Origin of the sequence: Klebsiella sp. BIGb0149, assembly GCF_004362605.1 — a bacterium.
GTDB lineage: Bacteria > Pseudomonadota > Gammaproteobacteria > Enterobacterales > Enterobacteriaceae > Klebsiella > Klebsiella terrigena.
In genome coordinates this window covers 1,142,590-1,197,676 of the sequence record NZ_SNYG01000001.1, presented here as the reverse complement: position 1 = coordinate 1,197,676, position 55,087 = coordinate 1,142,590, and the positions used below count along the sequence as shown (strand labels likewise).

The following is a 55,087-nucleotide window of genomic DNA, read 5'->3' as shown; positions in this document are numbered from 1 at the left end:
GCCAACAACTTTTACGGCGCTAACGGCGGCGAGCGCACGGCATTTTTTGCCGTCAGCGGCTCCTACTGCTCGCTGACGGGCGACCGCCGCGAGTTTATTGGCCGAAACGGTTCATTGCAAAATCCGGACGCCATGAAGCTGCGCAGGCTCTCGGGTAAAACGGGGGCCGCGCTGGATCCCTGCGCAGCAGTACAATCCGCGGCCACGCTAATTGATGGCGACCAGAGAACGTTTATTTTTGTCCTTGGCGTGGATGAAAATCATAGCCGGGCTCAGGAGACCCTGGCCCGCTATCTGAATGAGGATACCGTCCGCCAGGAGCTGAACAACGTTCACCGCTATTGGCATCACGTACTCGATAAAATGGTGGTCAATACCCCGGATACCTCCGTGAACTTACTGGTCAACGGGTGGCTGCTGTATCAGACGATGGCCAGTCGCCTTATGGCGCGTAGCGGTTACTATCAGTCCGGCGGCGCATTTGGTTTTCGCGATCAGCTGCAGGATACGCTGGCGCTCAGTCACGCCGCCCCGGAAAGGATGCGCGAACAGATAGTGCTGTGCGCAACACGACAGTTTGTTGAGGGAGACGTGCAACACTGGTGGCACCCTCCTCACGGTAACGGCGTGCGTACACGCTGTTCGGATGACTATCTCTGGCTCCCGCTCGCAGTCTGTCACTATGTCGAAACGATCGGGGACACAGAAATACTGGAATTGAATATTCCTTATCTGCAAGGTCGCCCGCTCCATCCGGGTGAAGAGTCCGTCTACGACACGCCGGTCATCAGCAGCAGCGAAGAGACGCTATGGTTACACTGCGTCAAAGCTATTCAGCATGGATTACGCTTCGGGCAGCACGGTCTCCCGCTGATGGGGGCCGGCGACTGGAATGACGGGATGAACCAGGTTGGCATTGAGGGGAAAGGTGAAAGCGTCTGGCTGGGCTTCTTCCTGTACGATATTTTACAACGCTTCGCTTCGCTTGCCGATCGGCGACAGGATGCCAGCGTCGCTTCAATGTGTCGTTCAGAGGCGCTGCGCCTGCAAAAAAATCTCGAAACCTCGGCATGGGACGGTGAATGGTACCGGCGAGGATATTTTGACGATGGTACTCCCCTGGGCTCAAAAGCGTCCCAGGACTGTCGAATTGATGCGATTGCGCAAAGCTGGTCGGTACTGTCCGGGGTCGCCAGCCAGGCGCGTAGCGTCATGGCGATGCAGGCGCTGGATAAGCATCTGGTGGATAACGAGGCCGGGCTAATCAAACTGTTAACGCCACCTTTCGATGGGCACGGGCCGAATCCGGGATATATCCAGGGCTATCTGCCAGGAGTGCGGGAAAACGGGGGGCAGTATACTCATGGCGCCATCTGGGCGGTGATGGCGTTTGCCCGGATGGGGAATGCAGAACGCGCGTGGCAGCTGTGGTCAATGATCAACCCGATAAACCACACGCTGGATGCAGGTGAAGTGGAAAGATATAAAGCGGAGCCCTACGTCATGAGCGCTGATGTGTACAGCGTCGCGCCGCATACGGGTCGTGCCGGATGGAGCTGGTATACCGGTTCCGCAGGCTGGGCATACCGTTTGTTGACCGAGGAGCTGCTGGGGATAAAACGTTGCGGTGCTTCCCTTACCGTTCATTCTCTGTTGCCGGACAACTGGCCGTCGTTCTCCATGACATATCAGTACGGCGACAGTCAGTATCACATTAGCGTTTCACGTGGCGTCGGGAAATACCAGGCCACTCTGGACGGCATCATCCTCCCCGATGACAGCATTCCGCTGATGGATGACGGACAATTCCATACCATTGATATCATTCAGAACTGACGCTGGCTTAGCGTGCGCATTAACGTCTGCCGTTAGTGCGCTGATTGTCCCGGAGAACATCAATTGCGGTCTTCATCGCGGTTTTGTCATCCCTTCTTTTTTGTTTGTCCTGCATCACCTGCAGGTACTCAAGCAACGTCCGGGTGTTAATGGGGCGGCCCTGTTTGCCGACGGCCAGCACGGCTTCACCAAGGATAATTTTCACTGGCGGCAATTGCGCCGGGTACCAGTCGAGGATGTCTTCTGATTTCATTATAAATTTCTCACGGAAGGGTATTATATCACAAATCACCCTGGTGGTCTGCGGGTCTGACTTGCTGATTTAGTAATAAATCCACATAACATTATCTAAATAATCTTGTTTAAAGGCGTATAATGAATATTACATTCCATAGAGTATCAATTTATGTCTTATACAAATGGACTCAGGCATTTTAAAGAGAGACCCGTTCACGTGGCTTGCCCGGTATGTGCCCACCGGGCCGATCAGAAAGCAGGTAAATTACGGAAAAATGCGGTTCTGGAGTGCCCCGCCTGCGGGCTATTATTCAGACCGTCAGAATGCTGGTGTATTGGAGGCTGATCGGCAATTTCGCATTTGAAAGATACACAAACGGGAAAATGGCGACCTACCTGTTTTACTCCTGTAATGAAGGTTATGCTTATGAAAACCAGTAAAGTTGTTCTTATTGAAGGAGATATCATTGGCTGCCGTCTTTCCGGCGAAATAAATCAACCTTTCTGCATTCACAGAGTCAGATTTAGCAATGATAAATATGCGATTGTGCGGGTCGCATCAGGACAGTGCTTCACGCCAGGGGAGATCATTGAACGGCACGGGAACCAATGGTTTTACAACCATGAAAAAATTCGCCTGTTCGGGTTTGAATACCTTGACGAAAAGGAATCCGCCAGACAATTCCATGAACATTACTGGCATATATAGAATAGTCCTGAGGGATATTTTACTGATGCAAACCGAACGATTATAATTTCCGGCCACTGGCTAAATTCTGCACTTTAGCGATTTCATTTAAATAGATGAGTATCATCAACATTAACATACGCCGTTAAATATTAGCCCTACCGTTGTTTATCCTGTTCGCCATAACATGCAGGTACATTAAAGAAAAACGATGCCAGGTGTACTGCTACGATTGTGCTTTATCCCCAAACGGGTTTTTCTGGTTTTGATTGCGTCTGCGGTTCCCTTGAGGGGATATTAAGTTCAGCGCACATCACTGATAAGATGACTTCTACCCACAACAGCTATGCAAGAAATGCACAGATGCAATCAGAGAAATTCGCCGAGTTCCCTGGAGTCTTTGTCGATGTCGCCCGTGAGAGCAGTTTTTCGGGTGCTGGTCGCCGTCTCGGGCGCACTCCCTCCTCGATAGGACGGCAGATTGATGCGCTGGAAGCGTACCTGGATACCCCGCTTTTTTTGCGGTCTACGCGTCATTTAACCCTGACCGATGCAGGGGAAATGCTGCTGATTCGCGCCAGACAAATCCTCGATTCACGGGAGGACACGCAGCAGGAACTGGCGTCAATGAAGGGCGAAGTAACTGACGTGCTGAGAGTGGCGTGTTATCCCACATTTGGTAAACGCTATGTGCTGTCGGTTATGGCAAAACTCTCCCGCCAGTATCCGGCGAAGGCCCTGTCGTCACACGGAACTGAGCTGATATCGCCCTGCGGCCTGGCTATTTTAACCAACAACATAGCACTGCTGCAGGGCTTTCACTTTCGACACCTCCGTCGTTTAAGCGACCGGCGCGCGCAAATAGGTTTACTGTAAAGCTTGCAAAATGGTATATCCGGCGGTGATACGCGCCGGGTTCGGGTAGCTCTTATTCGCTAACATAACAATTCCCAGCTGCAGCTGAGGGATAAACGCCACATAGGCGCCGAATCCGCCGGTGGAGCCGGTTTTATGCACCCATGAGGCGGCGACCGCCGGGACCGGCGGTTCTATCGCCGCTGCCGGATGCGGGGCCAGCGCCACCGCGTTATCGCCGCCTTTTGCTATCGCCACGCCATTGACCGGCCAGTTGAGCATCTCCCAGCCCAGCCCCTGATACATATCGCCAATCCGCCAGTAGCGCGCCTGCGCCATCTCGAGGCCTTTTCTGAGCGTGGGGCTGCCGGCCTCCCGGGGCGCCATATTGGCCTGTAGCCAGGCGGCCATATCCGTAATCGTTGATTTCACCCCGTAGGATTCGGCATCCAGCATACCGGGTGAAACGTGCACCGGCTGGCCGCTGCGGTAGCCCCAGGCATAGTTTTTCTCTTCCGCGGGCGGAATGTTAATCCAGGTATGGTTGAGATTCAGCGGCCGCAGGACCCGCTGGCTCATGGCGTCTTCAAAACCGAGCCCCGAAGGCTTCACCGCCAGCATGCCGAACAGACCGATGCTGCTGTTGGCATAGACGCGCATGCTGCCCGGCGCCCACTGCGGCTGCCAGCGCCGATAGAAATCGAGCAGCGAGGCCCTGTCCGTAACGTTATCCGGTACCTGTAGCGGCAGACCGCCTGCGGTATAGGTTGCCAGATCCAGCAGCGTTATCCCCTGCCACCGCTTGCCGTTAAGCTCCGGCCAGTAGCGGCTGGCATTGTCGCTGAGCTTGATTTCGCCGCGGGCCACGGCGTCTGCACCCAGTACGCCGGTGAAAGTTTTGCTCACTGAGCCAAGTTCAAACAGCGTGTCCGTCGTGACCGGGCGGCCGCTGCCGACGTCCGCTTTACCCCAGGTGAAATAGTACCGCTGGCCCTGATAAATAACCGCCACCGCCATGCCAGGGATCGCCTGCTCTTTGAGCAGAGGCTCGATGGTTTGGCTGACCACCCGAGAAATCTGCTGCTCGGTGAGCGTCTTCGGTGCAGCGAGACTTGCCGCGGTGAGCGAAAGCGCGGCCAGTGCCAGAACGCCGTTCAACATTTTTTGCATGGGTAAAACCTTCCATAGAGTGAGAGAGATATCAGGGCCCTGAAAACGCGCTAAGTCTGTGGGCTTTGACTCGCTCTGACAAACGATTAAACTTAGCATCTGCCTGCAGTTTTTCTAACACATACGGCCATGACCAGAAGCTATCTCCCACTGAATGCCCTTCGCGCTTTCGAAGCCGCAGCCCGGCACCTAAGCTTTACTCGCGCAGCCGTTGAGCTCAACGTCACGCATTCTGCTATTAGTCAGCAGGTAAGATCGCTGGAGGAACACCTTAATTGTCAGCTATTTGTGCGGGTATCGCGCGGGCTGATGCTGACGACAGAAGGCGAAAACCTCCTGCCGGTGCTGAACGGTTCTTTCGACATCATCGCCGATACGCTCGATCGTTTTAGCGCCCGGCAACGGCGAGAAAAACTAAAAATAGGCGTCGTCGGGACGTTTGCGGTGGGGTTCCTGCTGCCCCGGCTGGAGGATTTTCGCCGCTGCTGCCCGCATATCGACCTGCATCTGTCGACGCATAACAACCGGGTCGATCCCGCCGCCGAAGGGCTGGACTATACCCTTCGTTTCGGCAACGGCGCCTGGCACGATACCGAGGCCATATTCCTTTGCGATGCGCCGCTCACCGCGCTCTGCACGCCGGCGATAGCCCAGACGCTCTACAAACCGGCGGATGTGCTTAAGTACACCTTGCTGCGCTCCTACCGCCGCGACGAATGGGCAACATGGATGACGAAGGCCGGTGAAGCCCCGCCGGCGCCGACGCATCCGGTGATGGTTTTTGACACCTCGCTGGCGATGCTGGAGGTGGCGCAGTGCGGGGCCGGAATTGCGATTGCGCCAGCCAGCATGTTTAGCCACTTGCTCAGCGCCGGGCGCATCGTGCAGCCGTTCCCAACGGAGATTCACTGCGGCGGATACTGGCTCACGCGGCTGCAGTCGCGCCCCGAAACTGTCGCCATGCGCGACTTTGCTGCCTGGATAGCGAAGCAGTGGTAAGCCATTGCCCTATTAATTGCGCAAAATATCCCCGGTTCGAGAGAGTGACGCCCATCAGGAAAGCGCCCGTTCGCCCTGCTCCGGCTCTCCGGGAACAATAAGCTGCAGCAGGGGATAACGCTCAACCCACCTTTTGGCGGCAACCCGATGTTTAAATACGGACAACCTTTGCAGCTCAAACTGCGGCGTCGGCCTTAGGCGGAGCTCGAATAAATCGGCCAGGCCGTAGGGGGCAATTATCTCAATCAGGCCCGTATCGCCTATTCTGACGGCGACAGCCGTGGCCGTTTCAGGCCAGTAGCGGATAGCATCCTCCGTCGAGCGGTACGGCGCATTGCCGCTATGGTGATGCATTCTGGCCTGGTTCTTCACCGACCAGTCGAACGCGGGGCTCACTTGATTAAGCGCGGCTTCCAGAAAGCGATCGCCATCGGCAGCGCAGCGCGCAGCGTCAAACCACACCACGTCAACGTCTCCGCCCACGGGCCGCTGGCCGTATCCATGCAGGCGATCCCAGACCGCATCCCGCACGAATCCGGCGCCGATCCAGCCGTCGTTGAGCCTTAAGCTTTGAACGGCATAAAGCGCCTTCATCCTCACGGCATCGTCTAACAACAATCTCTGCAGCGCCTGCTGATATGCCATCGTCTTCCTCATCTGTGCCCCTTCCGGCTATTGCCGCTTTAGCCCCGCAGCTCGCTCCGGGTCCCCTGATACTCTGCATTATTAACGATCGCGGCGGGCCTCAGCGAGGCTGACGCTGCGCATAATGGCGGTGATGCCATCGCCCTGCATCATATCTTCAGTGTATCAATGACGATTCTCAGGGCCGGCGACACGTTGCGATGGGGATAATAGAGGAATGAACCCTCCATGCGCAGGCTGTAGGGCTGTAACACTCGGATAAGCACGCCGCGCGCTAAATCATCGGCCACCAGCTCTTCGGGAACATAGGCCAGCCCCAGGCCTCGCCGGGCGGCCTCTGCCTCCATATAGCTGTCGGAGAAGACCCACTGCCCCTGCGGTCGGTGGGTGATCTTTTTATCGTCCAGATTGAGCTCCCACTGGTACAGGCTGCCGTCGCCAAACTGATAGGCAATACAGGGGTGCGCCGCCAGCTCGGCCGGAGTTTGCGGAAAGCCGTAGCGACGAAAATGCTCGGGAGTGGCGACAACGACCATCTCCATATCCGGCGTAATGCGTACCGCGATCATGCCGCTGCCCACCTCCGGACCCAAACGGACGCCCGCATCGAATCTCTCGGCGATAATATCGACGAACCGGCTTTCACTCATCAGCTCCAGCCGGATATCGGGATAGCGTTGCTTAAATACCGCGAGCTTTGGCAGGAGGCATTTATCAATGGCGTGCTGGCTGGCATTGATGCGCACCGTGCCGGACGGGGTCTGACGATAGTGCGCCAGCGTGGCAAGCCCCGAATCTAAGGCGTCAAATCCGGACTCGGCCGTCTGGTAGAGCTGCTCGCCCGCCTGCGTCAGGGATAGCCTGCGCGTGGTGCGCACCAGAAGCTGGACGCCCAGCCTTTCTTCGAGCTCGCGAACGGAACGGCTAATTCCCGACTGCGCCAGCCCAAGCCGCTGGGCCGCTGCGGTGAAGCTCCCCTCCCGCACCACCTGCATAAACAGGTAGAGCTCATTATAGTTTTCCCGTTTTGCCATCAGTGCCTCCTGCGGTGTCGGGCTACGTATCGCCCGCTTCGCCGCCCTTTCTATAACAATATGATATTAATCCTAGCATTTAACCCCCTCTAATCAGCACTATTTTTGCTAACTATAATGAGCCCCATGAAACAAAGCACCGCAGCGTTGTCCGGATGAAACCTGTACCTGTATCCTTTTTCCCAGGGGAATTTTTGATGAATGCTTTCACCAAAAAACTGACGTCCGCTATACCTGCGATGCTGCTATGTGCATCATTAAGTGGAGTCACGACAATGAGTTATGCTGATACTACCAATCCAAATGCGCCCGTTTCGATGGTCGAGAAATGGGATAAGACCTTCGCCGAAAGCAGTAAAGTGGATCACCGTAAGGTGTCATTCCAGAACCGGTATGGCATCACCCTGGTGGGCGATCTTTATATCCCCAAACGGCGGGGAGACCGCCGGCTGGCGGCAATCGCGGTCAGCGGGCCCTTTGGCGCGGTGAAGGAACAATCCAGCGGCCTGTATGCGCAGACGATGGCTGAGCAAGGCTTTGTGACGCTGGCGTTCGATCCCTCCTACACCGGCGAGAGCGGCGGTCACCCCCGCAACGTCGCCTCCCCGGATATCAACACCGAGGACTTTAGCGCGGCGGTTGATTTCCTCGGCTTACAAAAAGAGGTCGATCGCAACCGTATTGGCATCCTCGGCATCTGCGGCTGGGGCGGGATGGCGCTGAACGCGGCGGCAATGGATACCCGCGTTAAGGCGGTCGCCACCAGCGTGATGTACGACATGAGCCGGGCGATGGGCCACGGCGTTGGCGAAGGTAAAGATCGTTATTCCACGGCCGATCGCCGCGCCGTCCTGCAGTACCTGAACGAGCAGCGCTGGAAGGATGCGCAGAGCGGAACCTTCGCCCATTCCGGTCACGACATCTACGTCGACCAGAACGGCAAAGCCAGCGCTGCGGAGCGTATTCTGCCGGAGACCCTCCCCGCCGATCCTCACCCGGTGCTGAAAGAGTTCTTTGACTACTACCGGATGCCGCGCGGTTTCCACGAGCGTTCGGTTAATTCCACCGGCGCATGGACGGCGACAACGCCTTTATCGTTTATGAATATGCCGCTGCTGAGCTACGCCAGTGAAATTACCATCCCAACGCTTATCGTGACGGGGGAAAAGGCCCACTCGCGCTACTTTGCGGAAGATGCTTTTAAAGCCGTTGGCAGCAAGCAGAAGGAGCTGGTTATTGTGCCGGGCGCGAACCACGTGGACCTCTACGACAACGTCGCCGGTAAAATACCTTTTGCGCGCTTCGGGCAGTTCTTCAAAGACGGCTTAAAATAGAAACCTCGAAAGCTAACCTTTAACAAGCCGCCGGACGCTGGCCGGCGGCTTTTATTCCGACGCCTCCAGCCTGATGTTATCGAGCCCGCTGACAACATCGCACTTTATCCTTATCCATAATGTCGATCGCTATTGCATAAATAGCGTCCGTTCCGGCGCGAGCACCGCCAGCCCGGGGCGATATTCAGAGATGTAGCCCATGTCCACGCTGAACCCTGTAACACCCCGCGCTAAAGAGCACGCCCGCTGGGGCGGCATTTTTGCCATGACCCTGTGCGTTTTCGTGCTGATTGCCTCGGAATTTATGCCGGTCAGCCTGCTGACGCCGGTTGCCAAAGATTTGGCCGTGACCGAGGGGCTGGCAGGCCAGGGAATTGCCATCTCCGGGGCGCTGGCGGTCCTGACCAGCCTGACCCTTTCCACTATTGCCGGCAACGTGAATCGCAAATACCTCCTGCTGGGGATGACGGCTCTGATGGCGCTGTCGGGGATCGTTATCGCCCTCGCCTCCAGCTTTTCGATCTACATGGCGGGACGGGCCCTGATTGGTATTGCCATCGGCGGATTCTGGTCGATGTCCGCGGCCACGGCCATTCGCCTTGTGCCGCAGCATCAGGTCTCCCGCGCGCTGGCTATTTTTAACGGCGGTAACGCGCTGGCGACGGTGGTGGCCGCGCCGCTGGGTAGCTATCTCGGGACCACTATCGGATGGCGCGGAGCCTTCATGTGCCTGGTGCCCGTGGCGATAGTCGCCTTCATCTGGCAGTGCTTCAGCCTGCCCAATATGGCGGGCAGCACAAGCCGCACGCCGCGCGCAAACGTGTTTCGGCTGTTCAGCCGCCCGGTGGTCGCCATGGGCATGTCTGCCTGCGGCCTGTTCTTTATGGGGCAGTTTGCGTTATTTACCTACGTGCGCCCGTTTCTGGAGACGGTAACGCGGGTAAATAGCTCCGACCTGTCGCTTATCCTGCTCACGATCGGGGCGGCGGGTTTTGTTGGCACACTGTTCGTCTCCGCGTTCCTCAACGCGAGGTTTTATCTGACGCTGATGGCCCTTCCTCTGCTGATGGCCGCCATCGCCGGGACGCTAATAGTGGCCGGGCACAGCTTGTGGATTGTTGCCCTGCTGCTGGGCCTTTGGGGGATGTTTGCCACCGCTGCGCCCACCGGATGGTGGACATGGATAGCCCGCACCCTGCCCGAAGATGCCGAGGCCGGAGGCGGGCTGATGGTCGCGACGATCCAGCTCTCTATCGCCCTGGGTTCGACGGCAGGCGGCGTTGTGTTTGACCATTTCGGCTGGCAGTACGCTTTTGCGATGAGTCTCGCGCTGCTGCTCGGCGCCGTCGTGCTGACGTTTTTCACCGCCCGTCAACAAGCCGACGCGCGTTAATCACCGTCTGACGAATGCTGCGACGAGGATCCCACCGGCGATGGCAATGAGGGGCCTTTTAAGCACCAGCATCAGGATGGCGGTGGTCAGCAACGCCATCTGGGCGCCTCTGTCGCCGGTCGCTGCCGTGGGGGCGATAATGGCGACAAGCACGGAACCGGACATGGCCTGAATAAATCTTTTTATCTTGCCGTTGAGCGGCACAAAAGACATCACGTATACGCCACCCCAGCGGGTGGCGAGCGTCACCAGCGCCATCACGATGATGACCATTACCGCCCCGGCATCCGACATCTCAACGTTCATTTTTTTTGCCTCCCGGCACCATGCCCACGATCCCTCCGGCGATGGCGCCGGCAATCACGTGGCTGTTTTGCGGCAGCCATTTATAGGCCAGCAGCGAGGCGCCCGCCGCCACGCACCAGATAATGAACGTCCGCGGGCTCCTTTCCCCCTCAAACACCATGGAGAGAAGAAAGCACCCCATCACCATATCGAGGCCGTAGCGTTGGGGATCGTGGATTGCGCTGCCGAAGTAGAGCCCCACCACCGTACCGACAACCCAAAAAAGCCACAGCGCCAGACCGCCGCCAAAGAGCAGGCCCAGCCCCGGCCTGCCGCGGCTAAATGCCTGTATCGCCATCGCCCAGTTCGCATCGGATGCGACCGCCATGATCCCATAGCGCTTAGCCGGGGATAAATAGCGTAGCCACGGATACAGCGTGGCCCCCATTAGCAGATGCCTGGCATTGATCGCGAAAACGGTCGCCACAAGCGTGACTAGCGGCACCGGCTCTCCCCACAGGCCAAGCGCGGCGAACTGGGCGTAGCCGGCGAAAACCAGCAGGCTCATCATGGTCGCCGTAAGATGGCTTAGGCCCTCCTGCGAGGCCGCGAGGCCAAAGGCGGCGCCGAAAACGGCGACAAATAATGAAATCGGCATCAGCTCGCGAAAGCCGGAGCCAATAAGTGAGCCGTTCAGCAAAGCTAAATCGGCGCTGTTTTTCGTCATCGCGGGCATCGTCTTCTTCCAGTGGCGCAAACCTCAACTGAGAGCCACTATGCCCGCGTTGCGCGATCGATAAAAACGCATAATAATGGATGATACTATTTGCTTATCGAATACATGGAGCCAGCATGCATTTTCCGGATCTCCAGATGGACTGGCTCAAATGCTTTGTCGCCGTGGTCGATGCGGGGTCGCTTTCTGCGGCGGCGCCTGAGGTTCATCGCTCCCAGTCGGCGGTGAGCATGCAGCTTAAAAAGCTTGAATCGGCTCTCGGCTGCCAGCTTATCCTGCGCGGCCCCCGGCAAAACCAGCTCACGCCCGAAGGACAGAAGCTGCTGGGCTATGCCAGGCGGATGCTTGATTTGCACGCTGAGACCCAGGCCGCCTTTCACGGCGAGGAGCTCACGGGGCGCATTCGGCTGGGCGTGCCGGACGACTATGCGGCCAAATACCTGACGCCGGCCCTCAAGAGGTTTGCCCCTCACTTTGGCTCGATAGAGATCGAGCTCAGCTGCGAACAATCGACTTCGCTGATCCCGCGCGTTGAGAGCGGCGATTTAGACCTTGCGCTGGTCTCGCGGGAAAATGCCGGCCAGGGGACGCTGCTATTCTATGAACCGATGGTATGGGTCGGTTCTCCACAGTTTGAGGTTTGGCGGCGCGACCCGCTGCCCGTAGCGGTATACGAAAGTACGAGCATGGCAAAACGCAGCGCTATCAACGCACTAGCCCTACAGGGACGCCGGTATAAGGTGGTTTATAACAGCTCCAGCCTCTCAGGCCAGATTGCGGCAGTGGAGAGCGGGCTGGCGGTCGCGGTGCTGACCCAGTGCAGCGCCCCGCCGCACCTGCAAATTTTGGGCAGGGAGCAGCAGCTCGGGCCGCTGGAGCCGATGGCGGTGGCCTTATACCGGAGCCGCGCGTCAAAAGACTCTCTGGCGGTCGGGAGCCTGTATGAGTCGCTGCTGAGGACGCTGAGAACGTCGGCTGCGGACCCTTTCGCTTATAGAGACCCCGAGCAGCGCTGACGGCCCGTTTTATGCCCCGGACGATCGCCGCTAACGGCGCCGGCCCGGGATTGATCGTCAGGATGGCGCGAGGTCGGTTCGATCTCCGCGCGTCGTCGGATGGGAGATAACGATAAACTCCACCGCAGAATCACTATCATTTCTGGCCTGATGCTCTGAGCCAGGGGGAATTTCCAGCCCCTGCTGAGCGCCGATTTCGTGCCTCTTACCCGCCAGCTCCATGGTGAGAACCCCCTGCAGCACGAAGAAAAACTGTCTGGACAGGCAATGATAATGGCGCTTTTCGCTGGTGCCCGGCGGCATTTTTTCGTGAATGACGAGCATGTCCTGGCGGTTGAGCAGATACCAGCCGTCGCAATTATCGCCCCAAACATAATGCTCAGCGTTCTCTTTTGAAATCATCGCCCTGCTCCTTTTTTAGGCTATCCGCTTCTCAGGGAAGTGATTGCCAGCTTACCGAGCAAGCGCGGCAACCGCCAGCGTAACGCATTGCTCAACGGACAGTTTTCCGCTGTCGAGAACCAGCCGCTCTCTGTTCCAGGGCTCATAGTACAGGCCGGTAACGTTATGCCACTCCGGCAGGATTAATCCCTTGACCTCTGATGTCCGGGTTTCGACTCGCCGGCGATGTTCATCCCTGTCGGAGCACACCACTTCTATCTCTAAGAAGTCGCGTCCCGTAGAGAGTGCAACGTCGCGGTAAGCATCGCGCGTGAGGGTCAGGGGGTTCACCGAATCGGCAACGACCGTCGCCCCCATCTTCAGGTTTTCCCTCGCCACTGAACAGGCGACAAAGTAGCCCTCAGGCCCCATCTCCCGCGGATGTTCATGCGCTTCGCGGATTGCCTGCTCGATGGTGTCTATCCGCAGATAGAAGGCGCCGAGTCGCTTCACCAGCGCCTGCGCAATCGTGCTTTTCCCGCTACCGGGTAAGCCGCTGAAAATAATGAGCATCGTTAGTCCTTAACCTCCTTTAGGCCGGAGAATATCGTGCAGGCAAGCATTTACTCCGCCAGGTAGCCGCCATCGATGGGATAGACGCCGCCGCTGCAGAACCCGGCCTTTTCCGACAGCAGGAACAGGATAAAATCCGCCACCTCCTGCATTTTAGCCATTCTCTTTAGCGGATGGCTATTCGCAAAGGCGCTCTGAACGTCTGCGGGCAGTTGATTTATACGCGGCGTGCTGACGTATCCCGGAGCCACGGCGTTGACCCGCAGGCCCTGCTGCGCAAACTCCAGCGCGGCGGTTTGGGTGAGGCCAATAACGCCGTGTTTAGCCGTCGTATAGGGCGCCAGCCCGGGAATACCGACCAGGCCATTGACTGAGGATAAATTAACGATCGCCCCGCCGCCGGATTTTAGCAGCGGCGGAATTTCATATTTCATACAGTAAAAAACGCTGCTCAAAGAGGTGGCGATCACCCTCTGCCAGTTATCTATCGTCTGCTGCGCAATATTTTTATGACTTTCGCCGGTGATACCCGCGTTATTAACCGCATAATCCAGCCTGCCAAAGCGGGACACCACCTCATCGATCATCCGCCGCACCTGCTCCGGCTGCGAAACATCGCACGCGATACCCGCCGCGGTGCGTCCATCCGCTGACAGCGATTTAGCCTTGCGCTCCGCCTGTTCGCGGGTTCGGCCAACCACGACCACCCGCGCGCCCGCGCGGTGTAATTGCTCCGCGACCACCGCACCGATGCCGGCGGTGCTGCCGGTCACTATCGCGACTTTGTGTTGAAAGCTCATGTTCGCTCCTGTAGAGAATGATGTTTTTTGCTCTACAGGAGTATATGAAAAGGCAGTGACAGCTTTTGTCAGTACTCATCGCCCAGGCGAAGCCCCTCCTGCGCCCTCCATTTTCGCAATAAGCGGATCCTGCTTTCGTTATATTTATCGGCAAGCAGCGCGATTTGTATTATCCGGTCGGTTCTGAAATGGCGAAAATCTTTTCGCAGCTCGCACCATCCGGCCAGCAGCCAGCACTCCTCCATATAAACCAGTGCCACCGGCCATATCACTCGGGAAGAGAGTCGCTCGTTTTTAGCGCAATAGGCTATTTGAACTTTATGTCGGTGATTAATCGCGTGGCGCAGTTCAGGAAAAAAAGCCTCATCTCTTTCACCCGGCCCGGTCAGCAATGACTGATATTCGATGTGCTCCTTTAATTTATCAGGCGTCACCGAATGTATTTTTGCCAGCGTGCTTTTAGCGATCTTTTTAAAATCCGCATCGGTATTATGACAAACCCAGCTTAGCCCGAGCGTCAGGGCGTTAATTTCCTGGGCCGTAAAAACCAGCGGCGGCAGATGGTAGTCCGACTTAATAATATATCCCATGCCGGAACCGCCCTCGATGCAGACCCCCTGCTGCTGGAGCGTCTGAATATCCCGGTAAACGGTGCGCACGCTTATCGCCAAACGTTCTGCAAGGGTCGATGCGGTAACCGGATAGCGGTGCTCCCGCAGGATCTGGAGCATTTCAAGGAGCCTTTGCGTACGGGTCATCGCGTTTTCCTGTTATTCGCCGTGCCTCATTCTGCGCTTTGCCCGGCAGCTGACGTTAATACCGGGACGGTGCGCAGAGAATCAAACGCCGATCGGCAACGGCCTGATAATAGATAGCTGAAGAATACCCCATTCCTCAATGCAGCGGCAGCTATCGCAGGCCTGATTGCCGACCGCCGTTGAAACCCGCGGCCGGGTCAGGATAGAGAAGTTCGCTGAGAAAAATTATCGTTCGCGGGCGGAGGCCAGCCGTGCGCTATCGGATAGCTGAGATGAGGCATCGATCTGCCGGTTATTAACCCAGCGCACGGACAGCGGCGTAATAATGGCGGCAACCACCGACAGCGCGGCAATTAACAGATAGCCGGACGACAGATTAATATGCTGCAGCATCAGCCCCATAATCACCGGGCCGACAAACATTCCCAGCGAGTAAATCGTCTGAAAAAGCCCCATCCGGGTAGACTGTTCGTCCGGGCTGGTATTAATCACGCTAAGCGACATGAAGGCGGCAAAGGCCATACCGAATGAGAAACCGGCCAGCGCCTGCAGGGCATAAATGAGGTACATATTGTCGGTAAACGGAATACCGAGCGTCGAGAGGATCTGCAGAATAATCCCCGCCACGGCGGTTTTCATCACCCCCAGGCGCTTATAGAAAACCGAGCTGCACAGGGCGATGGCGAGCGCATAGAAGATCAGATGGATATTGCTTAGCAGCGACAGGATCCCCGCCCGGGCCCCCAGCTTTTCGGCGTAAATAGGGGTCAGGGTATCGCGGGTGGCGAACGGCACCAGAATAACGATGGTGGCTAAAATACCAATCAGCCACACGGAGCGATCGCACAGCTGCTTACGCGCCCCGGCGATACAGGCCTGCAGCGTCGGGGCGCGCACCGAATCGTGCACGTCGCTGATGCGGGTGGTCAGGATCAGCGCCAGCAGCCCGGAGACGCAGGAGAGTAAAAACGCGATGTTATTCTCAAAATAGTGAATTAATAACCCGCCGATGCAGTTGCCAATGAAAACGCCCACCGGACCGGCCAGCGCCAGCAGCGCCACGGCGGCCGGGGCTTCTTTACGGTCAAAGTAGCGGATAAACAGGATGTTATACAAAACCCACGTCGCGGCCGTTACGCCGTCCGCCGCCTTCGCCAGATACAGGGTCACCGCATTCGGCTCCAGCCAGGCCAGAGGCCAGGTGAAGATAGGCAGCAGCAGGCTGATTTGGATAAAGATTTTCCGACTTTTCACCACGTCAGAGACGATCCCCAGCGGAAAGCGAATCAGCAGCGTCGCCAGCCCGCTGGCCCCCATGATTATCCCCATCACCTGCGGTTCAATGCCCCTCTCCAGCATCATCGGCGCCAGAAAAGCGTCAATGCTGTGAATACAGATAAAAAACAGAATGCTAATGATAAAAAAGAGCCGGGCTTCAGGTCGGCGAAGTAGTGCTTGAAACATGGTTTGAACCTCTGAGAATTAATGGTTTTTAACCAATCAAGAACGGCATTTACCGGCTCTTCCCTCTGGCTGAATCTCCCTTTGCCCGGTATCGTTGACGGCATGAAATTGTCGTGAATACGTATTCAATTATTGAAGTTACGAAAAGGTTTCAATTTTGTAAAGTGACATAATTAACATTGTGAGAAATTTAATTTTTACTGTTGCATACGCATGCAAAGATGGTGTAAGTATAAAAAACACCCTCCTGCTGACGGCGGCCTAACGGCGTTGGCGAGAGTCCAGGATGAGGAACCGGGGTAATGAAACGTAAGAGTTTTGCGGCGGTCACGTCGCAACAGGTGGCGCAGCTGGCGGGGGTATCGCAGTCGGCGGTATCGCGCAGCTTTACGCCAGGGGCGAGCATCTCCCCGGCGACGCGTGAAAAGGTGCTGAAGGCTGCCCGGGAGCTTGGCTATCGCCCAAACGCGATCGCCCGCTCTCTCAATACCGCCCGGTCGCGCATCATCGGCGTGGTGATCTCCTATTTCGATAACCAGTTCTATCCGCAGGTTCTGGAAGCGCTGGCGCAAAAGCTCGATACCCTCAACTACCACCTGCTGCTGTTTATCGGCGACAGAGAGGGCAACGTCGACCGGATTTTCGATCAGATTATGCAGTACCGGGTCGACGGCATCGTGCTGGCCTCGGTCACGCTGTCGCTGGATCTCTCCGAAGAGTGCCTGGCAGCAGGGATCCCGGTGGTGCTGTTTAACCGCAGCCAGGAGAACGGCATGGCGTCGAGCGTGAACAGCAATAACGAAGCGGCGGCGCGGCAAATCGCCGAGTTTCTGCTGGCCGGCGAGCACCAGCGCTACGCCTACGTCGGCGGCGTTGCCGACTCGTCGGTGAATATCGCCCGTCAGCGCGGCTACCTGACGGCGCTGCAGGAGCAGGGCATCACCGACGTGCGGGTAGTGAACGGCAACTATGACACCAGGCAGACCATTCGTGCCGCCTATAGCCTCTTCTCAACGCCTCCGCTGCCGGACGCCATCTTTGTCGCCAACGACCATATGGCGATAACGGTGATGGATGTCGCCCGCTACGAGTTCGGCCTGCAGATCCCTCAGGATCTGTCGGTCATTGGCTATGACGATACCGGCCCGTCCGGCTGGCCCTCGTATGCCCTGACCTCCGCTTCTCAGCCGGTACAGGAGATGGTGGAGGCAGCGGTTGGGCTGCTGATGAAGCAAATTGAGAGCGGCACCATCGAGCCCGAGCAGATTACCGTACCCGGCATGCTGGTTGTGCGCCACTCTGCCCGCCGTCCGCACAGCGGCATCATTGAAAAAGAGGGTCTATCCCTGTTTCAGCCCCAGGAGCTTAAATGAGCAGATTACGCGGCTTCAGCCCCCAGTTTGATTCTATTCAGCAGTTTATTACCACGCTGACCCACGTCGTCTGGGAGCAGAAGGATATCGGCCAGCTGGCCGATTTCTACGCTTCGCCGGTGGTGTTTATTACCCCGGAAAAGCAGCTGACCGACCTTTCCCAGTTTATGCGCCATACCCTGGAGGCCATGCATAGCTTCCCGCAGCGCAGCGTGCTGACGGAGGATATTCTCTGCGCGGAAAGCGAGGGCGGCGAGTATTACGCCTCCCAGCGCACCGTGGCCTCAATACGCCACCAGGGCGAGGGCTTTTTCGGCGCGCCGACCGGCAAAAGCGTCTGGGTGCGCACCTGGACGGACCGCATCTGCGCCGACGGGGCGATACGCCAGGAGTGGCTGCTGCAGGACCGCACGGCGATCCTGGCCCAGCTGGGGCTGGACGTCCGCGAATTTGCCCGCAGCCTGGACAGCGTCCGCCAGCAGCTGGGGCTGGAAAAGACGCCGGCGGAGGCGCTGGACGCGCGCTGGGCCGGCGGACCCGACGGGGACGACGTCGATGGCCCCATCGCCGGGGTGATTGAGCGCTATCTGACCATGTGGGCCGGCGGCAACAGCGGGACGGTGCCCGGTCTATATCACCCCGCCGCGACGCTCTACGCGCCGGGCCACTGTATGGGCACCGGAGAGGCGGAAATCAGCGCGCTGCTCTCCGGCTACCGCGCTTCGTTCGCCGATAGCGAAACCCAGCTGCATCATCTGACCGTGCGTAAAGATGCCCATGAGCCGGTGCGCATCTCGCTGCGCTGGTCGCTATTAACCTGGCACGACGGCTACGGCAAATTTGGCGCGCCGACGCGCAAACCTATTTCTATTGCCGGCATCAGCCAGCTGGAATTACGCGATGGTTTAATTATTCGCGAATATCTCGGTATCGATGAATTATCAATATGGTCGCAAATCGTTAACTAGCAAATATTTATCATAGTTTATCTGCCGCAATATTAATTGCGGTAATAACATCGCCCATTTATAGGGTGCAGGTCGCTTATTGTCTGAATAACTCTGAACATCTATGCAGGAGGTCCTATGTCTTCAACAGAAGTAACAAATAAAGCTCCAGCAGTACCCGAAAAAAATAATAGTAAAATTCAGCGTGACGAGCCGGTATTACAGGTTGAACGCCGCGACTTTATCGATCTGGTTCCGGAAAAACGCCCGCGCGCGCAGTCGTTAAAAGGCTTTGATGAGTGCTATACAGATATTGTCGACTATATCGTGCGCTGTACCCATAAAATATGGGATGAGCGCGACGTCGGCCTAATTTATACCCACTACACCCACAACTGCGTGCTTTATAACGCGCTGGGGACGCTGTATAACCGCGAGGAGGTGGTGCAGGATACCCTGAAACGGCTGGTGGCCTTCCCCGAGCGTCGGGGCATGGCCACCCAGGTTATCTGGAACGGGAATGACGTTGACGGTTTCTATACCTCGCATCTGGTCACCGGCAGCGGCCGACATACCCAGTTCAGCCATCTCGGCCAGCCCACCAACCGCACGTTTGTCACCCGCACCGTTGCCGACTGCATGATCCACGAGAACAAGATCTACCGCGAGTGGGTAGTCAGCGACAACATGTCGCTGATGAAGCAGCTGGGGCTGAATACCGATGAAATCGCCGGCAACATGGCGAAAGAGCAGTTTGATAAGGGCTTCCGCGTGACCGATATCGGTGAGAACGGCCGCCTGCTGGGCCAGTATCCGCCGGAGATAGAGTGCGATACCTCCATCGCCCATACCGATACCGAAGAGCAGTGCCTGCGCTGGATGCACGAAATTTATAACCGTCGGATGCTGGGCAAGATCAAAGAGGTGTACGCCCCTAACGTCCAGTGGCACGGTCCGCTGATGAAAGAGCTGTACGGCGTGGCGTCCGTGACCCACCAGACCCTGGCGCTGATTGGCATGATCCCGGACGGCGCGTGGCTTCCGCAGCACATCTGCTCCAACCCGTGCGATGAGGGCGGCGTGAAGGTGGCGATCCGCTGGATTATGGAAGGTCATCACCTCGGCTACGGCGAGCTGGGCAAACCTACCGGGGAGCGTCTGTTCGTGATGGGCATGTCCCACTATCACATCGTGAACGGCAGAATTGTCGATGAGTGGGTGGTTTACGATCACCTGGCGCTGCTGGCGCAAATCAAACTTGGTCAGATGGAGAACGCATGATGCCTGCACAGTCAATTGCCGATCGGGTTACGTGGGTTAAACGTCCTCAGGGGCAGGATGAGAAGGCGGACCGCACGCTGACCGAAACCGTCAGCGCCATTATCGCACGCGTCAGGCAGGACGGGGACGAGGCGCTCAGGGACTACTCCCGCCAGTTTGATAAGCTGGTGCCGCAGCAGTTTGAAGTCACCGCCGACGAGATAGCGCAGGCGCTGGCCGACATGGACCCGCAGACCCGTCGCGACAGCGAATTTGCCATCGCCCAGGTGCGCCGCTTTGCGCAGGCCCAGTTTGCCACGATGCTGCCGCTGGAGGTGGAAACGCTGCCGGGGGTACATCTTGGGCATCGCATCATCCCGCTACAGAGCGTGGGCTGCTACGTCCCCGGCGGGCGCTACCCTATTCTCTCCGCGCCGGTGATGTCGATTGTGCCCGCCACCGTTGCGGGCTGCGAGCAGATTATTGCCTGCCTGCCGCCGGGCGCGCATCCGGCGATGATAGCCGTCTGCCATCTGGCCGGGGCCCACCGCATCTTTAAGGTGGGCGGCGCGCAGGCGATTGCGGCGATGGCGTGGGGCAGCGAGAGCATTCCGGCGGTGGATAAGATCGTCGGCCCCGGCAACGCCTACGTTAATGAGGCCAAGCGCCAGGCGTTCGGTAAAGTGGGGATTGATGCCCTTGCCGGGCCGAGCGAAATCTTCACCGTGGCCGATGAGAGCGCCGATCCGCGCATTCTCGCCGCTGACCTGCTGGCCCAGGCGGAGCACGACGTCCATACCCGCGTCGGGCTGGCGACCACCAGCGAAGATATCGCGAAACGCACCCTTGCCGAGATTGAGCGCCAGCTGGGCAACCTGCCTACCGCCGCCACGGCGGGAGAGGCCTGGCGTCGTCAGGGCGAAATCGTGGTCTGCGAGACGGAAGAGCAGCTGATCGCCTTTGCCGACCATATCGCCACCGAGCATCTGCAGGTTCATACCCGCGATCCGCACGCCACCGCGGCAAAAATCCGCCACTACGGCTCGCTGTTTATCGGCCAAAATGCCAGCGTCGTCTTTTCGGATAAGTGCTGCGGAACCAACCATACGCTGCCGACCATGGCGGCGGCACGCTACACCGGCGGGCTGTGGGTGGGCGCCTACGTCAAAATCTGCACCCATCAGTGGATCGACGAGCCCGGCATCGCGGCCATCGCGGAACCGGCCATTCGCCAAAGCCGCACCGAGGGAATGCAGGGACACCGCCGGGCGGCGGAGATCCGCCTGCATCCGCAGGCGATTGACGCCATTACCGCCGGCCTGCGAGATTAGGCTGCGAGCACCGGCAGGCCGCGCGGCCTGCCGCATTACCGTCTTCAGGAACCTACGCTATGCGCGCAATGCGTCTTATCCCACCTCCGGACTGTCGCGAAGAGATAGCCCGCAGGCTCCAGCTGATCGCCGACCATCATCACCTCAACGCCATTATTGGCGTGAACGCGGATGCCGTCGCCGAGGCCGAACGCTGCCAGCGGCTCCGGCGCGAAGGCGGCCTCGCCGGGCCGCTGCACGGCGTACCGCTGATCGTGAAGGACAATATCGCCTGCGCCTCCCTGCCGATAACCCTCGGGTGCCGGGGGCTGGCATCGCTACGGGCGACATCCGACGCGCGGGTCATCCGCCGCCTGAAGGCCGCCGGAGCGATTATTCTCGCCAGGGCGAATATGTCCGAGTTTGCTTTTGACGTTCGCTCCCGCAGCTCCCTGGCTGGCGACGTGCGTAACCCGCAGCGTCCCACGGTGACCGCCGGCGGCTCGAGCGGCGGCAGCGCGGCCGCCGTGGCCGTCGGTATGGCGGACGGCGCCCTGGGAACGGATACCGGCGGTTCGATTCGCATTCCCTGTAGCTATAACGGACTCGTGGGGCTGCGCCCCGCCTTTCGCCGCCAGATGCTTGAAGGCGTTGCTCCGCTCTCCGTCAGCAAGGACACCGTCGGCCCGATGGTCCACGGCGTGCGCGATGCCGCCCTTTTACACGCCATTATGCACGGCGAGCGGCCCGTTGAGCCGCCGGCCGCATCGCTGAAATCGCTCCGCTTAGGGGTGATTAGCGCGCTGGAGGGCGCAGACCCGGCCCAGCTAACGGTCTGGCATCACGCGCTGGAGGCGCTTCGGCTGGCCGGTGCGACGCTTGTCGAGGTGGAGCTGCCCGTTCTCACGGAGGTGCACTCCCGGCCCTGCCTTAGCCTTTGTGAATTTCAGGTGGCTATCAACGGCTGGCTGGCGCATCAGCCGGGCGCGCCCGCCAGCCTGCGGGCGATTATCGCCTCCGGCGAATATCTCCCCGAGTTTCGGCCGCTGCTGGAGCAGATGCTCACGTCGAACGGCCTGAAAACACCGCAGTGGCTGAGCGGCCGCCGCTTTCAGCGCCGCCTGTACCAGACCCTGGGCCAGGCCGCAGAGCACAACGCGATCGACGCCTTTGTCTATCCCACCGTCAGCCGTCAGCCGATAAGCCTTGAAAAAATGCCTCCGGGCTGTGCGCCGGAGCTGGCGGCTATCAGCGGCCTGCCCGCCATCACCCTGCCGTGCGGGCTGGTGCAGAACGGGTTACCGGTTGGAATGGAGCTGCTGGCGAAGACGCGGGACGAGCGCGCTTTACTGTCCATCGCCCTGGCCTGCGAAAGCATTTTTCAGCCAGGCTAAGCGAGGCGCGTTGGGGCAATGCCAACCGGCCCCCGGGCGGGAACCCTTCCCGGGGGCGCCACCCCTGAGCCTGATGTGCCGTCGCGGCGGCCCCTGGCGCCTCTCGCTGCTGCCTGCCAGAGAAACAGGCAACTTTCAGGCAGGATCGGGCTCACCTCTACCATTATCTCCCCGCTACAGTGTGGCTTTCTTACCCGCAAACAAGCTGGAGCAACAATGAAAACTTATGGTTATGCCGCATTGAGCGCCGATTCGCCCTTAGCCCCTTTCGCCTTCGAACGCCGCGCCCTGCGCGATAACGACGTGGCAATTGAAATCCTCTACTCCGGCGTGTGCCACAGCGATCTTCATCAGGCACGCAACGACTGGCAGGAGTGGGGACCCACCGTTTACCCGCTGGTCCCCGGCCATGAGATCGTCGGTCGGGTGATTGACGTCGGTGCCAACGCGAAACGCTACGCCATCGGCCAGATGGTCGCGGTAGGCACGATCGTTGACAGCTGTCAGGAGTGCGATCAGTGTCGCCGTCATGAAGAGCAGATGTGCCGTGAGTTCCCCACCGTCACCTACAACGGCCGCGACCGCCAGACGGGAGATATCACCTACGGCGGGTACTCAAAACAGATAGTGGTGCGCGAAGAGTTTGTCCTCAACCTGCCGCAGGGGCTCGATCCGTCGCTGGCCGCGCCGCTGCTGTGCGCCGGTATTACCGTCTATTCGCCTCTTAGAACCTGGCATGTCGGACCCGGTTCGCGCGTTGGCGTGCTGGGGATCGGCGGTTTAGGCCACCTCGCGGTACGGATGGCGGCTGGCCTGGGAGCGGAGGTGACGGTGATCACCCGCAGCGCCGCCAAGGCTGAAGAGGCGCATCAGCTCGGTGCAGAACGCGTATTGCTCTCCACCTCGGATGAGGCCATGCGCGAGGCGGCCTCTTCGTTTGACGTCATTATCGATACGATCCCGACGCGGCACGACGTCTCTCCCTACGTGCAGCTGCTGGATGTCGAAGGCGCGCTGGTCATCGTTGGCGCGCTGGGGGATATGGAAGGGTTCAGCACGCTACCGCTGATTATGGGGCGTCGACGCATTACCGGCTCGCCGTCCGGCGGGATTGCGCAAACGCAGGAGATGCTGGATTTTTGCGCGCGCAAAGGCATCTATCCCGACTGCGAAACCATCAGCATGCAGCAAATCAATGAGGCGTTCGAACGCATGGAGCGGGGCGACGTGAAGTATCGTTTTGTGATTGATATGGCGTCGCTCACCGCCGCCTGAATACGCATCAGCCGGTCACCCCGGCTGATTTTATTTCACACCAAAGGCCGGGTAGCCGGCCCCTTTCAGCAGCTGTTCTTTGTCCTGGATCGGCGTCACGCCAAACATCCGCTTATACTCGCGGTGAAACTGCGTCACGCTCTCATACCCAACGCGGATTGCCACGCTGGCAGCATCGCCCTCCTCGGCAACCAGCAGGCGGCGCGCTTCGTGCAGCCGCAGCCGCTTTTGATACTGCAGCGGGCTCAAAGAGGTCATCCGGCGAAAATGATGGTGAAGCGTCGAAACGCCCATGCCGGCCATCCGCGCCAGCTCTTCGACCTTCAGCGGCTGCAGATAGTTGTCGCGCAGCCAGCCGATCGCCACGGAGACGCGCTGGCCGCTGGTGCCCGCCACGACCGTCTCGCGGAACACGCTGCCGGCATCCCCAATCAGTATCAGGTAGAAGATTTCGCGAAGGGTTAAGTCATTTATATATTGCCGCTCATGCTCCGGCAGTTCCGCATTGGCCAGGTAACGCCGCACGGCATCGAGCAGACGAGCGTTCGCCTCTCCCAGGGCCATCCCGGCGCTCGGCTGGCTCACGCGCCCGCCGCGGAGTTCCATATCGGCTATCACCTCCCGCGCCAGCCCTAAATCCAACCCGATCAGCAGCGAGAGAAACGGCGCGTCCGCGCTGACGGCAGGGACTTCAGAGACGGTGGGTAAATTTATCGCCGTGAGGAAAAAATAGGATTCGTTATAGGTATAAACCGTCTCCCCCACGGTCACGTTCTTTTCACCCTGAATCACCAGCGACAGGCTGGGATCATAAACATGCGCCATCGGCGGCATCGGCTCATGCAGCTCCGCCATCATCACGCCGGGAAAAGGCGTAAAAATGCCCGGCTGGCCGGCGGTATGGCGCTGAATCAGGGTCGCAATATCCTTCCGGACCCCGGCAGTCTGCTGCCGTAGCCGCTCTGTTTTTCGGTCAATACGCTGAAGCACTCGGTGACACCTGTAGTTGGAGTGAAAATGAGCGGAAGTGATTATCTTAAAACAGGAATGAAAAATTATCGGCGTGGATTGTGCTGAATAAGATAAAAGAGCGCCGCCTGCGCGATGAGGAGATATGCTGCAGGGCGGCAGGTTGCCGGGTCCGTGCGTCGTTAAAGTGACGGGGCGCCTTTTCAGGTCGCCCCTGTTTATCGCTGCGGCTACGCCTCATACGCCGCGGTATGGAAATCGATCTCCCACTGCAGCACCTCGCCGTACAGCGCCGACAGCGCCTGCTTTTCGCTTTCATTTAGCGCCATTGCGCAGCGGTCCAGCTCCGCCTTCAGCCAGCAGGCCTGGCTGTAGAACTCCTCCTCCGCATGCATCTCGACCCAGCGCCGCAGATCCGCGTCGCTCTGGGGGCCCTCGCTCACCCGCCGGCACCAGCAGTAGTACATCCACTCCGCGCCGAACATCAGGGTAATAATCTGTTCATAGCTCCCCTCTTGAGCGATACGCAGCATGCCGTCGCGAAAACGGCGCACCCCGGGGCGGTCGTCCGGATAGTCGACAGGATTAACCCGGCGCTCGGCCAGCACCTGTTCAAACCAGGCGATCTGGGTGTCCACCAGCGCGTTGAGGACGCCGATCAGCCAGCGCTGCTGGCGAATATCCGGCGCCTTGCTGACGCCGAGGGCAAAAATGGCGATCGCCGTGGCGACAAAGTTGCCCTCAAAGACCAGATAGCGGTTAAAAACCGTCTCCGGCAGGCGGTCCTGCTCGATATCGACCACAAAGCGGTGCTGCTGCATCGCCTGCCAGACCTGCTGATGTTCACGCAGCAGGCGCTCGCTAAAGTCCTCCATTACGCCTCCTCCAGCGCGGCCTGAGCAACCGACATAAAGTGCTTCACCCGCGCCAGATCGACATCGTTCCACCAGACGCCGTCCACCTTCATGGTGCTGGCGACGATCACTCCCTGCGTGCGCCCGAGGATCTGGCAGACGTTGGCCGGCGTCACGCCGGAGCCCACCAGCAGCGGCAGCTCTGTGGCGGCGCGGATCTCATCGATCTCCTCCATGGTGGCGCTATCGCCGGTGCGCTGGCCGGTGGCGATCACCGCGTCGGCCTCGAAGAAGTCCACGTCGCGGGTCAGCTCCTGAATCGAACGGTCGGCGACGATGGCGTGGCTGCCGTGCTTAACGTGGCTGTCGGCAAAGACGCGAATATGCTCCGCGCGCAGCTGGCTGCGATAGCGCAGCGCCTTCGCCGCCGCCCCTTCAATAAACCCCTCGTTGGCGATATAGGCGTTGGCCCACTGGTTTACGCGGACGAAATCGGCACCGCCGGCCAGCGCGGTAGCCAGCGCGGGGATCGCGGCGTTGGCCAGTACGTTAATCCCCAGCGGCACGCCGAAACGCTCGCGAACTTTCTCGGTAATGACCGCCATCAGCGCCGATGTTTCAGGGCCAATATCCTCCGGTTTGGCAAAGGGAATATCGCCGTGGTTTTCAACAATCAGGCCGTGAACGCCGCCCGCAATATAATTTTCGGCATCCCTAAGCGCACGTTCAATAATACCATTAACTGATTTACCACGATATTTAGGTGTACCAGGAAAGGGATCGCAGTGAATAACACCGATGACAGCTTTGCGACGTGAAAAAATATCTTGTATTGCGTTAGGTTTTTCTGCTGATATAGAGGTCATGTTATCCATCCTGTTAAGGGAACACTATGCGTGTTTACGTTATCGGTAATATTACCGTAGATGAAACCTGGTCTATTTCGGATATACCGAAAAAAGGCACATCGATTCATGGCATTAAAGTTTCGCAGGATCTCGGCGGAAAAGGCGCGAATCAGGCGATTATATTATCCCGCTGCGGCATAGATACGCGCTTAATTGCGGCCACGGGAAATGACAGCAACGGAGCCTGGATACGCCAGCAGCTAATAAATGAACCATTGACGCTGCTACCCGTCGAAAATTTCAACCAACATAGCGACACCTCGATTATCTTAAATAGCGCCGATGGCGATAATGCTATTATTACCACCACCGCCGCCGCCGATACCTTTAGCCTCGATGATATTCTGCCGCATCTGGCAGAGGGCGCTGCGGGCGATATTGTGCTGCAGCAGGGTAACTTCTCGCTGGACAAAACGCGGGCCCTGTTCCAGTTCGCCAAAGCGCGCGGGATGACCACGGTATTTAACCCTTCGCCGGTCAATCCTGATTTCTCCCTCCTGTGGCCGCTTATCGATATCGCGGTAGTGAATGAGTCGGAAGCGGAGCAGCTACAGCCCTACGGCGTACCCACCCTCGTCATTACCCAGGGCGCCGCCGGCGCCTGGCTGGTTCGCGATGGCCAGCGTCGATTCTCTCCCGCTGCCGCCGCCGAGGCGCTTGATACCACCGGCGCGGGCGACACCTTTCTCGCCGTTATGCTGGCATCCGCGCTGCGGCGTGGCGTCGCGCCCGACGCTCTGGCGCTGGCTCATGCCAGCCGCGCGGCCGCCATCACCGTAAGCCGTCGGGGTACGTTCAGCGCCTTTCCCGACGGCCGCGAGCTCGCCGCCCTGTTAGCGACGGGCGATGCCTGAAGATTACTTAAACAGCGAACGGTAGCTATCAACGTTCGCTTTGGTCACCACCGTAGCCGGAACCAGAATGGTTTTCGGCACGGTTTTACCCGACGTAATCGTGTTCAGCGCCTTCAGCGCCTGGGCCCCCATCTGCTCAGGATCCTGCTGCAGCACGGCGGTAACGTAGCCGCCGTCGATGCCCGAAATCGCCTTCGCCGTCAGATCCCAGCCGAAGACCTTAATATCCTTCTGCCGCCCCTGGTTCTCCACCGCGGCAATAGCGCCGAGCAGCGCGGGTTCGCCGGTGGCGTAAATCGCCGTCAGATCCGGGTTGCCGGTAATCAGGTTTTCCGCCGCGGTCATCGCTTTATCCTGCACGTTCTGGCCGTCAACGACGTTGGCGACGGTAATTTTCGGGTTACTTTTCAGCGTCTCCTCAAAGCCCTTCTGCCGCTGGTTCTGAATCGCCGAGTTCAGGGCGCCGACGATCCCCAGCCGCGCCTGGCCGCCCATCTCTTTCTGCACGTAGTCAACGAAGTATTTACCAATAATGCGTCCCCCTTCGATATTATCCACGCCGACCTGGGCCGCCTGAGGCCCCGCCGGTAATACCGCATCAATAGCAATTACCGGAATGTTAGCGGCGGCGGCCTCTTTTACCGCCGGCATAATTCCGTTGACGTCGATGGCGGCAACCAGGATGCCTTTAACGCCTTGCTGAATATAGTTTTCAATCGCATCATTCTGCGCGACGGGATTATCGTTGGAGTTGAAAATAACTAAATCTTTGCCGCTCGCCCTGGCCGCATCCTGCGCACCTTTATTCATCAGATTAAAAAACAGCGCCTGCTGATTGATTTGCACTAACGCATAGGTTGGATTGGCGGCACTGGCGGAAGAAATAAAGCTAACCGATGCCAGCAGAGACGTTGCAACAGCAATAAAACGCAGTTTTCCGGTGTTAAATAACATCATCAGTATCCTCGTCGGGAATCATTGATAGCCAGCAGAGTTCCGCGCCGCGGTGCGAACGCAGAAGGAGTATTTTTTTGGCGGGCAAATATCGTATATGGCCAGCACGATCGCAGATCGTTTGGCTAATACCAGCTTGATGCATTCCGGCAACCGGTCCGTTTCGGTGCGCGACTGGAATGTTTTAAGCGGGTTTGGGAATGACTTCCCGGATGATGCGGTAAACTTCCTATACAATTCTCCGCCGATTAAATTTTGTCAAGCATTTATTTAGCGCCGCCGCGGGCGGAAAAATTGCTGTATTGACCGCGCTTAACTATGTTACAGATAGCCGACTCTGGCAGAAATGGCGCAGGAAATGAGTATAAAACGCGTATTGTTATCCGATGTGGCAAAGCTGGCGGGACTGTCAAAGGCCACCTTATCTCGCTATATGAACAACAATATCGTGCTGCCGCAGGAAACTATCGACCGCATTGAAACGGCGATCCGCGAGCTGGACTATCGCGGAAACAGCCTGGCACGGCGCCTTAGCAAAGGGGGCAGCGAAACCCTCGGTCTGGTCCTCCCCGATATCACCAACCCCTTCTTTGCCGAACTGGCCGACGCCGCCGAGGAGGCCGCTTCGGCCAGCGGCTACAGCCTGGTGCTGTGCATCACCCGCAACAACCCGGAAAAAGAGTGCCAGTTCATTCGCTGGCTGGATACCTGCCAGGTTGACGGCCTGCTGTTCACCACCAACCGCCCCGATAACGGCCTGCTGCGTAAAGAGGTTCAGCGTCACGAGCGCATCGTTTTGCTCGATGAGGATATTCCCGGCAGCACGGTGCCGAAGGTGTTTGCCGATAACGTCCAGGGCGGACGAATTGCCACGGAGAAGCTGATCGCCGCCGGGCATCGCCATATCGCCTTCATCGGCGGGCCGGACAAGCTGATGAGCGTGCGTGAACGCTACCAGGGATTCTGCACCGCAATGGAGCAGGCCGGCCTCAGCTGGCCCCCCGAGTGGGTCATGTACGGCGACTACCAGCGCGAATTCGGCCAGCAGGCGCTTAAGCGCCTGTTCAGCCAGCCGCTGCGCCCCACCGCCGTCTTTGCCGCCAGCGACTATCTGGTGCTTGGCCTGCTCGACGGGCTGCGCGCCTGCGGGCTACAGGCGCCGGAGGCGCTGTCGCTGGTCGGCTTCGATGACGCTAACTATGCCGATTTTACCCAGCCGCGCATCTCCACCATCCGCCAGCCCGCGCGGGAGCTGGGCCGCACCGCGGTGAGCATCATGCTGCGCCTGCTGAATAACGAGCAGGATATCCCGGCGGAAACCCGCCTGCCGGTGGAATGGATTGGCCGCGATTCGATCAAAATTTGTTAAGCACGTCCCAAAATGGCGCAAAAGCGCCCAATTTTGGCGCAAAAAACGTTCAACTTAAAATCCCTTTATTATAATTAGTAAACCGGTTTACTTATAAACCGTTAATAAATTCTTTCTGTTACATAGGGTTAAGTGATGGGGCTGCTGTGGTTTTTCTGCCCTGGCACGGATGCTGCAATGTTCTTACTGGCGAACAAATATCTTAATAGCGTTTGACCTGACTGCGCTTGTGAAAGCTCCACTCCGCAGGTAAACCGGTTTACAAGGGCGTAAACCGTGTTGGATGGAGTCTTTTACCCACGACGGCAAACATTTTCCCGGCAATAGCGATGGGAGCGATCGGATGCAGCAGCCACAAACTATCCCGCCAAGGGTAGAGATGATCAATATCACCAAGACCTACGGGTCGATACGTTCCCTGCGCGGCGTAAACCTGGAGCTGGCTCCGGGCGAAGTGCTGGGCCTGGTGGGCGATAACGGCGCGGGGAAATCAACCCTGACCAAAGTGCTGTCCGGGGCGGTGATCCCCACCAGCGGCACTATCCGCATCGACGGCGAACAGCACCAGTTTACTAACCCGGCGGACTCTCGCCGCTGCCATATCGAGATGGTGTATCAGGACCTGTCGCTGTGCGACACCGTTGACGTTGCGGGCAACCTGTTTATGGGCCGCGAGCCGATGAAATCGGTGCTCGGCATCCCCTTCCTCGACGAGGCCAAAATGCACGCCGACGCGCGGGAGATGCTCAAGGGGCTGGGTATTTCCATTCCCGATACCCGCCTGCTGGTCCGCAACCTCTCCGGCGGTCAGCGCCAGGCCATTGCCATCGCCCGCGCGGCGGCCTTTGACCCCAAGGTGCTGATTATGGATGAACCCACCGCCGCGCTTGCCGTGGCGGAAGTGGAAGCGGTTCTGGAACTTATTCGTCGCGTTTCGGCTCGCGGCGTGAGCGTCATTCTGATCACCCACCGTCTGCAGGATCTCTTCCTCGTCTGCGATCGGATCATGGTGATGTATGAAGGCACCAACGTCGCCGACCGGCGGGTGGCCGACACCAGCCTGAGCGATATCGTAAACCTGATCGTGGGCGAAAAATTCACCGCTCGCTCAGCGGCAGCACACTGAGGTAATAGGATGAGTATCATGAACTTAAGCAGCTCCCGCATGATCCAGCATTCGCTGCCGCGCCGCCTGCTGCATAACCACTCTGGCGTGGTCAGCATCGCGCTGTTTTTCGTCTTCTGCTGCGTGGTGTTTTCACTCATTACCAGCAACTTCCTTACCGGAACCAACTGGCTGAATATCATTCGCCAGAGCGCCCCGCTGCTGATCGTGGCGACCGCGATGACCCTGGTGATTACCACCGGCGGCATCGACCTGTCGGTGGGCTCCACCCTCGCGCTGGTGGGCGCGCTCTCCGCCATCGCCCTCAACAGCTGGGGTTTGCCGTGGCCGGTGGTGCTGCTCGGCGGTCTGCTGCTCGGCGGATTAGTCGGCGCCATCAACGGCTTCTTCATCGCCTATGAAGGCATTCCGGCGTTTATCGTCACCCTCGCCACCCTCGCCGTGGTCCGCGGCATCGCGCTGCTGGTGACCCAGGGCTATTCGATTCCGGTTCCCGCCGACAGCCTGTTTACCTTTATCGGGCGCGCGTGGGTTGTGGGTATCCCGATGCCGGCGCTGATCGGCATCATGATCCTGGTTATCGGCCATATCGTGCTGAATCATATGCGCTTTGGCCGCTACGTCACGGCTATCGGCGCCAACGCCGAGGGCGCACGACGCAGCGGGATTAACACCAAAGCGGTGACCATGCGGGTGTATATCATCAGCGGAATGGCCGCCGCGCTGGCCGGCATGATCATTACCGCGCGCCTCGGCAGCGGCTCGTCCAACCAGGGGGAAGGCTTCGAGCTGCAGGTGATTGCCGCCGTGGTCCTCGGCAGCACCAGCCTGTTTGGCGGCTTCGGCACCATTATCGGCACGCTGCTCGGCGCGCTGTCGATTGCGGTTATCCAGAACGGGCTGATCCTGTCGCATATCTCGCCGTTCTACACCCAGATAGCCACCGGCACCATTATCCTGCTGGCTATCTGGCTCAACACCCGCATTCTTAACCCCACGCGATCTGCGGCGAAAGGATAGCTCATGAAAGGATCAATTTTTCGCCACCCTACTCCGCTGCCGGTCGGCGTCAGCAGCGGCTACGTGATGACGGTGCTCGGCCCGCTGCCGGTCAGCGAGATGGGCGTCACGCTGATGCATGAGCATATCCTGCTGGATGCCTCCGGCAAGTGGGTACCGCCCTGCTGCTGCAGCGATCGCCATTTTGCCGAAATGCCGGTGAAGATGGAAAACCTCGGCGAGCTGTCGCTGAATCCGCTGATCAGCCGCGATAACTGCCAGCTGTTTGACGTCGACGTGGCGATCGAAGAGCTGACCAAATATCGCGCCCTGGGCGGGGAAACGGTGGTCGACCCGACCAATATCGGCATCGGCCGCGATCCGCAGGCGCTGGCGCGCATCGCGCGTCTGACCGGGCTGAACATTATTATGGGCACCGGCTTCTATCTCGAGCCGTCGCATCCCGAGTGGGTGAAGAGCAGCAGCGTCGAACGGCTGACCGAGCGGCTGATCTACGACCTCGGCGGCGCGGAGGAGAAGCCGGAGATTGTCGCCGGGCTGATCGGCGAGATCGGCGTCTCCAGCCGCTTCACCGCCGATGAAGAGAAGTCCCTGCGCGCGGCGGGCCGGGCCAGCGCCGCGACCGGCGTGCCGATCGAGGTCCACCTGCCGGGCTGGGAGCGTCTGGGCCATCGGGTGCTGGATATTCTCGAACAGGAAGGGGCCGATCTGCGCCATACGGTCCTGTGCCATATGAACCCAAGCTTTGCCGACAAGCGCTATCAGCGCGAGCTGGCGCAGCGCGGGGCGTTCCTCGAATACGACATGATCGGTATGAGCTACTACTACGCCGATGAGTCGGCGCAGTCGCCCTCCGACGAGGAGAACGCCCGCGCCATCCGGGAGCTGATTGACGACGGCTATATCCAGCAGATTTTGCTGTCGCAGGACGTTTTCCTGAAGACCATGCTCACCCGCTACGGCGGTCACGGTTACGGCTACATACTCAAGCATTTCGTTCCCCGCCTGCGCCGCCACGGCGTCAGCGGCGAACAGCTTGAAACCCTGATGATTGGCAATCCCCAGCGGGTATTTGGCGGATAAAAAGGAAAGTTATAATGAAGAAGAAAGTTTTACTGGTCGGTGAATCCTGGACCAGCACCTCAACGCACGTTAAAGGCTTCGATCAGTTTGCTACCGCCACCTGGCACACCGGCGCGACGGATTTTCTGGCCGCGCTGGCCGACAGCAGCTACGCCGTCACCTATATGCCGGCCCACGCGGCGGCCACCGAGTTCCCGCTGAGCCTGGAAGGGCTGCAGGAGTGGGATGCGATTATCCTCTCGGATATTGGCACCAACACGCTGCTGCTGCACCCCGACACCTGGCTGAAAAGCCGCCGCACCGCCAACCGCCTGACGCTGCTGCATGACTACGTTGCCGCCGGCGGCTCGCTGATGATGATTGGCGGCTACTACAGCTTCCAGGGGATTAACGGCGGCGCCCGCTACCGCCATACCGCGGTGGAGAAAGTTCTGCCGGTGCGCTGCCTGGCGTGGGACGATCGCATTGAAACCCCGGAGGGCTGCTATGCCGAAGTGACCGAATCCCACGCCCTGTTTAACGATATTCCCGGCGAGTGGCCGTGGCTGCTGGGCTATAACGAAGTGGAAATGCACCCGGAAGGCAGGCTGCTGGCGACGGTGGCCGGGACCGGGCATCCGCTGCTGGCGGTGCGCGAATATCAGCAGGGGCGTTCGCTGGTGTGGACCAGCGATATGTCCGCCCACTGGCTGCCCGAGGAGTTTGCGCAATGGCCCGGCTATCGCCAGCTGTGGATTAACTGCCTCGACTGGCTGACGGAACGCGGCTGATGGCGAACGCGACCCGCGAACTGGCCCGGCGGCTGCTGGGCTTCAACACCATCAACCCGCCGGGAAACGAAGCCGACTGCATGCGCTTTTTTGCCGACTGGCTGCGCGATAGCGGCTTCGAGGTTGCGCTGTCGTCGTTCGGCGAAGGGCGCTGCAACCTGATTGCCCGGCTGCCGGGGGCGACGGCGGGTAAACCTCTGGCCTTTACCGGCCATCTCGATACCGTGCCGCTCGGCAATGCGCGGTGGCGCTTCGATCCCTTCGGCTCGCAGGTTGAGAACGGCCGGCTTTACGGGCGAGGATCCAGCGATATGAAGGCGGCGGTGGCGGCGTTTGCCGTCGCCTGCGTCCGGCGGCGAGAGGCGATCCTCAAAGGTCGCGGCGCGGTGCTGCTGATCACCGGCGGGGAAGAAACCGGCTGCGACGGCGCGCGGGCGCTGATAGCCTCCGGCACGCTGCCGGAGATTGGCGCGCTGATCGTCGGTGAGCCTACCGCCAATTACCCGGTTATCGGGCACAAAGGGGCGCTGTGGCTGCGCGCGGAAACCCGGGGCAAAACCGCCCACGGCGCGATGCCGGAGCTGGGGATTAACGCCATCTATCTGGCGGCGGATGCCCTGGGTAAGATTCGCCATTTTTCGCCCGGCGCGCCGCATCCGCTGATGAAGCAGCCCACGCTCAACGTCGGGCGCATTGAGGGCGGGCTCAATATTAACTCCGTGCCGGACCGCGCGTGCTTTGATGTCGATATCCGCAGCGCCCCCAATTTACAGCACGCCGTCATTCGACAGCGGCTGAGCGCGCTGCTTGGCGAGAGCGTGACGCTCACTACCCTGGTCGATCTGCCCGCGGTGCTGAGCGAAGCGCGGCACGCGTGGATAGCCCAGGTTTATCAGCGCTGCCAGCCGCTGCACGATATGCCGCTGGCGCCGCGGGTGGTGCCCTACTTTACCGACGCCTCCCTGCTGCTGCCCGCGCTGGGTAATCCGCCGTGCATTATTCTCGGCCCCGGCGAGCCGTCAATGGCCCACCAGACCGACGAGTACTGCCTGCTCAGCCGGCTGGAGGAGGCCGAGCGGCTGTACGGGGAGCTTATCGGCGACTGGATGGCCTAGCGCCGCAAAAGTTTCAATGTCACCCCGGGAAAAAATATTATATCTTCATCAATCATCCGGCACCGCCCGGCCGCCTGGCGACGGCACCGCCCGCCGCTAAGCGATTCATTGATTAATAATCTCGAGGTTGATCGTGCAGGATCTTGTCAGATTTGGTCGTATCGCGGCCGTGCTACCGGTTAAAAACATCGCCATCGCCAAAGAGTTCTATATCAACGGGCTGAACTTCAGCGCTGTTTTTGAAAACGGAGATCCGCTGGGTTTTATGATCATAAAGCGTGAAGAGGCTGAACTCCATTTAACCCTCCAGCCGCAGCACAAAGCACCCTCCTGGCCTGGCGCACACCTGCTGGTGGATGATGCCAACGCCTTATACGCCCGCTGTCAGGAAATTGGCGCGAGGATTATTAAAAGCCTGGAGGATAAAGATTATGGTATTCGGGCATTTGTTTTCGCCGATCCGGATGGAAATCGTATCGACGTTGGGCAGATCCTGCAGAAGTAATTAAGGTCGGTTTTATAGCCCCCCCATATGTCCTTATACCGGTAATTTTCCACCGCCATAATAGCGTCGCTGTCGCCATCCCGTCTGCGACGCTAATATGCCGGGCGCTTATCTTACTGCTTCAGCTTTACTTCCTGCGGTGGTAGCATTTTAAGGCTTTCTTTCCATAAGGATTTTAAAATGAGCATCATTTATGTAGTTGTTTTAACTTATATAAAACCACTCGAAGAAGTTGATTCTCAAATACCTGCTCACGTTGAGTGGCTTAAACAAGGCTACTCCGATGGCGTGTTTCTGGCATCAGGAAGAAGAATTCCCCGTAATGGCGGCGTCATCCTTGCAAAATCTGACAGCCTCGAATCTCTGGAAGAACGTCTCAGCCAGGACCCATTCCAAAAATTAAAAATAGCTAAAGCGGAAATTATTCCCTTCGATGCCAGTATGAAGGCTCCGCTGCTCGAAAATATTTTCTGACTTTACATCGGCTCAGTAGCTCATATTGAGCCGCCCATAACGGAACATTCCCCAGTTTGAATCGCCGCCGGCGCCTGACTATGCGGAAAACGCCGGCCATAAAGAGAGCAAGCAACGCGTTTCATCTCCGTCAGGCAGCAATCAGGTGAAAAGTGATGTTGACGCGGGGCCGGGATACTTTCGGACTGACGAAGTGCAGAGGTTCAGGAAAGGAATCGCTGCCAGGCCCCGCTGTAGCGGTAAACTATTTATGCAGGGATAAACCCTTTATAACCTTATCCACCGCTTTTTTATGGCCGCGGATACCGATACCGACAAAGTCCAGATTATCCGCATCGGCGGCCATAAATACTTCGCGATTTGCCTCATCATGCCCGGTGGAGAACATGGCATGAATATAAGGAATGATGGTCACCTCCCGCTCCAGCGCCTTACGGTGAACCGCCTGCAGTTTTTCAAGGTCCGCCTCAAAAATCAGCATGGGCTGACCGGACATGTTGCCATAATGCCGGCCTAGCGAATCGACGTAAGGTTTACCCATAATTTCCGGAGCCGCAGAAGCAATCCCCGTAGCCAGAAATGCCACAACATTCAGGCGCTGCCAGTCAGGTAAGTCATCTCTCACGATAAATGCAATTTTGGTGTCAAACGTCATTCAAATATTCCCGTCTTTAACTACGAAGCAGGCATGTTCACATGACGGCGGAATATCAGTATAGAACGTTTGAGCAGTGGCTCTGGAATGCCGCAGGAGACATACGGTAAGCGCGTCTGAACCAGCGGCCTAAATGACTTTGGTCGGCGAAACCCGTCTGCGACGCCACCAGCGACGGAGCAAATCCTCGGGCCAACAGCCCGCGCGCGGTGCGAAGGCGTAGCCTGACAAGATAGGCATGAGGCGACTGACCGAATGCAGCCTTGAACTGGCGGCTTAAGCGAAAGCGATCGATACCGCTGACCTTTGCCAGCTCATCAAGTCCGGGATTTCTTGCCAGATGCTCATACAAATAATCCCTGACCCGGTTCATTTTGATGCGAGAATCGGTCAGCTCTTCCGAGGGCTTCAGTTCGACATGGGGTGTGAGGTGAGCCAGCAATCCGTCCAGACATTCATCCCGCGCAAGCCTCCCCTCGCCGTTGTGTAGCGCATCAAAAGCCCGGGAGATCGACGCAATTAACGCGCGGTCATCCGTGAGGGTATGGCGAAAAGCCGCCTGTATTAGCGAAATATCCCCCATACCACGCTGGCGGAAGCTGTCCGACACCCACTGTTGCGGAATATACAACATGGCATACGTGAAGCCGTCGCGTTGGGCGGCGTAACCATCATGCACAGCGCCGGGCTCGATGAGGATGGCCTTGCCCGGCGTGCTGGTATGTACCGTGCGATGGCAGCTGAAGCGCTGTGAACCCTGCAGGGTTACGCCCAGAAGTAGCTCTTCATGATCGTGGCTATCATAGGCGTGACCCGTAAAGTGGGCGTTAACGCTTTCAATGCCCGTTTCGGCATCACGACGAAAATCGAGCCAGTCTCCAGGCATCGCCTGTTCAGCAACTTCTGACATAACCACGCTCTGACAAAGATCGACGGAGAATCAGCCTGACTGCCTGCATTATTAGATGTTGTCCTGTTCAAATTCGGCCGCCACAAGACGGGACAACAGGGCCTGCAGCGTCGCCGCCTCCGCCTTCCCAAGTTTTTGTTCAAACTGCTGCTGCGCCTGCGCCCAGCTGGCATCTGACTCGCCGAGTTTTTCCCTGCCGGCCGGAGTCAATGACACCAGACGCGAGCGCCCATCGGAGGGGTCTGCGTCGACGCTTATCAGGCCATCCCGCTGGAGAGGTTTGAGCGTATGGGCAAGTCCTCCCCGATCCATGACCAGGGCCTCAGCCAGATGGCTGACCGACAGGCTGCCAGCTCGCCGCAGCTGGGCCAGAATCGCCCTCTGGGTGGTCTTGAGTCCGCTCTCAGCCAAAATACTGTCGTAATATTGCGACAGACGTCGGGAGGCTTTGCGCAAGGTAGTGCAGTGACAACTTACGCCAGACGACGCGCCGATACCCTCATTCTGAGACATACATCCCCTTCCTGATTAACGTTGACGTCCTGATTTTACCAGCATATGCTGATATTGCAAATAAGAGCATATGCACGTATTTTCAATCAGCCGCGAGGAGACGTTATGCCATTTGTTCGCATCGATTTACGTAAAGGGAAGCCCGCCGACTATCGTCAGAAAGTGGCTGACGCGGTCTACGACGCATTGGTAAGCGTGGGCGTTCCGGAGAATGACCGTTTTCAGGCGATCGGTGAATATGAGCCGGCAGGGTTGATTTATGATCCGGGCTACCTCGGCATAAATCGCACCGATGACTTCGTTGCCATTCAGATAACCTGGAACGAAGGGCGTAACACGCAGCAAAAAAAGGCGCTGTACCGGGCCATTGCAGACGGACTCCACCACGCGGTGGGACTTCGTCAACAAGATGTCTTTATCAGTCTGGTGGAAGTCAAAAAAGAAAACTGGTCCTTCGGCAACGGTGAGGCGCAGTACGCGGACGAATGATCCCGGGTTACGGGGTGCGGTCAGAAGTGAAAAATAAAGTCGTTGATGACGTTTTATCAATTACCTCGAGGGTTTTTAATGACATTTTCGCAGAATAAAAGCGTCTGGCTGATTACTGGCGGGGCGCTGGTCCTCTTTCTCTCCCTTGGGATAAGGCATGGATTCGGCCTCTTTCTGCATCCTATGAGCGCTGAGTTTGGCTGGGGACGCGAAGTTTTTGCGTTTGCGATGGCAATACAGAATATTATCTGGGGAGTTGCGCAGCCGTTTGCCGGGGCGCTGGCGGATCGCTTCGGGACTCGCAGGACCATCATCACGGGGGCGATTTTTTATACTGCGGGACTGATGCTAATGGGGTTTGCGCATACCCCCCTGCTGCTCTCGCTCAGTACCGGATTACTGATTGGTATTGGTCTGTCCGGTACTTCATTTTCTGTCATCCTCGGGGCGATTGGCCGCGCCGTTCCCGCTGAAAAACGTAGCATGGCAATGGGGCTCACTGCCGCGGCGGGGTCATTTGGGCAGTTTGCCATGCTGCCCGGCAGCATGGTGCTGATCCACTGGCTGGGATGGGCATCGGCCCTGATCGCTCTCGGCATGATTGCTATGCTAATGCTGCCCGCCGCGGCGCTGTTTCAGCGTCAGGAAGCGGCGCATTCTGAACCGCATCAGACGATGAGCGAAGCATTACGGGAAGCTCTGGGACACTCCGGATTCTGGCTTTTATCCCTCGGTTTTTTCGTCTGCGGATTCCAGGTCGTCTTCATTGGTGTTCACCTACCCTCATATCTTATGGATAACCATCTCCCGGTCATCGCCGGAACCACCACGCTGGCTCTGGTCGGTTTATTTAATGTTTTCGGGACCTATTTCGCCGGGATGCTTGGCAGCCGCTATTCAAAAACAAAGCTACTGAGTCTGATCTACATTGTCAGGGCGGTAATCATTACCTTGTTTATCTCGTTCCCGGTTACAACCTGGTCGGCCTACTGTTTTGGTATCGCCATGGGGCTTCTCTGGCTTTCAACCGTACCGTTAACTAACGGAACGGTAGCAACAATGTTTGGCGTAAGGAACTTATCAATGCTGGGGGGAATTATCTTCCTGATGCATCAGGCAGGCGCTTTTCTTGGCGGCTGGCTGGGAGGATATCTTTACGATATCACCGGAAGCTATAGCATTGTCTGGTACGTAAGTATCGTTCTCAGCGTTATCGCTGCGGCGCTGAACTGGCCCATTCGGGAAGTTTCAAAGCGTGCGCTGACGGGGCTGAAAGTATGAATTGTTCATTCAGGACCGTAGCGGCTTGCCTCATTCTGGCCCTCCTGCTGCTGATATTTCTCATGTGGCGAGAAAATAAAGACCTGATACTGCATATCGGCATGAGCCACTGCTTCTGATTAACTTTTCACTTTACAGAGCCGCGTCGCTGTTATTATCGTCAGCGACGCCTTCTTAATATCCTCATTTCCGTTCGGCATATTTGCTGCGTTTATGTTGATAGAGTAAATCGTCAGCTTTGAGCATCGCCTGCGCCAGCGTATCCCCCGACTGAAGTTGATACGCGCCCCAGGAAAACGCCACCAGCCTATCACGATCGATGGTGAGCAAATGTTCCTGCGCGCGGGCAATAACATCGCGGGATTTACTCAGGGAATAATCAATAAGAATCAGACAGAATTCATCGCCCCCCAGCCGTATTCCGTAGTCGCTCTTACGAATGGCGCTCCCCAGCGCTGAACCCAGCATCTGTATCGCTTTATCCCCCATATGATGGCCATGGGTATCATTGATTTTTTTAAGCCCATCGCTGTCAATTGCAATAACCGTGACCGGGATATTTCGCTCAACGAGGGAGCGGATTTTTTGTTCAAACTCCGGCGTCATGATTTTTCTGTTACGCAGTCCGGTCATCGCATCCGTCACGTTATCCCGGGAAAGCGATTCATGCCTGATTAACTGCTTACGGGCATAGCGACATAGCGCCCAGGTTCCCAGGATATAAAGCATGAACAGCCATAAATTAGCGATAATGACGTAGATGGCGTCCAGCTTCGCATGGAGGGTGTAATACTGGGTAAGCGAGTCTGCGTAGCTGATCAAATCATAAGTTTTGACGTAGGGTTTATGGAAAAAAATATGCGTTCCAGTCACATTATCAGTAACATACAACGAGAGGAAGCGCCACAGCAGCGGGCGATCGACGGTTTTAAACGAAACCACAAGATCGTTAATATTGATGTCTGTGATCAGAATGCCTTTCACCTTATCCCCCAAAAACACCGGGGTAAGCATGCTGATAATATTGTTTTGGGTATATCCATCATGATAGATATGAGACAGCGTGCTTTCACCTTTAAGCAGGTCATTCAGGGCGTTGTCATCAATAGAAATGGTGTGCGCGCTGCGCGCAATATTGATGCTGCTATTATCGCCAACTAACCAGTTACTAAAAGTGTAATTCTGTGTATTAATCAAATGATTAATATAAATATAGTTATGAGAAAGATCGATATAGTATCTGATATTCCTGAAAGTATAACCGGCATAGTTTGAAAAGCTGTACTTCGATATAGCCGCGCTCTCCGCGGAGTGAATAACCGCCAGCGCATTAATATCACCCGCCCATTCTTCACACGATTCATTGCGGGTTTGCAGGGTACCTTGCAGGTTATTTCTGTTCTTTTTCAGCAGATTGAAGCCGTGGATGTCGCCTTCAGTTTCAAGGGACTGACAGACATTTTTCCGTTCACGTTCGCTTGAGGGGGCAGAAAATGCCTGGGTATAAAATGCCCGCGAAAGCCGGGTGGCAATATTCTGGTTAATGGACTCTTCATGGAAAAGTGCTGATTTACCATTTTCGGCAACATATCCCATATAATTCTGCAAAGCACGCCCTTCACGGACGGCCAACGCGGTAAAAAGAGCCGTAGTACAAACCACGATCAGTACGATTGCGCTGATATATTTTTGACTGGACAAGATGGCTAACTCCCTGTCGTACCACCAACAAGTGACGGCAATTATAGCACCAATCAATACCTTCTCACCCGGTAATGACCACGGGAAACATGTCCGTTGAGCTCAACCTGACGCGAAATTCCCGGCCACGACGGTTTAAAGCAATATCGGGCAGCAAATGCCGCCGGCGACGTGATGGCGCTGCCCGCAGAGAGCGATCCCGGTCAAGGCATTCAGCGCGCTACCGTGGCATAATGCGTGAATACCGTACGGTATAGTTATTCATTTTTTAACCAGCTAAGGGTTCAACATGAAGGTACTGACGCAAGCGCGCCGCGAGGGGATCGTGGCCGCCGCCGCCGAGGTGTTTCTGGAGGTTGGCTACGAACGTGCCTCAATGGATGAAGTAGCCAGACGTGCCGGTGGCTCGAAGGCCACGCTCTATAAATACTTCTCTTCAAAAGAGGCGTTGTTTGAAACGGTTGTGCGCAACTACAGCGCCAGGTTTCTCACCGAAGCGGCAAGCGGGCTGACTCAACCGGAAAACCAGCACCTCTCCCTGGAACAAAAACTCATCCGCTTTGGTGAAGATATGCTGCGGGTAGTGGCATGCGATAACCAGGCGCTGCAGATCTATCGCGTTGTGCTGGGCGAAGCCGGCCACTCCGATATCGGGAAACTGTTTCTGGAATCCGGCATCCGCCAAAGCATGGAGGCGCTGGCCCAGGAAATGCAGGCGGCGATGGAACGGGGTGAACTGGCGCCGTCGGAGCCAATGCTTCGCGCCATCCAGTTTACATCGCTGATCAAAGCGGAAACCGAGGTCTTGTTTTTCTTGCGCAATATGCCCGATTTTACTCAGGAAAAAGTCAGTGAGATGGTCAGGAATGGCGTGCGGCTGTTTCTCGACGGCGCGCTTAAAAAACCTGAATAGCCCCTGCCCGGCCAGCGGGCATGTGAAGACCGGGTTCGCCGCCGCGAACCCGGTTGTTTATACGCTAAGAAAGTTACGCTAAGAAAGATTAGTCGCGGCGACAAACGGCTGCGCCCGTCGCCACCCAGTCCGTCGCGGTCTGTCCTATCTGGCTCGCCAGGCGCTCAACCACGCGCTGCCAGGCAGCAAACATCTGCGCCGGATCGCCGGAGAGAGTTTGCGACAGGTGGCTTTTGCACACCAGCCGGCGATTTTCGTCCCCTCGCTGCGTGGATAGGCTCCAGCCAGCATCCAGGCTGACGGCCTTGCCGGGCCAGCTATCAAAACGCCGAACCTGCAGCAGAACCCGTATCACAGGTTTGCTGTTATCCCGCGCCAGCCCCGCCACATCCACAGTGTTAAGCTGCTGCATCATGCTGAGGGACAGCGCCGTCTGCAGCTCATCGCCCAGCGGGCTTAGCCAGCGATCGTTGTCCAGAACGACGATGCGACTGTCGCTTTGGCGAACCACAACTTGTTGAGTGTCCAGCTGGGCCGGAACGCCAACGGGCAGCAGATCAATCACAAAGTCGGCCGGCGCGACGGCGCGGGAAACGGGGTCAGAATTGACCAGCGAGTGGTAGCGCACCTGGGGAGATGAGCATCCTGCCGGCAGGCACATGACGCCGAGGATAAGACATAAAACGGTTCTCATGGTCGTTCTCCTGCCTTAAGTGAACGGGGATCGTTCAGCTCCGCATCTGCGGAGCGGCCCTGCAATAGCGATTCCGGCTGGCGATCCAGCTGGTTTGTCAGGCTGCGGACGGCCCGCAGCGTTCGCGTGGTCTCCTGTAAGGACTGCAGGAGGTTAATCATCAGAGGGGAATCTTCCGCCAGCAGGTTCCGCGCGTCTTGTGTCGTTTTCTGAGTCTGTTGCATCAGGCGGTTGGCGGCGGGCAAAGACTGATTGTTCACCATTCGCAGAGTTTTATTCAGCTCTTCCAGCGTGTTATTCATGTTGGTCCCGATCTTATCCAGCGGCATTTTGTTTATTTTCCTGGCGATATCCGTGAGCTGGTCCTGAAGGATTGTCAGCCCGCCATTCACGGTGGGCAGCTCAACCGGGCGCCTGGTCGCATCAAAGTTCACTTTTGGCGCATCCGGTAAGAAATCGAGCGAGATGTAAAGTTGCCCCGTCAGCAGACTGCTGGAAGTGGCCTGCGCTCGCAGCCCGTGCGCGATCATCTCGCGCGTGAAAAGGGCCGTATTGAGGTCCGTGTCGCCTGTTGGTTTCGGCAGCTTTTCCAGCACATTGCCCATCCGCGAGGGATAAACGTCAATATCCACAATGGTCGGAAAGCGATATCCGTCGGGGTTATAGTCAAGCTCGACGGCGGCAACGCGTCCGATCCGCACGCTGGAAAACTCAACCGGAGCGCCAATGTTCAGGCCATGTAAGCCGTGTTCAAAACGCAGTTGAAAACGCACCGGCGGACCATCCTCAGGCGCCATCGCGCTTTCCCGATCCGCTGCCAGTTTGTAACGCGTTTGCTTATAGAGCACGCCGCGGGTTGGGTCATCCGGCCTTGAGAACGCGATCCCCCCCGCCATGATGGCGGCGAGCGTCTGGGTTTTAAGCTGAAAACCGTCGCTCCCTACCGAGAGATCCACGCCGCTCACATTCCAGAATCGCGAATCCGCCGTGACCAGGCGGTCATAAGGGGCATCAATAAAGATGTTGAGATCGATTCCCCTGCCGTCTTTGCGCAGCTGCCAGGAGGTGACCCGCCCCACCGGAATGCGGCGATAGTAAACCGGAGAGTTAATATCCAGCGATCCAAGGTCGTCCGCTTCCAGCATAAACTGGCTGCCCGTCATGTCGTTGACGATAGCCGGAGGGGTTTCCATACCGGTGAACTGGTATTTACTTTCATCGGACTTCCCTCTGTCCACGCCGATGTAGGCCCCGGACAACAGCGTATCAATGCCGCTGACGCCGCTTATTCCGACTCGCGGCCTGACCACCCAAAATCGGGTGTCGGCGAGCGCCAGATGCTGAGCGCTTCTGCCAAGCGTGACCCGAACTAACACCAGGGTGTTATCGGGGCTGAGGGTGATTTCCTTCACCAGCCCGACGGTGACATCTTTATATTTCACCGCTGTTTTTCCGGCTTCGAGACCGGCGGCGCTGCGAAACGTAATCACCACCTCCGGCCCGACGGACAGGCGTGCCTGGATAACCATCGACGCGGCGACCACAAACGCGACCGCGGGGATCAGCCAGATGACGGCATTGCGCCAGCGGCCGTGACGAAAAAGAGGAATACCCGAAACAGGAGGCTTCATTGCTTGTCTTCCCATAGCGTTTTTGGTTTAAAACTCAGCGCACAAAACATAGTCAAAATGACCACCAGGCCGAAAAGCAGAATCCCAACCCGGGGTTCGGCCTCGCTGAGCACATGAAAGCGGAGCAGGCCGCATACTGCGGCCACCACCACCACATCCAGCATCGACCAACGGCCAATCCACTCCGTTATCCGGTACAGCCTGGCCCGTTCGCATCTGGCCCAGCGGCTCTTTCGGGCAGTTGAGATCAGCAATACGCTCATTGACAGAAATTTCAGGCAGGGAACCATCACGCTGGCAATAAAAATGATCGCCGCAATGCCCCACGACCCGCTTCGCCAGAAGGCCACGATGCCGGAAAGGATCGTGCTTTCACTGCCATGACCGAGAAGCGTTGTGTACATTACCGGGAAAATATTGGCGGGTACGTATAGGATCATGGAGGTTAAAAGCAGCGCCCAGCTCAAATGCGGGCGCCCGGACTGGCGGCCGGGCAGCACCGTCTGGCAGCGAGGACATTTACCACGCACGCCGAACGCCGTTTCGTCGGCGCACACCAGGCCACACAGAGAACAGCGGCACACCTGCATCTGACGGGCAAAGGGGGGATTACTCACCACGGCCCTTCTCCTCGACCGTAAGCAGATCCCACAGCGGACGCAGATCGTGGCTGTTGATGAGGACAACCAGCACGCAAGATAGGGCCAGCGCCCAACCGCCCGGCCCTATGGAGACATCCAGCAGTGACGAGAGCTTTATCCCGGCGACAAGAAACCCCAGCACGCCAACTTCCACCATGCTCCAGGGATGCAGCCACTTGAGCGCTCTCATAATGAAGATAAACGCCGGTGCCGGACGCGCGAAATACGCAAAGCTCAGCAGCCATACCGTGAGGGTTATCTGTAAGAAAGGGGCAATAACCAGAAGAAAAGCGGTACAGACCGCCATAATCGGATTGCCGTCTCCGGCAGCCAGCGCCCATGCCACATTCCACAGCGTGACGTCGTTCGCCATCCCGTGAAACCCAACGGATATAACCGGAAAAATACAGGCCAGAAACAGGATGATTGCCGCCGTCAACATCAGGGGCAGTACATGGCCAGGCACGCGCCGGTGACCACGCCATAGCACTGCGTAACAACGCTGGCAGAGCGCGATTTCGCCCGACGCGCAGGGTAATCTCTGGTAAACGCTGTCGCAATGTGGGCAGATGATCAGATGCGGGAATGTCTTCATAACGCCGGGCCGCCAGGACGTTGCTAATGGGGAAAATCACAGCCGGTTGCGCTTAAAAGCTTCCGGCTGCGCGTACTGTGTCTGAGGCTACCTGAGCGCTTCCGCCAGCTCTTCCGCCCCTTTTTCAATACCGACTTCGGCGGCGCTCAGCGAGCCGATGCTGGCAGAGATATTCATGGCATTCGGATACTGCCGGGCAACGTAGGCTTTCAGCAGTTCGTGGCTGTTTGCGTCATAAATTTCGACGGCATAATCCACCGAGCCGCTCATCAGCCCCCGACCGCCGCGCACCGATTGCACAATGTTGTAGGGGCCCCCTGCCAGATCGAATTTGGTGAACGTTCCGATCACCTGCGGGGTGGTGTCAGCCCCGGTCAGCGTCAACTTCAGACGCAAGGTATTCGCCGCGGGCTCTTTGAGCTCTTTAAAGCGCGCGCTCAGCGCTTTGCTGAACTCCTGTTGCATGTGAGCGGCAAGCGTTTGGCGATCGGCCTGCGCCATATCGTCAAACTGTCCATCGTTGCCCTGATAAATTCTCACCGGGTCAATGATGATGCTGTCGTACTTACGCCAGTCCACCAGAGGCGAATAACGATATGGCATGCGATCGGCATTATCATCGGTGTTTGCCGTCAGCTTTGAAGCCGAGTCGATACCGCTGTAACGCGCGGGCTCATTACCGGCACAGCCCGCCAACAGCAGGGTGACACCGATAACCGCCAGCCCACCGATTTGCCTTAACATCTTCATGTGCAGATCCTTTCGTTTTGGTTAAGGGCTGCGCCTACCGGCCAGCCTTGCGTAAAAACAGTCAAATTCACACTCAATGTGAACTGTACGGTTTAGTTTTGATCGCATCACTGAAATCTGTCAACTTAATTGTTCGGCGAAAATATTCTGTTTGGGAATTAACGCATGGATGCAGCGCGGATGGCTTTTTTGAGGAGAGCGGGTCGCGTAGGACAACGCGGCGCCCGGCGCGGACAATGAGCCGGGCGTATTAGTGCATAACCATTTGAAAAGAATGGATTTAACACCTCTTCAGGGCCCGAATATGATATCTTTCGCCTTGCCGATCTATTGGAAGAACACCGGTGTGTCGCGCCAGGCGAAAGTTAGCCGGCGCCGATCATCAGGTTCAGGTTTTGCACCGCGGCGCCCGATGCCCCTTTGCCGAGGTTATCGAAGACCGCCGTCAGCAGTATTTGCCCGCACTCAGGATTTGAAAATACGCCAAGTTCCATCTCGTTGCTGCCGTTCAGCCGCTGGGGATCGAGACGCTCAATCTCGCCGACGACTTCAGGCGCCAGCACCTTGACCAGATCGCTATGGCGATAATGCTGCGCCAGGCAGGCATGTACTGCTGCCGCATCGGCACGTTCAGGCAGCAGGCGCTGCTGTAGCGGCACGCTGAGGATAATCCCCTGGCGGTAGGCGCCGTAAGCCGGCATGAAAAACGGCGGCGTGGAGAGCCCGGCATAGCGCGCGATCTCCGGCACATGCTTGTGCCTGAGGCCTAAGCCATACGCCTGAAAAGCAGGCCCGGAGCCCGCCTCCCCGCCTTCGTACAGCTCAATCGCCGCCTTTCCGCCGCCCGAATAGCCGGACACGGCGTGAATGGAAACGGGGTAATCAGCGGGCAGCAGCCCGGCGTTAACCAGCGGGAGCAGCAGGCCAACCGCGCCGGTTGGGTAGCAGCCTGGGTTGGTGACGCGCTTCGACGCCCTGATGCGTGCGGGCTGGTCGGCGCTCATCTCCGGGAAACCGTACGTCCACCCGGAGACGGTGCGATGGGCCGAGCTGGCATCAATTACCCGCACCTGCGGATTCTCCAGCATCGCCACCGACTCACGCGCCGCCTCATCGGGCAGGCACAGAATAGCGATATCGCAGCCGTTCAGCATCTCCGCCCGAAGCCGCCGGTCTTTGCGCTGGGACGGAGGCAGAGTCATCAGCTTAATATCTGAACGGTGGCGCAGACGATCGTGGATTTGCAAACCCGTGGTGCCCTGCTCGCCATCAATAAATACGTGAGTCATCGTCATTTCCTTAAACCAGACAGAACGTCAGTGCATAAATGTTGTGCCAGGTTTAAGTATTGGTAAAGTTGAATTATCCTAACGTCAAATTCAGTTTTTCTGAGGTACGCCTATGCGGGAGATCAACCTCGATCAGCTGCGCACGCTGATCACCATTGCCGATACCGGCTCTTTCAACGAAGCCGCCCGCCTGCTGCACCTGGCGCCACCGACGGTCAGCCTGCATATCTCCGAGCTTGAAAGCCGCGTCGGGGCTAAGCTGCTCTCCCGCACCCGCGGCAAAGTCAGGCCGACGGCCATTGGAGAGAACATGGTCGCGCACGCCCGCCGGCTCCTTGCCGACGTCGCCTATGCGCTTGACGACATATCCCGCCAGGCTCAGGGGTTGAGCGGTCAGGTCAGGCTTGGGGCGTCGACCGGGGCCATTGCTTATCTGCTGCCGCGGGCGATTGAAAAACTGGCGCAGTCCCATCCGAATATTGACGTACACATTACCGTCCTGACGTCGCAGCAGACCCTTGAGCAGCTGAAATCCGGTTCGCTCGATATCGGCATCGTGGCGCTTCCACAGCCCCGGAGCAGCGGCCTGAAAATTGATGCCTGGCGGCGAGATCCCGTTGTCGCGTTCCTGCCTGCGGACTGGGCGGCACCGGAGGTGGTGACGCCGGAATGGATGATTGCAAAGCCCCTGGTGCTGAACGGCTCCGGCACCCACCTGTCGCAGCTGACCAGCGGCTGGTTTGCCGATACGGGCCATAGCCCCACGCCGCGGATCAAGCTTGATTACAACGATGCCATTAAAAGTCTGGTGGGTGCCGGGTATGGCGCCACGTTGCTGCCTCTTGAATCGGGTACCCAGCTCTCCGCCGATAGCCGTATCGCCATTCGTCCCTTAAAGCCGGCGCTGTGGAGAGAGCTGGGATTAGCCTGGCGGGAGAGTGAAAACGAGCTATCGACGCAGCATCTGCTTGCAGCGCTGCGGGATCTGCAGCAGGAATAAATTCACCGGCAACTGCTGCACGTGATTGCGGGAGTGCCTGCCCCAGGTTTTATCTCCCCGGGGCGGCCCATCGGGCACGTCCATCGTCGGGCATAGGCCCCGCCGCCGAACTTTAGCGAGGGGCGGTAGCCCGGGCCGATTTTGCGCTTAGCGGTTTTTCAGCACCTGAGGATCGATCTGCGCGACGATGAGGTCGGCAAGATCGTGCTGCTGGTGCACCTTGCCGCATTTAACGATGATCTGCCGCGCGTTGTCGTACCCCGGCGCCCACAGCCGGTTGTTCATCCGCACATCTTTATAGACCGCAACCAGCGGTTTTTTCCACGCCGCCGCCATGTGGACGATCGACGTATCCGGCGAGATAACCAGGTCGGCTTCGGCAATCAGCGCCATCGCGTGGTGCAGGGTCTTAAACGGATTCACGCTCACCTTTTCCGCAAGCGGAATGCGAATTTCGTTGCGATGATCGAGCAGAATAACGTTGACCCGAGGATACTCCGCCTGCAGCCTGGCGATAAGCGCCGACAGCTGCTCCTGCGACAGGCTGCGGTCCTGATGGCCGGCAAAAATGTTCACCACCGCTTTGGGCCCCTCAATAGCGGCCAGATGCTGGCGAACCTGCTGGTGGACATCCTGCGGAATATGCAGGTCGTAGGTCCCGAGATGTTTCTTATCCAGCTGCATATGCTCAGCAATAAAATCAAAGGTTTTGCTGACATGCCAGTTTTCACAATCAAATTTAAACGAGGTGGTGTAATGGTTAATTGATGGCCATTTATTAAAACCGAGCACGGTTTTTGCTTTTATTTGTTGGAGAAGCAGCATTCGGTGTACGGGCATATCAAACAAAGAGGGGTCAATAACGATATCGTACTTATTATTTGCCAGCTCATTAATAACGGACCGAGGAACGTTGTGGGTAAATTTCCGCAGAAAAGCGGCGGAGTCGACGTTATCAGCCTCATAGATATGGCGGATCCGCGGGTTATGGCGCATCACCTGGCTATTCGATTTAGTCAGCAGGAAATCCACGGTATAGCCCGATTCATGCAGGCATTTCACCAGCGCGGAGTCCACGACCACGTCCCCGACGGCGCCTTCGTTGCGCATCAGCAGCACGGTTTTCGCCGACCCGACGTCGGCCTCACGGCGGGTATGCTGGTCCCAAATCGTTTTCGCAATATAAACGCGCATCACGTTACGAACTTTCTTAATAAAATAATTACGGCGCCTGTTCAGTTCCCTTATTTTTTTGAACTTCCGGGGGGATACCTGCACCGCTGCGTTTTCCATCATCATAACCTCGTTACCACTATCAACAGCACCTCGTTAGTCCCATTAAGGACTAAAGAAAATGAGAAAAGTTCGCTTGATTAATAAATTCCTTTCGCTTTAAGCAGCGCAAGGATAGTAATACGTTTCACTATTCCAGCATATCGTTACGCAGATAAAATGAGTGAAATATGGATTTAATGTGGAAGAATGCGGCGCCAGCCGACGGTTTTCATTCGCCGCGGGGAGGATTAGACTGGCCTTTTTATCCCGGAGAGAACCGCGCATGAACGCACCTGAAAAACCGAACACCCACCAACTGCTGCTGGCGCTGCTCGACGAGCGCCAGGCCCGCTATCGGCTGGTAGAGCATGAGGCGGTGGGGAAATGCGAGGCCGTTTCTGAAATTCGCGGCACCGCGCTCGGACAAGGGGCCAAGGCGCTGGTTTGCAAAGTGAAAGGCCACGGCGTCAATCAGCACGTGCTGGCGATCCTCGCCGCCGACCAGCAGGCCGATCTCTCGCGCCTGGCGCTGCACGTTGGCGGCAGCAAAGCCTCGCTGGCCAGCCCCGCCGAAGTCGATGCGCTGACCGCCTGCGTTTTTGGCGCCATTCCCCCTTTCAGCTTCCATCCGGCGCTGCGCCTGGTGGCCGACCCGCTGCTGTTTGCGAACTTCAGCGAAATCGCCTTTAACGCCGGGCGGCTGGACCGCTCAATTATCCTCGATACGGCAGACTATCTGCGCATCGCCCGTCCCGAGCTGGCTGCCTTTCGCCGGGAAGCCTGAGGGGTCTCTATCTCTGCCGCGCCGGGCCGTCAGCAGCAAGCGCGCCGGCGTGACAAATAAGCCTGTTTATTCACGCTATTATGCGTAAAGTAGACGGGCTTATTATTTTGGCAAGGATCTCCTGACATGTTCGATACCACCCTGTTCGTGCTTCTGGGGCTGGCCGCTCTCGGCTTTATCAGCCACAACACCACCGTGGCAATCTCTATCCTGGTGTTAATTATCGTGCGCGTCACGCCGCTCAACGTCTTTTTCCCATGGATTGAAAAACAGGGGCTGACGATCGGTATTATCATTTTGACCATCGGCGTGATGGCCCCTATCGCCAGCGGCACCCTGCCGCCCTCGACGCTGCTGCACTCGTTCGTGAACTGGAAGTCGCTGCTGGCTATCGCCGTCGGGGTGTTTGTCTCCTGGCTCGGCGGGCGCGGCATTTCGCTGATGGGCTCGCAGCCGCAGCTGGTCGCCGGACTGCTGGTGGGAACCGTCCTCGGCGTCGCGCTGTTCCGCGGAGTGCCCGTCGGCCCGCTGATCGCCGCAGGGATCATCTCGCTGTTTATCGGAAAGTCGTAGTCAGGCTGGCAAGATAGCGTCCGGGAGACTGGCCGAGGCCCTTTTTGAACATGGTGATAAAGGCGGTCGTCGAGTCATATCCCAGGCCGTGCGCGGTCTGCTGCACCGTTTGCCCGCGGATCAGCATCTGTAGCGCGAGGATCAGCTGCAGCTGATGGCGCCAGCGGCGAAAGCTAAGGCCGGTTTCGCGAACCACCAGCCGCGCCAGGTTGCGCTCGCTCATTGCGAACTCCGCCGCCCACTGTCCAAGAGTCTGCCACTGCGCCGGCGCCACCGCCATCAGCTCCGCCATCTGGCGGATTTTCGGGTGCGCGGAAACCGGCAGCTGCAGATGCTCCTCCGGCTGCTGCGGCAGCTCGTCAAACAGCACCTGCACCAGCCGTCGGGTAGTGGGAGCGTCGCTCTCGGTCGCGCTGCGCCCGGCAAGGGTCAGGATCAGCTCACGCACCAGCGGAGAGATCTTCAGCGTGCAGCTGCGCTGCGGCATCGGCGCCGCGCCCGGCTCGATAAATAAAAAGCAGATCCGCGCCCCCGGCGTTGCCCGGTTGCTGTGGGGCTGCTGCCCCGGTACCCACACCGCATACTGCGGCGGCACCATCCACATACCGCTTTCCACCTCACAGGTGAGCGCGCCGTGCAGCGCGAGGATCAGCTGCCCCTTGCGGTGCTGGTGACGCGGAATAAACTGCTCGTCCTCCACCACCTGAATATGGAATGCGAGAGCCGCCTCGTGCCCGCTGTCCGGGTCATAGCCGTCAAGACTTAATCCAATCATCAGATTGTCCGATATTAGCGATAATCTGTCATTTTAGCTTGATTTAAACATTCGGCAAACGCGCTATTGTAGCCTCCCTGTTTACTCGTTTGAGATAGCCATGAGTTCTGTTCTTCCTTCTGCCGGCCGCCGTAATCTGCTGCTGATTGCCGGTATTTTATTTATTGCCACCACGCTGCGCGTGACCTTTACCGGCGCCGCCCCGCTGCTCGACGCCATTCGCGCGGAGTACGGGCTGACCACCGCCCAAACCGGGCTGTTAACCACCCTGCCGCTGCTGGCCTTTGGCCTGGTTTCGCCGCTGGCGGCAGGCGTCGCCCGCCGCTTTGGCATCGAGCGCAGCCTGCTGATCGCGCTGGGGCTAATTTGCCTCGGCATCGGCCTGCGATCGCTGCCTTCCGCAACCATGCTGTTTGGCGGAACGGCCGTCATAGGCTGCGGGATTGCGTTAGGCAACGTGCTGCTGCCGGGCTTAATCAAGCGCGATTTTTCGCAGCACGTGGCTAAAATGACCGGCGCCTATTCGCTCACCATGGGTGCCGCCGCGGCGCTGGGCTCCGCCATGGTGGTCCCACTGGCGCTGGCCGGCTTTGGCTGGCGCGGGGCGCTGCTGATGCTGATGGTCTTCCCGCTGCTGGCGCTGTTCATCTGGCTGCCGCAGTCGCGCAGAGAGGCCGCAGCTCCGCTGACCGCGTCAGGCGCCCTGCACAACCGCGGGATCTGGCGCTCGGCGCTGGCCTGGCAGGTGACGCTGTTCCTCGGCATTAACTCGCTGGTGTATTACGTGATAGTCGGCTGGCTGCCGGCCATTTTGCAGAGCCTCGGCTATAGCGAAGCGCAGGCCGGCTCCCTGCACGGTCTGCTTCAGCTGGCAACCGCCGCGCCGGGCCTCGCGATCCCGCTGATCCTGCACCGCCTGAAGGACCAGCGCGGCATCGCGGTGCTGGTGGCGCTGATGTGCGCCGTCAGCTCGGCCGGGCTGTGGCTGGCGCCGGGGCAGGCGGTTCTCTGGGCGCTGCTCTTTGGTTTCGGCTCCGGGGCAACGATGATTCTGGGGCTAACCTTTATCGGCCTGCGCGCCAGCTCGGCGCACCAGGCGGCGGCGCTTTCCGGCATGGCGCAGGCCGTTGGCTATCTGCTGGCCGCCTGCGGGCCGCCGGTGATGGGGAAAATCCATGATACCAACGGCGACTGGCATATTCCGCTCATCGCCGTGGCGCTGACCGCCGTGGTGATGGCCATATTCGGCGCCCTTGCCGGCCGCGCCCGGGAGATTAACGGCTAAAGCGCTCTTTTGCCCTCGGCCCTACGACCCCGGCGTTACGGGGTCGTGGCGGGGGCCAGAGCGCGCTATTGGCTGGCGGCGCGTAAAAAGGCGTGCACCAGCGGCGACGGACTTCCGGCCAGCGCGTTGCGCTCGTGCTGGAACAGGGTCGCGACAAAGAACGGATGCGTTACCAGCTCCACCGCCCTAATATCCCCCTCTTCGTCCCAGCCAGTCACCCGCAGGTCGCCCTGCTCCAGCTCGCGGGCAAACTCCTCGGCAATGCCATAGCTGCAGTGATAGCCCTCTTCAATGCTGTCGCGGCCGTAGGCGCGGGCAATCAGCGTATTCGCGCGCAGCTCAATCGCCGCCGTTTTCTCCACCAGGGAGCAGCTCAGCGGCGCAATCACCATTCGCCCTTCGCTATCCGTTTCCGCATGCGCCGCATCCTGCCAGCCCAGGACGTTGCGCGCATACTCAACGATCGCGTGCTGAAAACCGCCGCAGGTGCCGAGGAAGGGAATGCTGTTTTCGCGCGCATAGCGGATCGCGATAAACGCGCCGGCGGCATTTTTATAGGGGCTGGCGGGAACGACCCAGATGGCGTCGTAGTCGGCGAGCGCTTCGGCATCGTGGATATCGCTGGTTGCCAGCCAGTCATAGCGCAGAGGCAGCTCCAGCACGGCAGCGGCATCGTCGATGGCCAGGGGAATCGCTTTGTGAGCGACAACGTCAGGGTTGTAGTCGCCAACCAGGGCAATACGCAGGGGAGTGTTCATAGCAGGGTCCTTATGTCGGAACGATTTTCGGGCAACACAAGGAGCCTCAGATTAGCGATCTCCCTCACGGAACACAATCCTTATTTTCCGCCCGACCGGCGACCTGCATTTGACGTGAGGGGCGCTGCCCGCGCTGAAAATGAATTAAAAGTCCTCGCGACTTTTTGACTATCTTATTCAATTCCCGCTATTTATTTACCCCGCTCTTTTTGTAGCTATTTTGTTAAATAAAAAACAGTGTTATTACTCTCGCAAAAAAGGAATTATTCACTTTATTTATAAATTAGCCTGTTAAATAATCCGTAATGATTTATTAAGCAGTAGAGGCAGCAAGATGCGTTTCAGTACGATGTCCGATAGCGAAATTATCTCTGAACTGTGCCGCAGAATTAAAGAAACGCGTATGCAGCTCGGGCTCTCCCAAATTGAACTCGCCGAACGTGCGCAGGTCGGCGCAGCAACCATCAAACGCGTAGAATTAGGTGAATCTGTTACCCTGAGTACGCTAATCGGAATATTGCGTGGTCTCGATCGTTTGCATCAGCTGGAGTCCGTTTTATTCGATTCGCACATTCGTACTTTTAATGCGCAAATCAACGCCACCGCCCCTCCCCGCATCCGTATTCGCAAAAAGGCGCAGCCGCCAAAAGAGCAATGCGCCGCAGCCGAAAAGGCCAGCGATGCGAACGCCACCATTAACGAATGGTACACCTCATCAGCGTCTCATAGCGTTGTCTGGTCTTTCCCGCCGGCGGAAGCAGAGAAAAAAAGCTAGCCTGGCGGGGGAAATCGCCCGCCGGCTGAGGCAGCC

At 57.9% G+C, this 55,087-nt stretch carries 59 protein-coding genes and 1 pseudogene (1 of these 60 cut by a window edge); 31 read left to right on the top strand and 29 right to left on the bottom strand.

The genetic code is table 11. The features are described from left to right. Positions 1-1,836 carry the end of a glycoside hydrolase family 94 protein gene (locus EDF75_RS05765; RefSeq protein ID WP_133597689.1) on the top strand. It extends 6,747 nt beyond the left edge of the window, so the window shows 1,836 of its 8,583 coding nt (coding positions 6,748-8,583); the start codon falls outside the window, past its left edge; its stop codon occupies positions 1,834-1,836. 19 nt (positions 1,837-1,855) lie between these two features. On the opposite strand, the gene EDF75_RS05760 is transcribed toward EDF75_RS05765, so the two are convergent. Continuing rightward, the gene (locus tag EDF75_RS05760; RefSeq protein WP_095096819.1) at positions 1,856-2,089 is read right to left on the bottom strand and encodes a hypothetical protein; all 234 of its coding nucleotides are present in this window, start codon (positions 2,087-2,089) and stop codon (positions 1,856-1,858) included. A 153-nt stretch (positions 2,090-2,242) separates the two neighbouring features. On the opposite strand from EDF75_RS05760, the gene EDF75_RS27545 reads away from it, so the two are divergent. From EDF75_RS27545 to EDF75_RS05750, 3 genes are all read left to right on the top strand, one after another. Then, complete coding sequence (locus EDF75_RS27545; RefSeq protein WP_218029264.1) at positions 2,243-2,419, top strand: YnfU family zinc-binding protein; 177 nt, start codon at positions 2,243-2,245, stop codon at positions 2,417-2,419. A gap of 81 nt (positions 2,420-2,500) precedes the next feature. Continuing rightward, the gene (locus EDF75_RS05755) at positions 2,501-2,782 is read left to right on the top strand and encodes a hypothetical protein (protein WP_133597687.1); all 282 of its coding nucleotides are present in this window, start codon (positions 2,501-2,503) and stop codon (positions 2,780-2,782) included. Between the two features lie 342 nt (positions 2,783-3,124). Continuing rightward, positions 3,125-3,637 (top strand): LysR family transcriptional regulator, encoded by a 513-nt coding sequence (locus EDF75_RS05750; RefSeq protein WP_243733503.1) that lies wholly within the window; start codon positions 3,125-3,127, stop codon positions 3,635-3,637. Here the strand turns inward: EDF75_RS05750 and ampC are convergent. Next, positions 3,629-4,786, bottom strand: a complete 1,158-nt coding sequence (gene ampC / locus EDF75_RS05745) for a class C beta-lactamase (protein ID WP_133597685.1) — start codon at positions 4,784-4,786, stop codon at positions 3,629-3,631. The two genes, EDF75_RS05750 and ampC, sit on opposite strands and share 9 nt — an antisense overlap. A gap of 129 nt (positions 4,787-4,915) precedes the next feature. Between ampC and ampR the strand changes: the two genes are divergently transcribed. Further along, entirely contained in the window at positions 4,916-5,785 is an 870-nt protein-coding gene (gene ampR / locus EDF75_RS05740) for a LysR family transcriptional regulator AmpR (RefSeq protein ID WP_133597683.1), read from the top strand. 54 nt (positions 5,786-5,839) lie between these two features. Here the strand turns inward: ampR and EDF75_RS05735 are convergent, their stop codons facing one another. Both EDF75_RS05735 and EDF75_RS05730 read right to left on the bottom strand, forming a co-directional pair. Next, positions 5,840-6,430: a nucleotidyltransferase family protein gene (locus EDF75_RS05735; RefSeq protein WP_133598020.1), complete on the bottom strand. Its 591-nt coding sequence runs from the start codon at positions 6,428-6,430 to the stop codon at positions 5,840-5,842. 149 nt (positions 6,431-6,579) lie between these two features. Then, on the bottom strand, positions 6,580-7,464 hold the full coding sequence (locus tag EDF75_RS05730) for a LysR family transcriptional regulator (RefSeq protein ID WP_045854978.1): 885 nt from the start codon (positions 7,462-7,464) through the stop codon (positions 6,580-6,582). Positions 7,465-7,661: 197 nt separating this feature from the next. Between EDF75_RS05730 and EDF75_RS05725 the strand changes: the two genes are divergently transcribed. Continuing rightward, the gene (locus EDF75_RS05725; RefSeq protein WP_133597681.1) at positions 7,662-8,798 is read left to right on the top strand and encodes an alpha/beta hydrolase; all 1,137 of its coding nucleotides are present in this window, start codon (positions 7,662-7,664) and stop codon (positions 8,796-8,798) included. A gap of 199 nt (positions 8,799-8,997) precedes the next feature. Continuing rightward, complete coding sequence (locus tag EDF75_RS05720) at positions 8,998-10,191, top strand: MFS transporter (RefSeq protein WP_133597679.1); 1,194 nt, start codon at positions 8,998-9,000, stop codon at positions 10,189-10,191. Here the strand turns inward: EDF75_RS05720 and EDF75_RS05715 are convergent, their stop codons facing one another. Then, complete coding sequence (locus tag EDF75_RS05715; RefSeq protein WP_133597677.1) at positions 10,192-10,497, bottom strand: AzlD family protein; 306 nt, start codon at positions 10,495-10,497, stop codon at positions 10,192-10,194. Then, positions 10,487-11,212 carry an AzlC family ABC transporter permease gene (locus tag EDF75_RS05710; protein WP_241783172.1) on the bottom strand — a complete coding sequence of 242 codons (726 nt, stop codon included), beginning with the start codon at positions 11,210-11,212 and terminating at the stop codon, positions 10,487-10,489. Before EDF75_RS05710 ends, EDF75_RS05715 begins: the two co-directional genes overlap by 11 nt. 116 nt (positions 11,213-11,328) lie before the next feature. Between EDF75_RS05710 and EDF75_RS05705 the strand changes: the two genes are divergently transcribed. Next, positions 11,329-12,228, top strand: coding sequence for a LysR family transcriptional regulator (locus EDF75_RS05705; RefSeq protein ID WP_133597675.1), 900 nt, complete (start codon positions 11,329-11,331; stop codon positions 12,226-12,228). A 57-nt stretch (positions 12,229-12,285) separates the two neighbouring features. Here the strand turns inward: EDF75_RS05705 and EDF75_RS05700 are convergent, their stop codons facing one another. The 6 genes and pseudogenes from EDF75_RS05700 to EDF75_RS05680 all read right to left on the bottom strand — a co-directional run bounded on the left by EDF75_RS05700 (position 12,286) and on the right by EDF75_RS05680 (position 16,204). Then, complete coding sequence (locus EDF75_RS05700; protein WP_133597673.1) at positions 12,286-12,630, bottom strand: cupin domain-containing protein; 345 nt, start codon at positions 12,628-12,630, stop codon at positions 12,286-12,288. Positions 12,631-12,681: 51 nt separating this feature from the next. Continuing rightward, on the bottom strand, positions 12,682-13,182 hold the full coding sequence (locus tag EDF75_RS05695) for a P-loop nucleotide/nucleoside kinase family protein (protein WP_133597671.1): 501 nt from the start codon (positions 13,180-13,182) through the stop codon (positions 12,682-12,684). 50 nt (positions 13,183-13,232) lie between these two features. Then, the gene (locus tag EDF75_RS05690) at positions 13,233-13,982 is read right to left on the bottom strand and encodes an SDR family NAD(P)-dependent oxidoreductase (protein ID WP_133597669.1); all 750 of its coding nucleotides are present in this window, start codon (positions 13,980-13,982) and stop codon (positions 13,233-13,235) included. Between the two features lie 68 nt (positions 13,983-14,050). Next, the gene (locus tag EDF75_RS05685; protein ID WP_243733512.1) at positions 14,051-14,572 is read right to left on the bottom strand and encodes a helix-turn-helix transcriptional regulator; all 522 of its coding nucleotides are present in this window, start codon (positions 14,570-14,572) and stop codon (positions 14,051-14,053) included. After that, a pseudogene (locus tag EDF75_RS27460) lies at positions 14,573-14,740 on the bottom strand (helix-turn-helix transcriptional regulator); the annotation flags it as partial. 225 nt (positions 14,741-14,965) lie between these two features. Further along, positions 14,966-16,204, bottom strand: coding sequence for an MFS transporter (locus EDF75_RS05680; RefSeq protein ID WP_133597666.1), 1,239 nt, complete (start codon positions 16,202-16,204; stop codon positions 14,966-14,968). Between the two features lie 302 nt (positions 16,205-16,506). Here EDF75_RS05680 and EDF75_RS05675 point away from each other — a divergent pair, with 302 nt between their 5' ends. The 6 genes from EDF75_RS05675 (at position 16,507) to EDF75_RS05650 (ending at position 23,763) form a co-directional block, all read left to right on the top strand. Further along, a complete protein-coding gene (locus EDF75_RS05675; protein ID WP_133597663.1) occupies positions 16,507-17,577 on the top strand; it encodes a LacI family DNA-binding transcriptional regulator in 1,071 nt (356 codons plus the stop codon). Continuing rightward, complete coding sequence (locus EDF75_RS05670) at positions 17,574-18,545, top strand: nuclear transport factor 2 family protein (RefSeq protein WP_133597662.1); 972 nt, start codon at positions 17,574-17,576, stop codon at positions 18,543-18,545. Before EDF75_RS05675 ends, EDF75_RS05670 begins: the two co-directional genes overlap by 4 nt. A gap of 117 nt (positions 18,546-18,662) precedes the next feature. Continuing rightward, on the top strand, positions 18,663-19,805 hold the full coding sequence (locus tag EDF75_RS05665; protein ID WP_123707563.1) for a nuclear transport factor 2 family protein: 1,143 nt from the start codon (positions 18,663-18,665) through the stop codon (positions 19,803-19,805). Further along, on the top strand, positions 19,802-21,115 hold the full coding sequence (gene hisD, locus EDF75_RS05660; RefSeq protein ID WP_241784498.1) for a histidinol dehydrogenase: 1,314 nt from the start codon (positions 19,802-19,804) through the stop codon (positions 21,113-21,115). Before EDF75_RS05665 ends, hisD begins: the two co-directional genes overlap by 4 nt. Before the next feature lie 59 nt (positions 21,116-21,174). After that, positions 21,175-22,488 (top strand): amidase, encoded by a 1,314-nt coding sequence (locus EDF75_RS05655; RefSeq protein WP_133597660.1) that lies wholly within the window; start codon positions 21,175-21,177, stop codon positions 22,486-22,488. A gap of 216 nt (positions 22,489-22,704) precedes the next feature. Further along, positions 22,705-23,763: an NAD(P)-dependent alcohol dehydrogenase gene (locus EDF75_RS05650; protein ID WP_133597658.1), complete on the top strand. Its 1,059-nt coding sequence runs from the start codon at positions 22,705-22,707 to the stop codon at positions 23,761-23,763. Positions 23,764-23,793: 30 nt separating this feature from the next. On the opposite strand, the gene EDF75_RS05645 is transcribed toward EDF75_RS05650, so the two are convergent. The 3 genes from EDF75_RS05645 to EDF75_RS05635 all read right to left on the bottom strand — a co-directional run bounded on the left by EDF75_RS05645 (position 23,794) and on the right by EDF75_RS05635 (position 26,452). After that, entirely contained in the window at positions 23,794-24,753 is a 960-nt protein-coding gene (locus tag EDF75_RS05645; protein ID WP_133597656.1) for an AraC family transcriptional regulator, read from the bottom strand. A gap of 209 nt (positions 24,754-24,962) precedes the next feature. Then, positions 24,963-25,607, bottom strand: coding sequence for a TenA family protein (locus tag EDF75_RS05640; RefSeq protein ID WP_133597654.1), 645 nt, complete (start codon positions 25,605-25,607; stop codon positions 24,963-24,965). Then, on the bottom strand, positions 25,607-26,452 hold the full coding sequence (locus EDF75_RS05635; protein WP_133597652.1) for a BtpA/SgcQ family protein: 846 nt from the start codon (positions 26,450-26,452) through the stop codon (positions 25,607-25,609). The genes EDF75_RS05640 and EDF75_RS05635 overlap by 1 nt, the downstream gene beginning before the upstream one ends. Before the next feature lie 26 nt (positions 26,453-26,478). Between EDF75_RS05635 and EDF75_RS05630 the strand changes: the two genes are divergently transcribed. After that, positions 26,479-27,348 carry a PfkB family carbohydrate kinase gene (locus EDF75_RS05630; RefSeq protein WP_133597650.1) on the top strand — a complete coding sequence of 290 codons (870 nt, stop codon included), beginning with the start codon at positions 26,479-26,481 and terminating at the stop codon, positions 27,346-27,348. Between the two features lie 3 nt (positions 27,349-27,351). Here EDF75_RS05630 and EDF75_RS05625 read toward each other — a convergent pair whose 3' ends face one another. After that, a complete protein-coding gene (locus EDF75_RS05625) occupies positions 27,352-28,305 on the bottom strand; it encodes an ABC transporter substrate-binding protein (RefSeq protein WP_133597648.1) in 954 nt (317 codons plus the stop codon). A gap of 343 nt (positions 28,306-28,648) precedes the next feature. Here EDF75_RS05625 and EDF75_RS05620 point away from each other — a divergent pair, with 343 nt between their 5' ends. The 8 genes from EDF75_RS05620 (at position 28,649) to EDF75_RS05585 (ending at position 35,764) form a co-directional block, all read left to right on the top strand. Next, positions 28,649-29,671 carry a LacI family DNA-binding transcriptional regulator gene (locus tag EDF75_RS05620; protein WP_133597646.1) on the top strand — a complete coding sequence of 341 codons (1,023 nt, stop codon included), beginning with the start codon at positions 28,649-28,651 and terminating at the stop codon, positions 29,669-29,671. A gap of 379 nt (positions 29,672-30,050) precedes the next feature. After that, the gene (locus EDF75_RS05615; RefSeq protein ID WP_161795676.1) at positions 30,051-30,797 is read left to right on the top strand and encodes an ATP-binding cassette domain-containing protein; all 747 of its coding nucleotides are present in this window, start codon (positions 30,051-30,053) and stop codon (positions 30,795-30,797) included. A gap of 18 nt (positions 30,798-30,815) precedes the next feature. Further along, entirely contained in the window at positions 30,816-31,817 is a 1,002-nt protein-coding gene (locus tag EDF75_RS05610) for an ABC transporter permease (RefSeq protein ID WP_166646139.1), read from the top strand. A 3-nt stretch (positions 31,818-31,820) separates the two neighbouring features. Next, complete coding sequence (locus tag EDF75_RS05605) at positions 31,821-32,900, top strand: phosphotriesterase family protein (protein ID WP_133597643.1); 1,080 nt, start codon at positions 31,821-31,823, stop codon at positions 32,898-32,900. A gap of 14 nt (positions 32,901-32,914) precedes the next feature. Then, entirely contained in the window at positions 32,915-33,670 is a 756-nt protein-coding gene (locus EDF75_RS05600) for a glutamine amidotransferase (RefSeq protein ID WP_133597642.1), read from the top strand. After that, positions 33,670-34,785 carry a M20 family metallopeptidase gene (locus tag EDF75_RS05595; RefSeq protein WP_133597640.1) on the top strand — a complete coding sequence of 372 codons (1,116 nt, stop codon included), beginning with the start codon at positions 33,670-33,672 and terminating at the stop codon, positions 34,783-34,785. Before EDF75_RS05600 ends, EDF75_RS05595 begins: the two co-directional genes overlap by 1 nt. A 133-nt stretch (positions 34,786-34,918) precedes the next feature. Then, the gene (locus tag EDF75_RS05590; RefSeq protein WP_133598014.1) at positions 34,919-35,290 is read left to right on the top strand and encodes a VOC family protein; all 372 of its coding nucleotides are present in this window, start codon (positions 34,919-34,921) and stop codon (positions 35,288-35,290) included. Positions 35,291-35,470: 180 nt separating this feature from the next. After that, positions 35,471-35,764: a YciI family protein gene (locus EDF75_RS05585; protein WP_133597638.1), complete on the top strand. Its 294-nt coding sequence runs from the start codon at positions 35,471-35,473 to the stop codon at positions 35,762-35,764. 244 nt (positions 35,765-36,008) lie between these two features. On the opposite strand, the gene EDF75_RS05580 is transcribed toward EDF75_RS05585, so the two are convergent. The 3 genes from EDF75_RS05580 to EDF75_RS05570 are packed head-to-tail and all read right to left on the bottom strand — an operon-like array spanning position 36,009 to position 37,842. Beyond that, positions 36,009-36,419 carry a DUF2000 domain-containing protein gene (locus tag EDF75_RS05580; RefSeq protein WP_133597636.1) on the bottom strand — a complete coding sequence of 137 codons (411 nt, stop codon included), beginning with the start codon at positions 36,417-36,419 and terminating at the stop codon, positions 36,009-36,011. A gap of 55 nt (positions 36,420-36,474) precedes the next feature. Next, positions 36,475-37,329: an AraC family transcriptional regulator gene (locus tag EDF75_RS05575; protein ID WP_243733502.1), complete on the bottom strand. Its 855-nt coding sequence runs from the start codon at positions 37,327-37,329 to the stop codon at positions 36,475-36,477. A gap of 51 nt (positions 37,330-37,380) precedes the next feature. Beyond that, positions 37,381-37,842 carry a MarR family winged helix-turn-helix transcriptional regulator gene (locus EDF75_RS05570; RefSeq protein WP_095096714.1) on the bottom strand — a complete coding sequence of 154 codons (462 nt, stop codon included), beginning with the start codon at positions 37,840-37,842 and terminating at the stop codon, positions 37,381-37,383. A gap of 105 nt (positions 37,843-37,947) precedes the next feature. On the opposite strand from EDF75_RS05570, the gene EDF75_RS05565 reads away from it, so the two are divergent. Next, positions 37,948-38,331 (top strand): tautomerase family protein, encoded by a 384-nt coding sequence (locus tag EDF75_RS05565; protein WP_095096711.1) that lies wholly within the window; start codon positions 37,948-37,950, stop codon positions 38,329-38,331. 45 nt (positions 38,332-38,376) lie between these two features. Next, positions 38,377-39,612 carry an MFS transporter gene (locus EDF75_RS05560; protein ID WP_241721716.1) on the top strand — a complete coding sequence of 412 codons (1,236 nt, stop codon included), beginning with the start codon at positions 38,377-38,379 and terminating at the stop codon, positions 39,610-39,612. A 183-nt stretch (positions 39,613-39,795) separates the two neighbouring features. Here EDF75_RS05560 and dgcJ read toward each other — a convergent pair whose 3' ends face one another. Further along, positions 39,796-41,313: a diguanylate cyclase DgcJ gene (gene dgcJ / locus EDF75_RS05555; RefSeq protein WP_243733501.1), complete on the bottom strand. Its 1,518-nt coding sequence runs from the start codon at positions 41,311-41,313 to the stop codon at positions 39,796-39,798. Positions 41,314-41,602: 289 nt separating this feature from the next. Between dgcJ and EDF75_RS05550 the strand changes: the two genes are divergently transcribed. Beyond that, a complete protein-coding gene (locus EDF75_RS05550) occupies positions 41,603-42,226 on the top strand; it encodes a TetR/AcrR family transcriptional regulator (RefSeq protein ID WP_095096705.1) in 624 nt (207 codons plus the stop codon). 88 nt (positions 42,227-42,314) lie between these two features. Here the strand turns inward: EDF75_RS05550 and EDF75_RS05545 are convergent, their stop codons facing one another. From EDF75_RS05545 to argC, 6 genes are all read right to left on the bottom strand, one after another. Next, the gene (locus EDF75_RS05545) at positions 42,315-42,920 is read right to left on the bottom strand and encodes a PqiC family protein (protein ID WP_133597634.1); all 606 of its coding nucleotides are present in this window, start codon (positions 42,918-42,920) and stop codon (positions 42,315-42,317) included. Next, entirely contained in the window at positions 42,917-44,551 is a 1,635-nt protein-coding gene (locus EDF75_RS05540; RefSeq protein WP_133597633.1) for a PqiB family protein, read from the bottom strand. Before EDF75_RS05540 ends, EDF75_RS05545 begins: the two co-directional genes overlap by 4 nt. Further along, entirely contained in the window at positions 44,548-45,168 is a 621-nt protein-coding gene (locus tag EDF75_RS05535; protein ID WP_095096698.1) for a paraquat-inducible protein A, read from the bottom strand. Before EDF75_RS05535 ends, EDF75_RS05540 begins: the two co-directional genes overlap by 4 nt. Next, positions 45,161-45,634 carry a paraquat-inducible protein A gene (locus tag EDF75_RS05530; protein ID WP_312009745.1) on the bottom strand — a complete coding sequence of 158 codons (474 nt, stop codon included), beginning with the start codon at positions 45,632-45,634 and terminating at the stop codon, positions 45,161-45,163. The genes EDF75_RS05535 and EDF75_RS05530 overlap by 8 nt, the downstream gene beginning before the upstream one ends. Positions 45,635-45,874: 240 nt before the next feature. Continuing rightward, positions 45,875-46,537: a DUF3313 domain-containing protein gene (locus EDF75_RS05525; RefSeq protein ID WP_133597631.1), complete on the bottom strand. Its 663-nt coding sequence runs from the start codon at positions 46,535-46,537 to the stop codon at positions 45,875-45,877. 365 nt (positions 46,538-46,902) lie between these two features. Next, the gene (gene argC, locus EDF75_RS05520) at positions 46,903-47,826 is read right to left on the bottom strand and encodes an N-acetyl-gamma-glutamyl-phosphate reductase (RefSeq protein WP_243733500.1); all 924 of its coding nucleotides are present in this window, start codon (positions 47,824-47,826) and stop codon (positions 46,903-46,905) included. Between the two features lie 112 nt (positions 47,827-47,938). Here argC and EDF75_RS05515 point away from each other — a divergent pair, with 112 nt between their 5' ends. Continuing rightward, positions 47,939-48,826 carry a LysR family transcriptional regulator gene (locus EDF75_RS05515; RefSeq protein ID WP_133597626.1) on the top strand — a complete coding sequence of 296 codons (888 nt, stop codon included), beginning with the start codon at positions 47,939-47,941 and terminating at the stop codon, positions 48,824-48,826. Between the two features lie 147 nt (positions 48,827-48,973). Here EDF75_RS05515 and EDF75_RS05510 read toward each other — a convergent pair whose 3' ends face one another. After that, a complete protein-coding gene (locus EDF75_RS05510; protein ID WP_133597624.1) occupies positions 48,974-50,122 on the bottom strand; it encodes a glycosyltransferase family 9 protein in 1,149 nt (382 codons plus the stop codon). Positions 50,123-50,384: 262 nt separating this feature from the next. Between EDF75_RS05510 and EDF75_RS05505 the strand changes: the two genes are divergently transcribed. After that, positions 50,385-50,885 (top strand): YbaK/prolyl-tRNA synthetase associated domain-containing protein, encoded by a 501-nt coding sequence (locus EDF75_RS05505; protein ID WP_133597622.1) that lies wholly within the window; start codon positions 50,385-50,387, stop codon positions 50,883-50,885. Between the two features lie 126 nt (positions 50,886-51,011). After that, on the top strand, positions 51,012-51,458 hold the full coding sequence (locus tag EDF75_RS05500; protein ID WP_041145056.1) for a DUF441 domain-containing protein: 447 nt from the start codon (positions 51,012-51,014) through the stop codon (positions 51,456-51,458). Here the strand turns inward: EDF75_RS05500 and EDF75_RS05495 are convergent. Further along, entirely contained in the window at positions 51,442-52,236 is a 795-nt protein-coding gene (locus tag EDF75_RS05495) for an AraC family transcriptional regulator (protein WP_166646138.1), read from the bottom strand. The genes EDF75_RS05500 and EDF75_RS05495 overlap by 17 nt on opposite strands. 97 nt (positions 52,237-52,333) lie before the next feature. Here EDF75_RS05495 and EDF75_RS05490 point away from each other — a divergent pair, with 97 nt between their 5' ends. Beyond that, entirely contained in the window at positions 52,334-53,518 is a 1,185-nt protein-coding gene (locus EDF75_RS05490; protein WP_133597618.1) for a CynX/NimT family MFS transporter, read from the top strand. A gap of 65 nt (positions 53,519-53,583) precedes the next feature. On the opposite strand, the gene EDF75_RS05485 is transcribed toward EDF75_RS05490, so the two are convergent. Further along, entirely contained in the window at positions 53,584-54,276 is a 693-nt protein-coding gene (locus EDF75_RS05485; protein ID WP_076945280.1) for a CTP synthase C-terminal region-related (seleno)protein, read from the bottom strand. Positions 54,277-54,610: 334 nt separating this feature from the next. Between EDF75_RS05485 and EDF75_RS05480 the strand changes: the two genes are divergently transcribed. Continuing rightward, positions 54,611-55,051, top strand: a complete 441-nt coding sequence (locus EDF75_RS05480) for a helix-turn-helix domain-containing protein (RefSeq protein ID WP_045854942.1) — start codon at positions 54,611-54,613, stop codon at positions 55,049-55,051. Positions 55,052-55,087: the final 36 nt, after the last annotated feature.

What these genes read in the sequence shown, in the direction of transcription:
- EDF75_RS05715 (WP_133597677.1), bottom strand. Translation starts at nt 10,497, where the DNA reads ATGAACGTTGAGATGTCGGATGCCGGGGCGGTAATGGTCATCATCGTG.
- EDF75_RS05575 (WP_243733502.1), bottom strand. Translation starts at nt 37,329, where the DNA reads ATGTCAGAAGTTGCTGAACAGGCGATGCCTGGAGACTGGCTCGATTTT.
- EDF75_RS05620 (WP_133597646.1), top strand. Translation starts at nt 28,649, where the DNA reads ATGGCGCAGGAAATGAGTATAAAACGCGTATTGTTATCCGATGTGGCA.
- EDF75_RS05570 (WP_095096714.1), bottom strand. Translation starts at nt 37,842, where the DNA reads ATGTCTCAGAATGAGGGTATCGGCGCGTCGTCTGGCGTAAGTTGTCAC.
- EDF75_RS05525 (WP_133597631.1), bottom strand. Translation starts at nt 46,537, where the DNA reads ATGAAGATGTTAAGGCAAATCGGTGGGCTGGCGGTTATCGGTGTCACC.
- EDF75_RS05545 (WP_133597634.1), bottom strand. Translation starts at nt 42,920, where the DNA reads ATGAGAACCGTTTTATGTCTTATCCTCGGCGTCATGTGCCTGCCGGCA.
- EDF75_RS05605 (WP_133597643.1), top strand. Translation starts at nt 31,821, where the DNA reads ATGAAAGGATCAATTTTTCGCCACCCTACTCCGCTGCCGGTCGGCGTC.
- EDF75_RS05515 (WP_133597626.1), top strand. Translation starts at nt 47,939, where the DNA reads ATGCGGGAGATCAACCTCGATCAGCTGCGCACGCTGATCACCATTGCC.
- EDF75_RS05610 (WP_166646139.1), top strand. Translation starts at nt 30,816, where the DNA reads ATGAACTTAAGCAGCTCCCGCATGATCCAGCATTCGCTGCCGCGCCGC.
- EDF75_RS27545 (WP_218029264.1), top strand. Translation starts at nt 2,243, where the DNA reads ATGTCTTATACAAATGGACTCAGGCATTTTAAAGAGAGACCCGTTCAC.
- EDF75_RS05705 (WP_133597675.1), top strand. Translation starts at nt 11,329, where the DNA reads ATGCATTTTCCGGATCTCCAGATGGACTGGCTCAAATGCTTTGTCGCC.
- EDF75_RS05675 (WP_133597663.1), top strand. Translation starts at nt 16,507, where the DNA reads ATGAAACGTAAGAGTTTTGCGGCGGTCACGTCGCAACAGGTGGCGCAG.
- EDF75_RS05490 (WP_133597618.1), top strand. Translation starts at nt 52,334, where the DNA reads ATGAGTTCTGTTCTTCCTTCTGCCGGCCGCCGTAATCTGCTGCTGATT.
- EDF75_RS05510 (WP_133597624.1), bottom strand. Translation starts at nt 50,122, where the DNA reads ATGATGGAAAACGCAGCGGTGCAGGTATCCCCCCGGAAGTTCAAAAAA.
- ampC (WP_133597685.1), bottom strand. Translation starts at nt 4,786, where the DNA reads ATGCAAAAAATGTTGAACGGCGTTCTGGCACTGGCCGCGCTTTCGCTC.
- EDF75_RS05650 (WP_133597658.1), top strand. Translation starts at nt 22,705, where the DNA reads ATGAAAACTTATGGTTATGCCGCATTGAGCGCCGATTCGCCCTTAGCC.
- EDF75_RS05595 (WP_133597640.1), top strand. Translation starts at nt 33,670, where the DNA reads ATGGCGAACGCGACCCGCGAACTGGCCCGGCGGCTGCTGGGCTTCAAC.
- EDF75_RS05565 (WP_095096711.1), top strand. Translation starts at nt 37,948, where the DNA reads ATGCCATTTGTTCGCATCGATTTACGTAAAGGGAAGCCCGCCGACTAT.
- EDF75_RS05550 (WP_095096705.1), top strand. Translation starts at nt 41,603, where the DNA reads ATGAAGGTACTGACGCAAGCGCGCCGCGAGGGGATCGTGGCCGCCGCC.
- EDF75_RS05615 (WP_161795676.1), top strand. Translation starts at nt 30,051, where the DNA reads ATGATCAATATCACCAAGACCTACGGGTCGATACGTTCCCTGCGCGGC.
- EDF75_RS05755 (WP_133597687.1), top strand. Translation starts at nt 2,501, where the DNA reads ATGAAAACCAGTAAAGTTGTTCTTATTGAAGGAGATATCATTGGCTGC.
- EDF75_RS05530 (WP_312009745.1), bottom strand. Translation starts at nt 45,634, where the DNA reads ATGTTGACGGCGGCAATCATCCTGTTTCTGGCCTGTATTTTTCCGGTT.
- EDF75_RS05485 (WP_076945280.1), bottom strand. Translation starts at nt 54,276, where the DNA reads ATGAACACTCCCCTGCGTATTGCCCTGGTTGGCGACTACAACCCTGAC.
- EDF75_RS05640 (WP_133597654.1), bottom strand. Translation starts at nt 25,607, where the DNA reads ATGGAGGACTTTAGCGAGCGCCTGCTGCGTGAACATCAGCAGGTCTGG.
- EDF75_RS05505 (WP_133597622.1), top strand. Translation starts at nt 50,385, where the DNA reads ATGAACGCACCTGAAAAACCGAACACCCACCAACTGCTGCTGGCGCTG.
- EDF75_RS05655 (WP_133597660.1), top strand. Translation starts at nt 21,175, where the DNA reads ATGCGCGCAATGCGTCTTATCCCACCTCCGGACTGTCGCGAAGAGATA.
- EDF75_RS05670 (WP_133597662.1), top strand. Translation starts at nt 17,574, where the DNA reads ATGAGCAGATTACGCGGCTTCAGCCCCCAGTTTGATTCTATTCAGCAG.
- EDF75_RS05665 (WP_123707563.1), top strand. Translation starts at nt 18,663, where the DNA reads ATGTCTTCAACAGAAGTAACAAATAAAGCTCCAGCAGTACCCGAAAAA.
- EDF75_RS05480 (WP_045854942.1), top strand. Translation starts at nt 54,611, where the DNA reads ATGCGTTTCAGTACGATGTCCGATAGCGAAATTATCTCTGAACTGTGC.
- EDF75_RS05580 (WP_133597636.1), bottom strand. Translation starts at nt 36,419, where the DNA reads ATGACGTTTGACACCAAAATTGCATTTATCGTGAGAGATGACTTACCT.
- EDF75_RS05560 (WP_241721716.1), top strand. Translation starts at nt 38,377, where the DNA reads ATGACGTTTTATCAATTACCTCGAGGGTTTTTAATGACATTTTCGCAG.
- EDF75_RS05750 (WP_243733503.1), top strand. Translation starts at nt 3,125, where the DNA reads ATGCAATCAGAGAAATTCGCCGAGTTCCCTGGAGTCTTTGTCGATGTC.
- argC (WP_243733500.1), bottom strand. Translation starts at nt 47,826, where the DNA reads ATGACTCACGTATTTATTGATGGCGAGCAGGGCACCACGGGTTTGCAA.
- EDF75_RS05760 (WP_095096819.1), bottom strand. Translation starts at nt 2,089, where the DNA reads ATGAAATCAGAAGACATCCTCGACTGGTACCCGGCGCAATTGCCGCCA.
- EDF75_RS05540 (WP_133597633.1), bottom strand. Translation starts at nt 44,551, where the DNA reads ATGAAGCCTCCTGTTTCGGGTATTCCTCTTTTTCGTCACGGCCGCTGG.
- EDF75_RS05735 (WP_133598020.1), bottom strand. Translation starts at nt 6,430, where the DNA reads ATGGCATATCAGCAGGCGCTGCAGAGATTGTTGTTAGACGATGCCGTG.
- EDF75_RS05695 (WP_133597671.1), bottom strand. Translation starts at nt 13,182, where the DNA reads ATGCTCATTATTTTCAGCGGCTTACCCGGTAGCGGGAAAAGCACGATT.
- EDF75_RS05725 (WP_133597681.1), top strand. Translation starts at nt 7,662, where the DNA reads ATGAATGCTTTCACCAAAAAACTGACGTCCGCTATACCTGCGATGCTG.
- EDF75_RS05600 (WP_133597642.1), top strand. Translation starts at nt 32,915, where the DNA reads ATGAAGAAGAAAGTTTTACTGGTCGGTGAATCCTGGACCAGCACCTCA.
- EDF75_RS05635 (WP_133597652.1), bottom strand. Translation starts at nt 26,452, where the DNA reads ATGACCTCTATATCAGCAGAAAAACCTAACGCAATACAAGATATTTTT.
- EDF75_RS05680 (WP_133597666.1), bottom strand. Translation starts at nt 16,204, where the DNA reads ATGTTTCAAGCACTACTTCGCCGACCTGAAGCCCGGCTCTTTTTTATC.
- EDF75_RS05720 (WP_133597679.1), top strand. Translation starts at nt 8,998, where the DNA reads ATGTCCACGCTGAACCCTGTAACACCCCGCGCTAAAGAGCACGCCCGC.
- EDF75_RS05685 (WP_243733512.1), bottom strand. Translation starts at nt 14,572, where the DNA reads ATGGGATATATTATTAAGTCGGACTACCATCTGCCGCCGCTGGTTTTT.
- EDF75_RS05500 (WP_041145056.1), top strand. Translation starts at nt 51,012, where the DNA reads ATGTTCGATACCACCCTGTTCGTGCTTCTGGGGCTGGCCGCTCTCGGC.
- EDF75_RS05625 (WP_133597648.1), bottom strand. Translation starts at nt 28,305, where the DNA reads ATGATGTTATTTAACACCGGAAAACTGCGTTTTATTGCTGTTGCAACG.
- EDF75_RS05700 (WP_133597673.1), bottom strand. Translation starts at nt 12,630, where the DNA reads ATGATTTCAAAAGAGAACGCTGAGCATTATGTTTGGGGCGATAATTGC.
- EDF75_RS05585 (WP_133597638.1), top strand. Translation starts at nt 35,471, where the DNA reads ATGAGCATCATTTATGTAGTTGTTTTAACTTATATAAAACCACTCGAA.
- EDF75_RS05730 (WP_045854978.1), bottom strand. Translation starts at nt 7,464, where the DNA reads ATGGCAAAACGGGAAAACTATAATGAGCTCTACCTGTTTATGCAGGTG.
- ampR (WP_133597683.1), top strand. Translation starts at nt 4,916, where the DNA reads ATGACCAGAAGCTATCTCCCACTGAATGCCCTTCGCGCTTTCGAAGCC.
- EDF75_RS05710 (WP_241783172.1), bottom strand. Translation starts at nt 11,212, where the DNA reads ATGCCCGCGATGACGAAAAACAGCGCCGATTTAGCTTTGCTGAACGGC.
- EDF75_RS05690 (WP_133597669.1), bottom strand. Translation starts at nt 13,982, where the DNA reads ATGAGCTTTCAACACAAAGTCGCGATAGTGACCGGCAGCACCGCCGGC.
- EDF75_RS05630 (WP_133597650.1), top strand. Translation starts at nt 26,479, where the DNA reads ATGCGTGTTTACGTTATCGGTAATATTACCGTAGATGAAACCTGGTCT.
- hisD (WP_241784498.1), top strand. Translation starts at nt 19,802, where the DNA reads ATGATGCCTGCACAGTCAATTGCCGATCGGGTTACGTGGGTTAAACGT.